Below are 55,909 nucleotides of genomic sequence, written 5' to 3'. Positions count from 1 at the left end.
CCGTGACTCAGATCCTCGACGAAGGCCATCGCCAGCATCTGCTGCTGCGGCAGGCTCAGCCGGGCGCGTGCAGCCTGCAGCGCGGTGTCGGCATCGAGGCGGTCGAGCAGCAGGTCGGGGGCGTCTTCCATTGCTTCCTCATACGCCTTTTCGCCGGCTTCTGGATGCAGCGGCTCAGCGTGGCGATGGCGACGCTCGCGCCGCAGCCGATCGATCGCCCGACTCCAGGCCATGCGCAGCAGCCAGGGCAGCACCTCTCCCCGCTGCGGATCGTAATCCGTCGCCCGCTCCCAGGCTTGGGCGAAGGTGTCCAGGGTGACTTCCTCGGCGTCCTCGGCACGCTGCAGCACGCGCAGGGCGACGGCATGCACGCGCGCCGAACAACGGTCGAACAGCTCCGCCAGCGCCGCCTGCTCGCCCTGCGCCATGCGCAGCACAAGGCCGACGAGGCGCAGGCCTTCGGCTTCGCGGTCGTCGTGCAGGAAGGGAGTGATGGGCGGCATCCGTGGCAGGCTCGGCGAGACGTCGCCGGCCTGCAGGATCCATTCACGCGCGTGGGCAGAGTGAGAAGCCGCGCCACGCGCCTTGCAGGTCTGCCCGGATTGTCACGACTGCGACCCGCGAGGCGCCGCGGTTTCCGCCCGCGCCAAAGTCGCGTGGGTTGCGCCCGGAGCGATCAGCCCTGCGAATCGACTTCCGGCGCGCAGTGCTCGGTTTCGGCCTGCTCGTTCTCGGCGATCTGCTGCTGCCGCTCGGTGTTGGTCAGGGTGCGGGTTTCTTCGCCCTCGCGCAGACTGACGTACTCGTTGGCGCGCAGCACCTGCAGGTTCTGCTGGGCACGGGCGCAGGCGGCGGCGCGGGTCTGGCGGCGCGCTTCGGCGGCGGCTTCGGCGGCGCGCTGGCGCGCGAGTTCGGCACGCTCGTCGGCAGAGAGGTTGGGATCATCGATCGGCGGCGGCGTCGCGACCGACGCGCTGGCAGCCGGCGGTGCCGGCGCCACGCTGGGCTCGGCGCGCAGCGCCACGCGCTGAGCGGTCACGCCCTCGGGGGGCCGCTCGCCGTACTGGGTATTGCCGTTGGCGTCTTTCCAGCGGTACACCTCGGTGGCATCGGCAACACCGGCAAGCCCGACCAGCGAGACAAGCAGCAGGGGGGCAGTGAAACGGGCGAACAGGCGCATGGCGCGGATTCCGTGAGGATCGGTGCGCACTTGTTAGCACCGCCCCTGCGCGCTGGCAAGGCGGAGGACGCCCGGCGGCGCCATCGCGGCGCCTGTCGGCCCCGCCGTATGCAAGTACACTCTGGAGTGTTCGCGCCCACGTCCGGGTGCCCTGCATTGAGCCTCATGACCGCCACAGAAACCGGACCGAGCGGCGAGACACCCCGTCCGCCCCCGCGCCGCAGCATCTACCTGCTGCCCAACCTGTTCACCACGGGCGGGCTGTTCGCCGGCTTCTACGCGATCATCGCGGCGGCGAACGGCGACTTCACCAGCGCCGCCATCGCGGTGTTCGTGGCCGGCCTGCTCGATGGCCTCGATGGCCGCATCGCGCGCATGACCAACACCCAGAGCGAGTTCGGCGTGCAGTACGACTCGCTGGCCGATCTGGTCAGCTTCGGCATGGCGCCGGCGCTGGTGATGTACCACTGGTCGCTGTCGAACCTGGTCTACCACGGCCCGGTCTGGGGCAAGATCGGCTGGGCGGTGGCCTTTCTCTACGCCGCCTGCGCCGCATTGCGGCTGGCGCGCTTCAACACCCAGGTCGGGGTGGTCGACAAGCGCTGGTTCATCGGCCTGGCCAGCCCGGCCGCGGCCGGCTCGCTGATGGCCTTCGTCTGGGCCGCCACCAAGTTCGGCTACGGCGGCGCCGACCTCGAATACGCGGCCCTGGCGGTGACCGTCATCGCTGCGCTGCTGATGGTCAGCCGCATCCGCTACCACAGCGGCAAGGCCCTGCCCTTCGGCGAGCGCGTGCCCTTCGTCGTGATCCTCGGCGCGCTGGGCCTGTTCGTGGCGCTGGCGGTGGCACCGGATCGCGTGCTGCTGGCGGTGTTCTGGATCTACGCCCTGTCCGGCCCGCTGGGCTGGGCGATCGGGCGCCTGCGTCGGCGCAGCGGATGAATCTCGCCGCCGCCCCTGCCCAAGCCACCGAGCAGCGCCTGCTGGCGCGGCTGGCGGATCTCTCGCAGCGGCTGGCGGTGTCGATCGATCTGGAGCAGACCCTCGCCCAGGTCGCGCAGATCATCGCGGAATCGATGGATGCCGAAGCCTCGGCCGTGTTCCTGATCGACGAGGCCCAGCAGCGCATCGTCTGCCGCGCCTGTCACGGGCCGGTGGATATCAGCGGGTTGAGCCTGCGCCTCGACCAGGGCCTGGTCGGCCGTGCGATCGCGCGCGGCAGCTGCGAGATCGTCGGCGATGCCCACACCGATCCGGACTTCGCCGGCCGCACCCTCGATGCGCGCACCGGCTTCGACACGCGCAGCGTGCTGACCGCGCCGATCATGACCACCGAGGGTGCGATCGGCGCCCTGCAGGTGCTGAACAAGCGCGGCGGCGGCCCCTTCGACGCGGCCGACGCCGACTCGCTGCGCCTGCTCGCCGCACCGACCGCACTGGCGCTGAACCACGCCCGCCTCACCCAGGTGGTGGTGCAGCAGAACCGGCTGCGGCGCGAGCTGACCATGGCCCGCCGCCTGCAGCGCTCGCTGCTGCCCAAGCGCCGGCGCGGGGCGTTTCCGCTGCGGGCGCTGAATTTTCCCGCACGCGAGATCTCGGGCGACTTCTACGATTTCTTCGAGCTGCCCGACGGGCGGATCGCCTTCACCGTCGGTGACGTCGCCGGCAAGGGGCTCGACGCCTCCTTCCTGATGGTCCGCTGCGCCAGCCTGCTGCGCTGGGCCGGCAAGGAGGGCCTGCCGCCGGGACAGTGGCTGGCGCGCGCCAACGATGAACTGATGGAGGCCATCGCCGCCGGCATGTTCGTCTGCGCGGTCGCCGGCTACTACGACCCGTTCCGCCAGCAGGCGGTCTGGGCGAATGCAGGCTTTCCGCCGCTGCTACGGGTGGATCGCGTTGGCTGCTTCGCCCGCTTCGAGGCCGAAGGCCCGCCGCTGGGCATCCTGCGCGGCATGAGCTACCCCGAGCAGCAGACCACCTTGGACGGCGCCGCCCTGTACCTGTTCTCCGACGGCATGACCGACGTGCGCGGCGACGACGGCGAAGTGCTGGGCGTCGACGGCGTGCAGCATGCGGTCGGGGAGATGCGTCTGCTGCCGCCGGAAGCGCGCCTGCGCGCACTGGTGCGGCGGCTGCGGCGGATGACCGTCACCGACGACACCACCCTGATGGTGGTCGAGGGCGAGGCCCCTGCCCTGCTGCGCATCGAGTTTCCGGCCGAGGCCCGTCAGCTGATGCCGATGCGCCACGCGGCCGATGCCGTGCTGGAGCAGCAGGGCGTCGATGCCGAACTGCGCGCGGCCCTGGTGCTGGCGCTGGACGAAGCCTGCGCCAACATCATCCGCCACGCCTTTGGCGGCGGCTGCGGCAGCGGCCGCATCGAGCTGCTGATCCGCCGCGAGGCCGAGGCCCTGCACTTCGTGCTGAGCGACACCGCGGCCTGCGTCGACCCCGAGCGCATCAAGCCGCGCGACTTGAACGAATGCCGCCCCGGCGGGCTGGGCCTGTGCTTCATCGACACCCTGATGGATGCCTGGAAGCTCACCCCGCTGGCCGGCGGTGGCAACCGCCTGTGGATGGTCCGGCGTCTGGATTCGGCCAACAGCCACGTAATCGAACACAGCCCCACTGCCCTCGACGCCGGAGCCTCCATCGCATGAACGACTGCCAGACCCTGAGCGAAGCCGGCCACACCGTCGTACGTCTCGCCGGCGAAGTCGACCTGAGCTGGTCGGCGCAGGTGCGCCAGGCCGTTCTGGCCGCGCTCAACGGCGGCGGCCCGGTCGCCGTGGATCTGGCCGCGGTGCGCTACATCGACAGCTCGGGCATTGCAGCCCTCGTCGAAGGCTTCCAGAACGCCCGCGGCCGCGGCCAGCGCTTCGTGCTGGTGGCGGTCAGCGCGCCGGTGCAGGCGGTGCTCAAGCTGGCGCGGCTGGACCGCGTGTTCGAGATTCACGAATCGCTGGAGGGCGGCGCGCCCGCATGAAGGCGGCGACTGCCCTGCTCGATCGCGTCGGCCGCCGCAGCGTGCAGGTGCTGGGCGAACTCGGCTACGCCGCCATGCTGTTCGTCGAGAGCCTCTATTTCATCGGCGCCGGCTGGGCCCGCGGGCAGCCGGTGCGGCCGCGCATGGTGGCCGAGCAGATGCGCCAGATCGGCGTCGATGCGCTGCCCATCATCAGCCTGCTGTCGTTGACCATCGGCGTGATGCTGGGCATCCAGTTCATCGCTGCGCTCAGCGAGTTCGGCGCCGAAAGCCAGGTCATCATCGCCACCGCCAAGTCGATCACCCGCGAGTTCGGCGCGCTGATCACCGCCATCGTGGTCGCCGGCCGCACCGGTTCGGCGCTGGCCGCGCGGCTGGGCTCGATGGTGGTGTCGCAGGAAGTCGACGCACTGGCCGTGACCGGCATCGACCCGGTGCGCTACCTCGTCGCCCCCGCACTGCTGGCGATGCTGGTGATGGTGCCGGTGCTGACGGTGTTCGCGAACCTCGTCGCGCTCACCGGCGCCGGCCTGTATGCCTCCGGCCCGCTCGACATGGAAGTCGGCGCCTACTTGAACCGCACCCTGCAGCTGCTGGAGCCGCGCGACCTCTGGGAGGGCCTGTCGAAGTCCGTGGTGTTCGCCGTGCTGATCACCCTGATCGGCACCAGCACAGGGTTCTCCGTCAGCGGCGGCGCCGAAGGCGTCGGCCGTGCGACCACCCGCGCCGTCGTGCTGTCGATCAGCGCGATCGTGGTAGCGGACATGCTGTTTTCGTTCTTCCTCAATCGATGAGAGCCGGGATTCGGGATTCGGGATTGGGGATTCGCAGCCGGTGGGCTGCAGGCTGTCGTGCGCCCATCCGTGCCGAAATGCCAGCAGGCAGCTCGCTCGTCGCCCCCGCGAAGGCGGGGGCCCAGCGGCCGCGCTTCGAAGCCGGGATTCGGGATTGGGGATTCGGGATTCGCAAGAGCCAGGGCGGGCGCGCCGCAAGGTGCGGCCTGAAGGCGCCGTGCGGAGTGTCGACGCAAGGGCTCGTCGAGCTTCGCTCGACGAATCCCGAATCCCCAATCCCCAATCCCGGCGACTCCGCACGGAGTCGCCCATGACAAATCCCCAATCCCCAATCCCCAATCCCGGCGGCTCGGCGACCGCCGAGCCGCTCATCGACGTTCACGGTCTGCAGGCTTACTACGGGCGCCGGCGCATCCTGCACGGCATCGACTTCCGGGTTTTCCCGGGCGAGATCCGCGTGATCATGGGCGGCTCGGGCTCGGGCAAGAGCACCCTGCTGCGGCACCTGCTCGGCCTGCAGAAGCCCGCGGCCGGCACGGTGCGGCTGTTCGGCACCGACATCGCGCATGCCAGCCCCGCGCAGATGCTGGCGATCCGTCGGCAGCTGGGGGTGAGCTTCCAGGGCGGGGCCTTGTTCACTTCGATGACGGTCGGCGAGAACGTGGCGCTGCCGCTGCGCGAGCACACGCGGCTCGACGAGAACACCGTCCGCATCATGAGCCGGCTGAAGCTCGAGGTCGTCAACCTCGGCGGCTTCCAGGACCTGATGCCGGGCCAGCTTTCGGGCGGCATGGTCAAGCGCGCGGCGCTGGCGCGGGCGATCGTGATGGACCCGAAGCTGCTGTTCTTCGACGAGCCTTCGGCAGGGCTCGATCCCGTCGTCTCGGCCGAGCTCGACGAGCTGATCCTGCAGCTGCGCGATGCCATGCGCATGAGCATCGTGGTGGTGACCCACGAGCTGGAGTCGGCCTTCAAGATCGCCGACACCATCACCGTGCTCGACCACGGCAATGTCCTCATGACCGGCACCGTAGCCGAGGTGCGCGCCTCGGATCACCCGCGCATCCAGGACCTGCTGAACCGCCGGCCGCGCGAGATCGAGGTCAACGTGGACGAATACCTCAAGCGGCTGACCGAGGAAGAGGGATGAAAAGCCGGGAATCGGGAATAGGGAATCGGGAATCGTCGAGCTGCCCTCGCGAGCGCAGGCGCGCGCGCCTAAACTGCGCCACCACCCACGGGACAGCCGGATGAAGCGCGACGGGATCAATTACAGCCTGGTGGGCGCGGTGGTGCTGGTCGCCTTTGGCCTGCTGCTGTTCGCCCTGTTCTCGATCACCGGGCGCAGCGGCAGCGCGCTGCGCTACCACGCCTACTACGCCAACGTGACCGGCCTCGGCCCCGGCGCGCCGGTGTTCTACGAGGGCTTCCGCATCGGCCAGGTCGAGACCATCACGCCGGACCGCAGCCAGGGCCGCACCCGCTACCGGGTCGAACTGGCCCTGCGCGCCGACTGGCCGATCCCGGACGACAGCGTCGCCGCACTGCAGTCGACCGGCCTGCTGGCCGACGTCGCGATCGCCATCCGTGAGGGCAGCAGCACGGCCATGCTGACCGAAGGCGGCGAGCTGGCCAGCCGCGAAGGCGCCGATCTGTTCGTCGCCATGGCCGATCTGGCCGGCGAGGTGAATGCGCTCTCGAAGGACCGCCTGCGCCCGATGCTGGAGAGTTTGGCCGTGCGGCTGGAGTCGATCGGTGCGGCCGTCGACGCCAGCGCACCGGCCCTGCTCAGCGAGGCGCAGGCCCTGATGGGGCGACTCAACACCGCCGCCGACGGTGTCAACGCGATCCTCGATGCGCCCAACCGCGAGGCCATCCGCGCCAGCCTGGCCAATGTGCAGCAGCTCTCGGCCGAGCTCGCCGCCACCCAGGCGCGCGCCGACAGGCTGCTGGATTCGCTGAATGCGACCGTCGACGAGAACCGCCCCGACCTGCGCGAGGCGGTCGCTGATCTGGAGCGCACGCTGGGCACCATCGCCCGCCGCATCGACTCCATCACCCATCATCTGGAAAGCTCCAGCCGCAACATGGACGAGTTCACCCGCGAGATCCGCCGCAATCCGAGCCGGCTGATCTACACCCCGCCCAAGGACCCGGTCGAATGAACCCGCGCCCGCCGCATCGACATCTGCGCGCTCTGCTGCTGGCCGGTGTCGTGGCCCTGCTGACCGCTTGCGCCACCCCGCCCGGCATTCCCGAAACCACCTGGCACCGCCTGCCGGCAGCCTCGGCCGCGGCAAAGCTGAACACCCCCAGCGCGCTGCCGATCGTGGTGCAGCGCATGGAGGCCGACGGCCTGCACGCCGACCAGGCCCTGCTGTATGCGCTGGACCCGAGCGGCGATCGCCTGCGCGCCTATCACTACCACCTCTGGGTCGACCCGCCGGGCTATCTGCTGCAGCGGCGCATGGTGCAGCGCCTGCGCGCCGCCGGTGCCGCCGAGCGCGTCACCGACCACCTGCCCGGCCGACCGGCGGCGCTGTGGGTCAGCGGCCGCATCGAGCGCTTCGAGCGCGTGCCGCATGCGGGCGGTGGCTTCGAAGCGCAGGTCAGCCTGCGGCTGCGGGTCAGCAGCCGCGACGGCCGCCTGCCGCTGGTCGACGGCGAGTACGCGGCCAGCTCGACGGCGGGCGACGACAGTCTTGCCGCCTCGGTGGCCGCACTGGGCGTGGCCACCGACCAGGCGCTCGACCGCTTCCTTGGCGATCTCGAGCGCGCCCTGCAGGAGGCCGCGCCGTGAGCCGGCTGGCGCCTCTGGCAGGCGCGGACGAACAGCTGCATCTGGCCCGCGCGCTGGGGCTGACGCCGCTGCGCCTGCGCGATCGCCCGCGCCCGGCCGCACCCGCGCGACTGCGCATCGCCGCCGCCGAGCCATTGGAAATCCTCCGCCAGGACACCCTGCTGCAGGCCCTGCTGCGTGCGCTGAACGTGACGACCGAAGAGGTCGGCCCGCCGGCCGCGGGTGATGGCCCAATGCTGGGGGTCGGCACCGAAGCGGCGGGTGCCGAGGCAACGCTGCCCACGCTCGGTGCGCTGCGCGGCAACGCGGCCGCCAAGCGCGCCCTCTGGCCCGCCCTGCGCCGCCTGCGCCGACGTCTGCTGGACGCATGAACGCGCGCCCGGCGCCCGAGGTGGCACAGCTGCGGCCGATGACCGAGGCCGATGTCGATGCGGTGATGCGCATCGAGCTGCAGGCCTATCCGTTCCCGTGGACGCACACGATCTTCCGCGACTGCCTGCGCGCCGGCTATGCCTGCTGGGTGCTGGAGTCAGGCGCCGGCCTGGTCGGCTACGGCGTGCTCAGCGCCGCCGCCGGCGAGGCCCACGTGCTGAACGTCTGCGTGGCGCCGAACCACCAGGGCGAAGGCCACGGCCGCCGCCTGATGCGTCGACTGATCGACCTGGCGCGCTGGCACCGCGCCGAGCGCATCTTCCTGGAGGTCCGCCCCTCCAACCCGCACGCGATCGCGCTCTACGACTCGCTGGGCTTCAACGAGATCGCCCGCCGCGCCAACTACTACCCGGCCGCGGGCGGCCGTGAGGACGCCATCGTGATGGCGCTGGAGCTGCTGCCGGACGAGGGCTGAGCGACGCCGACGACCCGTCGACGCCCGGCACGGCGAGGAACTTGCATCCGCATCTGCCGCGCGTCGCCCACCGCCGGCGCCGAGGACCCAGGATGGACCGACTCGAAGCCCTCAGGACCATTGCGCGCGACGTTGCGAGCGGTGAACTGAGCTTCCCGACCCACGCCCAGCTGGCGCTGAAGATCAAGGCCGCACTGGACGACCCCGACTGCTCGGTCGAGCAGGCCGCGCGCCTGATCCAGGCCGATCCGCTGCTGTCGGCGCGGGTGGTCGGCATGGCCAACTCGGTGGTCTACAACCGCAGCGGGCGCGAAGTCGCGGACGTGAAGACCGCGGTCAACCGGCTCGGCTTCTCGACGCTGCGGACCCTGGCCATGGCCCTGGTCACCCGCCAGATGGCCGGCGGCGAGGGCAGCCCTGCGCAGCAGGCGGCTGCGCGTCAGCTGTGGGAGCGCAGCGCCCACGTCGCCGCGCTGGCGCGCACGCTGGCGCACAAGGTCACCGGCCAGAATCCCGAAACCGCGCTGTTCGCCGGTCTGGTGCAGGAGATCGGCGGCTTCTACCTGATTTCGCGGGCCGCCCAGTTCCCCGCCCTGCTGCGCATCGAAGCGCCGCTGGCGGCGGCGCTGGCCGACGACACCGCGGGCGAGGACGAGGACACCGACGTGCAGGTCGAGCGCGCCATCGGCCGCGCGGTGCTGAAGGTCCTGTCGGTGCCGGCCGCGGTCATCGAGGCCATCGAGGAGTTCTGGCGCGGCATGCTGTCGATCCCGCCGGAGACCCTGGGCGACACCCTGCTGCTGGCCAACGTGCTGGCGCCCGTGCCCTCGCCGCTGCGCTGGCACGACCCGCAGGAGGCCAGCGCTTCGCGCTCGGCCTCGATCGACATGCTGGTCGGCGAGGAACCCCTGCAGGCGGTGCTGCGGGAGTCCGCGGCCGAAGTCGGCGAACTGATCGCGACGCTGAAGTTCTGAAGGCCACGGCGCGGCTCGCCGAGCGCTTCCCAGCCCCGCGATGCGCTGCGCTCAGCGCGTCGCCAGACCCTCCACCTGCTCGCCGAGGATGGCCACGCTTTGGCCTTCGCGCAGGCGCTCGCCGCCGCGCACGATGACCCGATCGCCGGGCTTCAGCGCACCGCGCACCTCGATCCGATCGCCCTGGCTGTCGCCGACCTCGACAAGCACGCGCTGGGCCAGGTTCTCGGCGTCGACGCGCAGCACATGGCTGCCCTCGCGGCGCAGCACCACGGCGTCGCGCGGTACCACCAGCACCTCGCGCGCGGCATCGGTCGGCAGCGCCAGCTCGACCGCACTGCCCACCGGCAGATCCAGCCCCGCAAGCGGCAGGCGCAGTTCGAGCTGACGCGAGACCTCATCGCCCACCGGCACCACGGTGCCGAGCTGCAGCGCATGCTCGCGGCCGTTCACCTGCAGCGCGACCTGGGTGCCGACCTGCAGGCGCGAGGCCAGCGCCACCGGCGCGCGCGCGCGGACTTCCAGGTCCGCCGTGTCGACCAGACGCAGCAGAGGCGCGCCGGCGCCCAGCAGCTCGCCCGCGGCGGCATAGCGCTCGACCACCACGCCATCGAAGGGCGCGCGCGGCGCGGCCCGCTCGATCTGCAGACGCAGCCGGGAGAGCCCGGCGTCGGCCTCGCGCGCCTGCGCCTGCAGCGAGGCCAGCCGCGAATCGGCCTCGTCCAGCTGCAGGCCGGAGACATGCCCCGCACCGCCCAGCTGGCGAAGGCGGGCGCGCTGACGCTCGGCCTGCTCGGCCTCGACCTGCAGCCGAGCGATCCGCGCCTGCTGCTCGCGCACCGACAGCTCCAGCGCGGCGGTGTCGAGTCGCGCCAGCGGCTCGCCGCGACGCAGACGGCTGCCGACCTCGGCCAGCTGCAGCACGCGTCCGCCGACATCGGCGGCGAGCCGCGCATCGCTGCGGCTGTGCACGCTGGCGCTGACCCGGCGCTGCGGCGACAGCGCCATGCGCTCGACCGCGGCCACGCTGACCACCGCCGGCGGTGCGGGCGCGGCAGCAGCCGGCGTGGCCTGGGCCTGGGCGCTGGCGCCGCCGCCGAGGTCGAGCAGGAAGGCGCTGCCGCCCAGCGCGCCGACCAGCAGGGCGGCGGCCAGGCCATAGGCGAGTCGACGGCGCTTCCGCACCGGAACGGCCGGGTGCTGCAAAGACTCTGACTGCGGGGTCGCAGTGGAGATTGCAGCGACAGACTCAAGGGCCGAATCCGCGGGCACTCCGTTCGCCACCGGATCAATCAAAGACGCCCGCACGACGGTGGGCTTGCGCGGGCTGCGCTGGCGTTTGCTGGACATGGGTGTCTCCTTGGTTTCCATGGAAGGGCTGCGGCCATCCTGGTCGCAGCCCGCTGTATCGACGCAGCCGCGCCGATCAGATGCGCAGGGCATCGCACCCTGCGCCGGCGGCCGTCCCTGGCCGCGCTGCGGCAGCGCATCCCTGCGTCGCCGTGTTCTGTGTCTTTCGCCGCCCGCGCTCATGCGGCCACCGGCTGCAAGGCGGCTGCGCGCTCACGTCGCGACTGGGTCAGGCGCACCAGCACCGGCACCAGCACGAAGGTGAACACCAGGGACAGCGCCACGCCGCCGACGCTGACTGCGGCCAGCCCGCGATAGATCGCCGCCCCCGGCCCGGGGCTGACCGCCATCGGCAGCGCGCCGAACACGCCGGTCAGCGCCGCGATCAGCACCGGCCGCAGGCGCTGGTTCATGGCCTCGCGCAGGGCGTCCTCGACGCCGAGCCCGCGGGACTGCGCGGCGCGGGTCTGGGCCAGCAGCAGGATGGCGGTATTGACCACCATGCCGAGCAGCATCACGAAGCCGATCATCGACAGCAGATCGAGGTTCTGGCCGGCCGTGAGCTTCAGCGCCCACAGGCCGAGCACGCCGCCGAGCAGGGCCAGCGGCAGGCTGGCCATTACCAGGGCGCTGTCGGTCAGCGAGCGGAACATCGCCGCCATCAGCAGGAACAGCACCAGCAGGGCGAGCAGGAAGTTCAGGCCCATCGAGGACACGATCGAGTCCAGCCGATCGGCGCTGCCGGCCATGCGGATGCCCGCATCGGCGGGCAGCTGCTGGCGCAGCCCGGGCAGGATCTCGGCCTCGATCACCGCCAGCGCGTCTTCCAGCGCCAGCTCGGCGGGCGGATCGAAGACCAGGGTCAGGCTGCGGCGGCCGTCGACGCGGCGCAGCTGGTTCGGGCTCAGCACGGTTTCGATGCGCGCCAGCTCGGACAGCGGCAGCACCCCGCCCAGGGGCGTGGCCAGCGGCAGCGCGCCCAGCGCGGGCAGGCCGCCGCTCGCGTCACTGCCGACACCCAGCAGGATGGGCAGGCGGCTGTCGCCGTTGAAGTGCTCGCCCAGCCACAGGCCATCGCCGAGCACGCGCACGGCGTCGGCAAGATCAGGCCGGCTCCAGCCGACTTCAGCCAGACGACGGTCGTCGGGCAGCACGCGCAGCTCCGGCGTGGCGGCATCGGCGTTCGGGAACACCTGCACATTGGCGCCCGGGAAGCGTGTGCTGAGCGTCTCGCGCGCGCTCGCCGCGGCCTCGCGCAGGGCGTCGCCATCGGCGTGCTGCAGATGCACGCTGATCGCCCGCGCCGAGCCGCCGAAGCCGCCGAACAGCTCGCCCTCGAAGGCGAAGGCGCGGGTGTCGGGCAGGCCCACGATCACCTCGTCGCGGACCAGGCGCTCCAGCTCGCCGATGGTGCCGGCATCGACCACGCGCGCGCCGATCGTGCCGCCGCCGGGCCACAGCAGCAGGTACCAGTTGCTGAGCTGGGGCGCGCGCTCGCCGTCCATGAAGGGACGCATGCGCTGCAGCAGGGTCGGCGCCAGTTCGGCATTGACCCGTGCCGGGCTCATGCCGGGCGGAAAGCTGAACTGGGCATCGACCGCCGCGCGCTTGACCGGCGGCAGATAGTCGAGCTGGGGCATCAGCATCCAGGCCAGGGTCGCGGGCAGCAAGACCAGCAGGGCAGCGCCGGCCATTTGCCGCGGACGCGTCGAGGTCCAGGCGAGGATGCGCTCGGTCAGCGCCGGCCAGCCGCCGGCCAGCTTGCCGCGCGCGCCGGTGCGCAGGAAGCGCCCGGCCGCGGTCGGCAGCACGACCAGTGCGACCAGCAGCGAGACCGACACCGCGATCGACACGGTCAGGGCGAGGTCGGCGAACAGCTGGCCCTCGACGTCCTGCAGGCTCATCACCGGCAGGAATACCGCCACCGTGGTCAGAGTCGAGGCCAGCAGCGCGCCGCCGACCTCACGGGTGCCCCGCAGCGCAGCTTCGTTGCGCGACAGGCCGGCCTCGCGCAGGCGCAGGATGTTCTCCGCCACGACGACCGCTGCATCCATCACCATGCCGACCGCGAAGGCCAGTCCCGCGAGCGAGATCACGTTGAGGCTGCGGCCGCCGAGCTGCAGGACGATGAAGGTCGACAGCAGGCAGATCGGGATCGCGGTGGCGATCAGCAGGGTGGCGCGCAGGTCGCGCAGGAACCACCACAGGCAGCCCACCGCCAGCAGGATGCCGGCGAACAGGTTGCCGGACAGCAGGGCGATCGCGCGCTGGATGAACAGCGAAGCGTCAAAGCTCTGCTGGATGTCGAGCCCGCGCGGCGCCAGCTCGCTCTCGCGTACACGGTCGACTTCAGCGCGCACTGCGTCGAGCGTCGCCAGCACGTTGGCGCCGCTTTCGCGCAGGAAGCGCAGGCCGATCGCCGGGTTGCCGTTCTGGTAGCTGAAGAAGCGCGCCTCGGCGGGCTGCACGCGGATGTCGGCGACATCACGGAGCCGCACCGGCCGACCCTCGCGCCAGGCCAGCACCAGCTCGCCGAGTTCCTCCGGCGCGTAGCGGCCGGCGAAGCGCAGGCTGTATTCACGGCGGCCGTCCTCGACCAGCCCCGCCGAGACATCGGTGGCGCGCGCGGCCTGGCGGGCGATCAGCGGCAGCTCGACGCCGAGCGCGGCGGCACGATCGAGATCGACGCTGATCCGCAGTTCCTCGGGCGTGCCGCCCTGCACTTCGATCGCAGCCACGCCTTCGATGGCCTCGAAGCGCGGCACGATGCGCTCCTCGATGAAGCGGCGCTGCTGGTTCAGGTCGCCCGGCGTCCCGGGCAGCTGCTGGATGAAGAAGAAGGTCAGCAGGCTGTTGGCGCCATCGGCGCCGGTCTGCAGCACCGGCGGGCTGGCGTCGCGCGGCAGCGGCGGCAGACGGTTCAGGCGCGAAATCACCTCGACCGCAGCGGCCTTCATGTCGCTGCCGACCGCGAAGGTCAGGTTGACCCCACCGAAGCCGTTGCCGATGTTCGACTCCATCGACTCCAGGCCCGGCAGGCCCTGCAGCACGCGCTCCAGCGGCTCGACGATCTCCGACTCCAGCTCCTGCGGCGAAGCCGCGCGCCAGTTGGTCTGCACCGACAGCTGCGGGCGCTCGATGTCGGGGAACAGCTGCAGCGGCAGGCGGAACAGGGCGATGCCGCCGAACAGCAGGACCAGGGCCAGTACGGCGGCCACGGCGGGCGGATTGCGCAGTGCGCTTTCGGTGAGTTTCATGGGGCTCAAGCATCCTTGCGAGGCTGCGCGCACTCTGCGCCCGCCTCCTGCTGCCTCGGATGCACCAGAGGTCACGAAGGTTGCGTGGCCTGCGGTGAGCCGTGCGGCGGCTGCGACGAGCTGCGGTGGGGCGCGCGCGGTTGCATGACCTTCGGCAGGGCTGCGCGTAAGGTTCCGGGATCAGAACGCTCGCGTCACCAGGAATCGCGCCGCCACGAAGGCCGCCTGCTCTGGCTTGCAGGCGCCCGCAAAGCCCCTTCTTGGTCGCGGGATTCCTGGATCCCCGCATGGGCGGGGATGACGGATCCGGATGTGTTCGAGAACACCCGCGATGTGTTCGAGAACACCCGCGCTGCAGCTTACGGTTGCGAAGCGCTCAGCCGCGGAAGCGCTCGCGGTAGCCGCGCGAGAGCTTCAGCTCCTGGCCGCAGTCGAGCTTGAGGAAGGCCTCACCGTTCAGGTGCGGACGCATCTCGACCACGCGCGAAGCATTGACGATGGTCGAGCGGTGGATGCGCGGGAAGCGTGCCGCATCGAGCTCGGCTTCGAGCTGGCGCAGGGTCGCGCGCAGCACGTGGGTGCCGCCGTCGGTGTGGATGCACATGTAGTCGCCGGCGGCGTCGATCCAGCGGATGCTGGCCAGTGCGACCAGCACGGTGCGGCCGCCGTCGCGGATCGCCAGCCGGTCGCTGCGCCGCAGCTCTTCCGCGCGCTCGGCGCGCAGGGCCTCGTCGAGGCTGAGGCTGGGACGGCCGGACAGATCACCCAGCAGGCACAGCAGATGCGCACAGTGGGCGGCCTCGTCGGCGCGCCGGCGCTGCTCGCGCACGCGCACCAGCGCCTGCTGGAGGCGCTCGGGCTCGACCGGCTTCAGCAGGTAGTCGAGCGCGCGGGTCTCGAAGGCGCGCAGGGCGTAGTGGTCGAAGGCGGTGACGAAGACCACCTGCGGAAGCGTCTCCAGCGCGCGTTCGGCCAGTGCGGCGAGCACGCCGAAGCCATCGAGGCCGGGCATCTGCACGTCGAGAAAGACCAGGTCCGGACGCTGCGCATCGATCGCCGCCAGCGCGGCGAGACCGTCTCCGGCCTCGCCGATGATCTCGATGTCGGCCGCGCCGTCGAGACGCAGGCGCAGGCCGCGTCGGGCCAGCGGCTCGTCGTCGACCAGCAGGGTGCGCAGCGCAGCGGCACTCATGCGGGGCAGGACTAGGGCGCGCCCACGCGCAGCTCAAAGGGCAGGCGCAGCTCGATCTCCAGCCCGCCCTCGGCGCGGTTGCGGGCGCGGCTGTCGCCGGCCGCGCCGTACAGCACGCGCACGCGCTCGAACACATTGCGCAGGCCCACGCCCTTGCCGGGCGGGAACTGGCCGTCGGCCAGAATCGCCGGGCAGCCGGGGCCGTCATCGCTGACCCGCAGCACCAGCGAGGCACCCTCGCGCCGCGCCTCGATGCGCAGGTGCCCGCCCTCGACGCGCGGCGCCACCGCGTACTTGATCGCGTTCTCGATCAGCGGCTGCAGGATCAGGCTGGGCACCAGCGCGCCGAAGCAATCGGGCGCGATCTCGGTGTCGACGCGCAGGCGCTCGCCGAAGCGGGTGCGCTCGATGCCGAGATAGAGCTGCAGGGCTTCGAGCTCCTGGCGCAGGCTGACCCGTTGCATCGGATCGCTGTCCAGCGAGTGCCGAAGAAAGGCCGACAGCCCCTGCACCATCGCATTGGCGGTCGGCGTGTCGCGGTCCAGCACCAGGGTCGAGATGGCGTTGAGCGTGTTGAACAGGAAGTGCGGATTGAGCTGGTAGCGCAGCATCTTCAGCTGCGCCTGGTGGGCCATCGCGTTCGCCGCCAGCAGGCGCTGGCTCTCCTGCTGCAGCTGGCGGTAGGTGGTGAGCCCGAGGTAGAGGCCCAGCCAGGTCAGTACCACGTAGAGATGGCTGATGCCGTAGGCGAGATAGCTCAGGCGCGAGGCCGGACGGCAGTCGCTGCAGTACTCCACCAGCACCAGCGCATAGGCCCCACCCATCAGCAGGGCCACCACCAGCACCGGGGGCATCGCCCACAGCAGGCGCTGCGGCATCGGCCGGCCGAGCAGGCGCTGCAGCCAGGGGCGCAGCAGGGTCGTGCCGATGGCGCCGGCCAGCGCGGTCGCTGCCGGCACGCTCCAGTAGTGCAAGGGCTTGCCGTGGGCCAGCGCGCCCAAGAAGGACAGCGCGAAGTAACCCAGCCAGCCGCCGATGTGCAGCCACCAGAACAGGCGCGACGGCGCGCGCTCAGCGCCGGAGAGCAGGGGCTCCGCAGGCGATGCATCAATCGGCAGCACGGACATGGGCACGCCTCTGGCCTGCAAACCGGAGATGGTAGCCGCTCGCGGCGGCAGCCTCGACGGCGATCCACACGGATCGGCGCGGAGGCTGCACGCCTTGTCGCAGATGGCCGCCCCGCGCCCTGCCGCCGTGCGGCCGTCGGGGCCTGCGCAGCGCCAGCCCGCTCGGGCCCTGGCGCGGCACGGTGGGGTCAGCGCAATTCGACCTCGCAGCGCTTCTTGCGGCGCGGTGCTGGGTCTTCGCCGAAGGCACGGATGCTGCACTCGACGCCACCGCGGAATTCGCGGGTCACGAAGCGGCCGCCGTCGCCAAAGCGCACCAGCCGGCGGCCACGGAACTCGCAGTAGCCGTCTTCGTTGGCGCAGAACTCGAAGCTGCCGGAGCCCACGCCACCGCCGATGCCGCCGCCCGGGCCGCGCTCAAGGCGGTACTCGCAGTGCTTGCGCTTGCCGCGCACGGGATCGCCGAACTCACGCACCGAGCACGAAACCGTGCCGCCGCGATAGCTGCGTTCGGTGAAACGGCCATCGGTACCGAAGCGCACCGTGGCGCGACCGGGCAGGTTGCAGAGGCCGTCCTCGCCAGCGCAGTACTGCCAGTCGGCGCTGCCGCCGCCGTCCCAACCGTCGCCCCCGCCCCAACCGCCGCCGCTGCCGCCGGCGCGTACGTCGCAGTACTTCGAGCGGCCAGGTGCGGGGTCGCCGAAGCTCTGGTTGCTGCACATCACCTGGTTGCCGCGCACTTCGCGCTCGTAGAAGCGCCCGTCCGAACCGTAGCGGACGATCGCACCGCCGCCGCTGAAGCGACAGATGCGGCCTTCGCTGGCGCAGCGCGTCCAGCCGCCATCGCCGCCGCCGTCCCAGCCGCCGTCATCCCAACCGCCGTCATGGAAGTAGCGCACTTCGCACTGCTTGGACTTGCCGCGGTAGGGGTCGCCGAACATCGAGTTGTCGCATCGCAGCGACGCGTTGCGCACCTCGCGATAGACGTAGCGGCCGTCGGTGCCGTAGCGCACCACGCCCCAGCCACGCACGTCGCAACGCTGCCTTTCGCCGGCGCAGTAGCTCCAGTCGTCCCGGTAGCCGCCGCCGTGGCGCGCGCCCTTCTGCAGGCCCGGGCCGGCGGGCTCGCTGCTCAGTTCGGGGCCGATATAGCCGTCCTGTGGCTGCGCCTGCAGATGGGCGACGGGAAGCAGTAGCGCGCAGGCGCTGATCGCCGCGAGCAGGAGACGGGGCAGGCCCGCAGCGGTGGATCGGATCGACGCGCGCATGCTTCACCTCGGCCTTGTGGGAGTGCGCGGCCACAATAGTGCGAGGCATCCACCGCCGCCAAGCCCGCAGGCCCAACCCCAGCTGAGCGCCGATTTACAGCCCTGCAGCACGCTGCACCCACAGCCTGCGCAGGGGCGCAATCGCCCCGGCGAGCCCCAGCACATGGCCGCGCAGCAGGGTCGGCAGCAGGGCGTCGTTCGAGAACAGGCGGTTCAGGGCATCGAAGCCCTGCGCGGCGAGCGCGTTCTCGCTGCGACGACGACGCGCGTAGCGCTCGATCAGGCGCGGCGAATGCAGAGGCTGGTCGCGCTGCCGTGCTTCCTCCGACAAGGCCAGCAGCTCGCGCGCATCCTGCAGCCCGAGGTTCACGCCCTGCCCGGCCAGCGGATGCACCGCATGCGCGGCGTCGCCGGCCAGCAGCAGCGGACCACTCCGATAGCGCTGGGCCAGCTGCAGCCTGAGCGGAAACAGCACGCGCTCGGATGTCAGCCGCATCGCGCCAAGCTCTGCATCGAAGGCGCGGGTCAGCTCACGCTCGAAAGACTCGGCATCCATGTCGCGTAGTCGCTCGGCTTCGGCCGTGGGCAGGCTCCAGACAATCGACACGCGCTCGTTGGCGCACGGCAGCACCGCCAGCGGGCCGGTGGGCAGGAAGCGCTGCCAGGCGGTCTGCTGATGCGGCCGCTCGGTGCGCAGGTAGGCGACCAGACCACTCTGCGCATAGTCATGGCCGCGCGTTTCGATGCCGGCCAGGGCGCGCAGCGGCGAGTGGGCGCCGTCAGCGGCGATCAGCAGCGGCGCGCGCAGGCTGGCATCGTCCAGGTCCAGCACGGCGCCGCCGTCTTCCTCGGCATAGCCCTGCACGCGGCCGAGGCGCAGATCGACGCCGGCCGGCGCCAGCGCCTGCCACAGCTGCCGCTGGATCAGTCCGGCCTCGACGATATGGCCGAGCTCGCGCAGGCCCGACTCGTCGGCATCGAGATGCAGGGGCACGCCGCCGCCGGCATCCCAGACGTGCATGGCGCGGTAGGGCTGCACGCGCGCGCCAGCGATGCCCGGCCACACGCCCAGCGCGTCCAGCAGCGCCTGCGAGCCGGGCGCGATGGCGTAGACGCGCAGATCGGGCGAGTCCTCGACCCGCCAGTCGGGCGGCTCGCGCGCTTCGACCAGTGCCACCCGTCGGCCCTGATTCGCCAGCCCCAGCGCGATCGCTGCCCCGACGATGCCGGCGCCGATGACGATGGCCTCATGCCCTGCCCGCGCGCGGCTCATGCGCGCCTCCGCAGCTGTTCCAGGGCCGCCAGCGCCGAGGGCTCGGCGCCCATCGCGCCACGCACCAGCGGACGCGCGAGATCGGAGAAGTGGTCGCAGGCCGCCAGGCCCAGGCCGCGCAGCCAGCGCACCGGTGCAGCGGTATGCGCGAACAGGCGGGCGAGCCCATCGCTGAAGTCGATCGTGCGAGCGCGATCGGACTCGCGACGCCGCGCGTACTCGGCCAGCAGGGCCGGGCTGCCGGCGTCCACATCGCTGCCATCGAGGAGCAGGCCGGCGAGCGTCAGCGCATCGCGCAGGCCCAGGTTGAAGCCCTGCGCGCCGATCGGGTGCAGGGTCTGTGCGGCATTGCCGACCACCACGCAGCGCGGCCCGTGCAGGGCATTGGCGGTGACCAGACGCATGGCGTAGGCGCTGCGCCGACCGACCCGACGCAGGCGCCCCAGTTTCCAGCCGAAGCGCTGCTGCAGCAGGGCGAGATAGCCGACCTCATCCAGCGCCTGCACGCTGTCGCTCTGCGCATTGGCCACGGTCAGCACACTGCCGAGCCGCCTGCCGGCGAGCGGCAGCATCGCCACCGGACCCTCGGCGGTGAAGCGCTCAAAGGCGATGCCGCCGTGCGCGCGGTCGGCCTCGACCACGCTGACGAACAGGGTCTGGCCGTAGTCGCTGTGGGTCGAGCCGAGACCCAGCGACTCGCGCAGCATCGAGTCGGTGCCCTCGGCGATCACCAGCAGGCGCGTGCGCATTACCTCGCCGCTGTCCAGCTCGACCTGCATGTGCTCATCGACCCATCGCACCTGCAGCACGCGCGCTGGCGCGCGGTGCAGCAGCTCGCGGCACTCGGCCAGACGCCGCTGCAGGGCCTGGCCCAGCTCGCGCGCCACCACCACGCCGCCGAAGGCATCGACGCCATGCGCAGCGGCGTCGAGCCGCACGCGGCCGAAGTCACCGGCGCTGCTCACATGCACGCCGCGGATCGGCACCGGCGGGCTGTGCAGATGCGCCAGCACGCCCAGCGCGTCGAGCGCATCGACGCTGAGCCGGTTGAGCGCGAGGTTGCGCTCGTCGAAGCTCGGGGGCTGCTCGCGCTGCGGCGCGCTGGCTTCGACCAGGGCCACGCGCAGATCGCTGCGGTCCAGCGCGCAGGCAAGGCTGCTGCCGACCAGGCCGCCGCCGACGATGAGCACGTCGAGCAGCTCGGGGGCGAGGCGGTGCGCGGCCTCGTTCAAGGCGGGTGATGTGGGCATCGCGCAAGTTTAGACCCGCCGGCGTGCCGGGGCCGTGGGTGCCGCGCCCCCGACCGCGCCAGGACCGCAGGGCGAACCGAGGGCACCGGCGCTGCTCGGCCGTGGAGGAAAGCCCAAGCGGTTCGGCCACCCTGGCGCCGGCCTCGGCTATCCTTGTGCCCTGTTCTCCGGCGCTGCGCCGGATCGATTCCCGCTGGAGCCTGCCGATGTCCCCGAACGCCTCGTCGCTGCCGCTGCGCCCGCTGCTGCTGGCCGCCTTCATCCTCGCCGCCGCCGCCTCGCGCCTGCTGCCGCACGCCTGGAACTTCACCCCGGTCGAGGCCATCGCCCTGTTCGGCGGCGCCTACTTCGCCAGCCGCTGGGCCGCGTTCGCAGTGCCGCTGGGCGCGCTGCTGCTGAGCGACCTGTACATCGGCGTCTACGGCCTGATGCCGGTGGTCTACGGATGCGTCGCCGCCTGCGTACTGCTGGGCTTCTGGCTGCGCGACCGGGTCAGCGTGCTGCGCGTCGTTGCAGCCGGCCTCGCCGGTGCGGTGCTGTTCTTCGTGGTCACCAACTTCGCGGTCTGGGCCACTGCCGACACTCTCGGCACGCATCCGGCCTGCAGCATCGGGCTGACCGAGTGCTATGTCGCCGCCCTGCCCTTCTTCCGCGCCCAACTGCTGGGCACCGCCGTATGGAGCCTGATCCTGTTCGGTGGCTACGCCCTGCTGCAGCAGCGCCTGCCGGCCCTGCGCACCGCCCGCACGGCAGCCTGAGCCATGGGCAATCGTCTTTCCAAGATCTACACGCGCACCGGCGATGACGGCAGCACCGGCCTCGGCGACGGCAGCCGCGTCTCCAAGGACTCCGCCCGCGTCACCGCCTACGGCACGGTCGACGAGCTGAACTCCTGCATCGGCGTGCTGCTGGCGCAGGAGCTGCCCGAGGCGATCCGCGAGCCGCTGATCTCGATCCAGCACCAGCTGTTCGATCTCGGCGGCGAGCTGTGCATCCCCGGCCATGCGGCCATGCAGGATGCCGACATCGAACGCCTCGAGAGCATCCTCGACGGGCTCAATGCCGACCTGCCGCCGCTCAAGGATTTCATCCTGCCCGGCGGTGGTGCGCCAGCGGCGCACTGCCATGTGGCGCGCACCGTCTGCCGCCGCGCCGAGCGCGAGGTGGTCACCCTCGGCCACCACGATGCGGTGCGTCCACAGGCGATCCGCTATCTCAATCGGCTGTCGGACCTGCTGTTCGTGATGGCCCGCGTGCTGGCGCGCGCCTCGGGCCACGGCGAGGTGCTGTGGAACCACGAGCGGCGCAAGGGCTGAGCGTCTCTACTGAACCGCAACGAGGACCCGCGCGGATGCTGCTGTTCACCCACCCCGTCTGCATCCGCCACAGCGCGGGCCCCGGCCATCCCGAATCGCCGCAGCGGCTCGCGTCCGTGCTGCAGGCCCTGCACGGCATCGAAGATCTGCCCATCGACTGGCGCGAAGCACCGCGCGCGACCCGCGAGCAGCTGCTGCTGGCGCATACGCCGGAGCTGGTGGCCAGCATTCTCGACATCGCCATCGAGCATCAGCACCGCATCGACGAAGACACCGCGATGAACGCGGACTCGCCCGAGGCCGCGCGCCACGCCGCCGGCGCCGTGGTCGCCGCCATCGATGCGGTGATGGCCGGCGAGGCCAAGCGCGCCTTCTGCGCGGTGCGCCCGCCCGGCCACCATGCGACCCGTGCGCAGGCCATGGGCTTCTGCCTGTTCAACTCAGTCGCGGTGGGTGCGGCGCATGCGCTGGCCAGGCACGGACTGAAGCGCGTGGCGATCATCGATTTCGACGTCCACCACGGCAACGGCAGCCAGGACATCTTCTGGAACGACCCGCGGGTGATGTACTTGTCCAGCCACCAGTCGCCGCTGTATCCGTACAGCGGCGAAGCCCATGAGCGCGGCGCCGGCAACATTCTCAATTTGCCGCTTGCTGAAGGCGCCTGCGGTCAGGAGCTGCGCGAGCTTTACCGCAGCGAGGCCCTGCCCGCCCTGCACGCCTTCAAGCCCGAACTGGTGCTGATCTCGGCCGGTTTCGACGGCCATCGCCTTGACCCGCTGGCCGGCCTGAACCTCGAAGCCGCCGACTACGCCTGGCTGACTGGGGAGCTGATCGACCTTGCCGACCGGCATGCGAAGGGCCGCCTGGTCTCGACGCTGGAGGGCGGCTACAGCCTCACCGCGCTGCGCGACTGCAGCGTGGCGCATGTGCGCGCCCTGGCCGAGGCCGACCTCGCCGCCAGCGCGTGAGCGCGGCACCTGCCATGCCGCCTGACGACGCACGCGCACTCGAAGCGCTGGCCTGGGCACGCGCGCATCTTGGTCGCAGCGACCTGAGCCTTGCTCCGGCGGCCAGCGACGCCAGCTTCCGCCGCTACCTGCGGCTCGATGGCGCGCCCGAGCTCTTGCTGATGGATTCGCCGCCGGCGCAAGTGCCGCTGCAGCCCTGGCTGGCGGTCGGTGCGCTGATCGGCGGCGCCGGCCTGCGCGTGCCGAAGGTGATCGCCGCCGACGTCGGGCTTGGCCTCGCGCTGATCGAGCATCTCGGCGACGCGCTCTACCAGCATCGGCTCGACGAGCACAGCGCCGACGCCCTGTACGGCCGCGCGCTGGAGGCCCTGCTGCGCCTGCAGAGCCTGCCCGCCGATGCGGTACCGCCCTACGAGCACGCCCGCTTCGAGATGGAGCTGGAGCTGATGCCGGAGTGGTTCCTGCGCCGGCACCTCGGCATCGCGCTGGAATGCGAGGACTGGGACCCGATCGAGTCCGCCTTCCGCCTGCTGCTGGACAGCGCGATGGCGCAGCCGCGGGTGTTCGTGCACCGCGACTACCACAGCCGCAACCTGATCGACTGCACGCCCGGCCCCGGCATCCTCGACTTCCAAGATGCGCTGGGCGGCCCGCTGACCTATGACCTGGTCTCGCTGCTGCGCGACTGCTACCTGCGCTGGGACGAGGCGCGCGTGCAAGGCTGGGCCGAGGACTTCCGCCGTGAGCTGGTGCGCGCCGGGCACATTGCCGATGCGCCGCAGCGCTTCTTCCGCGCCTTCGACCTGATGGGCCTGCAGCGCCATCTGAAGGTACTGGGCATCTTCTGCCGGCTGCACTACCGCGACGGCAAGGCCGGCTACCTCGCTGACTTGCCGCGCGTGCTCGGCTACGTGCTCGACATCGCCGCGCGCCATCCCGAGTTGGCCGACTTCCGCGCCCTCATGCAGCGCTTCACCGAGGGCCGCGAGCTGACCCGGCCGCGCGAAGACGCATCGGCATGAGCACAGTCGAAGTCGCCTTCCTCCTCGCCGCCGGCCGCGGCGAACGCATGCGCCCGCTCACCGACGTGACGCCGAAACCGCTGCTGCCCGTCGGCGGCAAGCGCCTGATCGAATGGCACCTCGACGCGTTGGCCAAGGCCGGCGTGGGGCGGGTGGTGATCAACACTGCGCACCTCGCCGAGTGCTTCGAGCCGGCGCTGGGCGACGGCGCGCGCTACGGGCTGTCGATCCGCTACAGCCGCGAGGCCGAGCGGCTGGAAACCGGCGGCGGCCTGCTGAACGCCCTGCCCCTGCTCGAGGCGCAGCGCTTCCTGCTGGTCAACGGCGACGTGTTCTGCGACGTCGACTACGCTCGCTTTGCGCTCGCGCCGAACGATCTCGCCCAGCTGCTGATGGTCGACAACCCGCCGCAGCATCCGCGCGGCGACTTCCATCTGGACGGCGCGCGCCTGCGCAGCGAGGGAGAGCCGCGCCTGACCTATGCCGGCATCGGCCTGTTCGACGCCCGTCTTCTTGACGGCTGGCGGTCAGTGATCGGCGAGAGCGAAGACAGCCGCCGCAGCCCGCCGCGCTTCGGTCTCGCCCCACTGCTGCGCGCGGCGATGGGTGTCGATCGCATCGCCGGGCTCAAGCACACCGGCACCTGGGAAGATGTCGGTACGCCGGAACGGCTGGCGGCGCTGGATGCGCGAGTGCGCGTATCCTCGTAGCCCTCCACTATTGGCACCTTCGGATGCACTGCCTGCAAGCGCTCTGTTGAGCCGCCCTGCCCCTTCTTTCGCATTTGCTCAGGACGCATACGATGAGCCCAGCTCGCCTGATCGCAATCTTCCTGCTCCTGGGCAGCACCTCCGCGTCTGCCTCCTACTCGGCACCAAGAATCGAACCCGCTTCGCCTGTCGCTGGGCAAGCCTTCGATGTTCTGATGGATGTCGGCGGCTGCCACGGATTCACGGCCCCCTTTCCGGGAGAGCCGGAACGACGCACGGAGATTGACGGAAACACGGTGAGGCTCTTCGAACCCGGAGTGATCGCCATCGGGTGGTGCGGTCTCCCACCGGCAACGCTCAGACGACCGGCTCCAGTGCTGCCGGCCGGCGAGTATCGAATCGAAGTCCACATGATCCGCCTGCCTCAGCGAACGGAGATATTCCTCTCCTCCGTGAATGTCGTTGTGGGGCCTGCGCCCTCCCTGACGCGGACGGTGCCGACCTTCTCAGGGACAGGAATTGGAATCGCGATCCTGCTCATGCTCGCGCTGGCGAGCACTCGGCTTGCCCGGCCCGCGACTTAGCCACTTGCGCCGGCGCCGGCCTTCTCACCCTTAAGGCGCACAGCACGACAACGGTCGAGCAACCCCGCAGCTCCCCGCTTCCGCTAAAGTCGACGCGCGGCGAACGGCGCCGCTGGACTGTTCGGGGGCGACATGAGCTTCATCAGTGAATTCAAGGCTTTTGCCATGCGTGGCAACGTCGTCGATCTCGCGGTCGGCGTCGTGATCGGCGCGGCCTTCGGCAAGATCGTCAGCTCGCTGGTCGACGGCATCATCATGCCGGTGATCGGTCTGCTTGTCGGGGGCAAGACCTTCTCGGATCTGGCGATCACGCTCAAGGAAGGTGCGGACGGCGTGGACCCGGTGCTTTTCAAGTACGGCGCCTTCCTGCAGACCGTGGTCGACTTCACCATCATCGCCTTCGCCATCTTCATCGTGATCAAGCTGATGAATCGCCTGCAGCGCAAGAAGGAAGAAGCCCCCGCCGCACCGGCGGCGCCGCCCGAGGACGTGCTGCTGCTGCGCGAGATCCGCGATCTGCTGAAAAAGTGATTGCGCGGGCCGGGCGCATGACTTGTGTGCTCGGCCTTTCCGCACATGCCGTCGGCTTCGGCCGCTGGCATGGTTCCGCTGTTCTCCTGCTTCCGGGAATCCCGCCATGCGTCTGCGCGTCTGTCTGCTCGCCGCCACCTTCGCGCTGAATGCGCATGCTGCCGAACCGAGCGCACCAGCGGTGACGCCGCTGTCGGCCGACAGCCTGCAGAACGCCGCCGCCCTGCGCGACCAGCACGTCGAGGCCGGCGCGGCCTATGCCATCGTCGAGTCGCTGACCACCGAGGTCGGCCCGCGCATGGCGGGTACCCCAGCGGATGCCCGCGCGATCGAATGGGCGCTGGCGAAGTTCGGGGCCTTGGGCTTCGATAATGTGCGCATCGAACCCTTCAGCTTTCCCTACTGGCGGCGCGGACATGAGCGCGGCGAAATTCTTGCGCCGTTTCCGCAGCCGCTGGCGATCACCGCACTCGGCGGCAGCATCGGTACCGGCAACAAACCGCTGGAAGCCGAGATCGTGGCTTTCGACAGCATCGCCGCGCTGCAGGCCGCTCCCACGGACGCGGCCCAAGGCAAGATCGTCTTCATCAGCCAGCGCACCCAGCGCGCCCGCGACGGCCGCGGCTACGGCCTCAGCGTGATCGGGCGCAGCTCGGGCGCGGTCGAGGCCGCGAAGAAGGGCGCGGTCGGCCTGATCATCCGCTCGATCAGCACCAATACCGATCGTTTCCCGCATACCGGGATCATGCGCTATGCCGACGACGTGAAGCAGATCCCCGCGGCGGCGGTCTCGAACCCCGATGCCGACCTGCTGACGCGCATGATCGAGCGCGGCCAGCCGGTGCGCATCCGCCTCGACATCGATGCCGAGAACCGCGGCGAGGCGACCAGCTTCAACGTGATCGGCGACATCCGCGGACGCGAGCGGCCGGACGAAGTCGTGGTGATCGGCGGCCACCTCGACTCCTGGGACCTCGGCACCGGCGCGCTCGACGATGGCGCCGGGGTGGGCATCACCATGGCCGCGGGTGCGGCCCTGCTGAAGCTGGATCAACGCCCGCGCCGCACCGTGCGGGTGATCGCCTGGGGCAACGAGGAGCAGGGCCTGCTGGGCGCGCGCGCCTACGCCGCCACGCATGCGGAGCAGATGGCGAAGCATGTGATCGGCGCCGAGAGCGACTTCGGCGCGGGCCGCATCTACGCGCTGCGTGCCGGCGTCGAGCCGGCGTACTGGCCGCTGCTGGAGCAGATCGCCGAAGTGCTGGCGCCGCTGGGCATCCCGTTCGAGCGCGAAGGCGGCGGCCCGGGCCCGGACATCGGCCCGCTGGTGCAGCGCGGTGTGCCCTGGGCTCAGCTGGCGCAGGACGGCATGGACTACTTCGACTACCACCACACCGCCAACGACACCCTGGACAAGATCGACAGCGAGGCGCTGGACCAGCAGGCGCGGGCCTACGCAGTGTTCGCGTATCTCGCGGCGGAAGCCGAGAGCGGGTTCGGGCGGGTGCCGGGGCGCTGAGGGGCGGGGATTGGGAATCGAGTTCCTAGTTCCCAGTTGCTAGTCCCTAGTCCCTAGTCCCTAGTCCCTAGTCCCTAGTCCCTAGTCCCTAGTTCCGGGTTCCGGGTTCCGGGTTCCGGGTGCCTAAGCTTCTGACTCGCGGCGCGCCCGCAGGCCTGCGGGCGACAAGCCCCTCTCCCCTTGTGGGAGAGGGGTTGGGGAGAGGGGGCGCAGTCCCTCTCCGACGGGGTAGCACGGCCGTGAAGCGCAGGCGCTTGACGGGCCACCGCGGCGCCATGAAGCGGGCGGGCCGTCCTTCAGCCGGGGACCGAGGGGTCGTTCACCCCTCTCCCCCGGCCCCTCTCCCACAAGGGGAGAGAGAGCGCTGCGCTTGGTCTGGCCGCGGGCCGCGCGAGTGCCGACCTTGGGCCGCACTTCGCTTGGCCCAACCCGCGTGTGTCGACGCGTCGGCGCGGTGGGGTCGCGGCAAGCGTGCAGCTCATGGTGGGCCAGGGCCCACCCTATGCAGCCGCTTTGCGCTGAGGCATCAACGCCTTGTGAGGCTCAACGCACCAGCGGCGTGTCCAGCACCTCGGACGCCTCGCCCGTCACCTCCTCGAAGGCCTGGCGCAGGTCGTCGAGGCTGACGCGGCCGCGGCCGACCAGCAGGCGCGAGACGTCGTCGATGTCGCGGCGGTCGTCGGTGAGCCTCTGGATCTCGCGGTCGAGTTCGACGAACAGGGCGACGGCGCGAGCGGTGCGCGGGCCGTGGCTGCGGTCTGACTTGAGGCTGCTGATGCGGCGGCCGTGGTTGCGCATCCAGTCGAAGGCCTTGCGCGCGCGCGCTTCATTGAGCAGGCCAGCGCGACGCATCATCTCGATCGAGTAGAACTCGGCCAGGCCCTCGGCGATCCAGTCGTCGCCGGCGGCGCCACGCACCCGCGAGATCACGTGCACCAGTTCGTGCACCAGCGTGCTGGTGCCGTTCTCGCTGATCAGCGGACGGTCGGAATGCAGGTACAGCGAGCGCGGCCCGGACAGACCGCCGCGCCACATCGGATCGCCAGCGCCGACGATGAGGATCTTCTCCGGCAGCCGGCCGAAAGCCTCCTCCATCTCACCCGCCACGAGATTGATGTAGGCGAGGTACTCGTTGCGGCGCATGGGGTCGCCCTTGGGCGCGGCCACCGCAGCTTCCATGTCGCCGATGAAGTCGCGGCGGATGCCGATGTCGCCGGCGATCATCCAGCCTACCGGGCGCTGGAAGCGACGGTCGTCGTCGGCGATGTCGAACACCGGCTCTTCGCCGCGGCGCTTGAAGGGCGTGTCGACGCCGGGCCAGCCCTCGGGCAGGTCGAAGCGGATCGTCGCACGCGCCCGCGAATCGCGGGTGAGGCGCGCACGCGCGGAAGGCACCAGATGGTCGCCGCGCACGATCGCCCAGTCCTCGGTCATACGCGCGTCATAGCCGCCGCTGCGCCGACGCTTGTCGACCTGGTAGCGCCAGCGCAACTCGCCGCCCTTGGCCGGCGGCGTCCAGATCAGGCGATCCTCCTTGCGCTCGATTTCACCGTCGCCGCCGAAGCCGCTGTAGCGCTCGTCGGGCATGGTGAAATCGAGGCCGCGGATGCGGCCCTCGCCGGGCCTGTACTCGAGCGTCACCGCGGCCACGCCCTCATCCGGCAGGAAGGCCACGCGGTACTCGATCTCGAAGTAGCGATCCTCGGCGAAAGCGAGCCCGGCGCCGGAAACGAGCAGCAGCAGAGCGGTCAGGAAGCGAGCAAGCATGCTTGGCGAACCACGCGATGAAGGGGCGCCGACCCTAGCACGACGCCCGCGAATCGCGACCGAACGGCCGCGTCGCAGGCAGGGGAACCGACTACAGCTCGCCCAGGCCTTCGGCCTCGCCGCCCTCGCCGACGCGCAGCAGGCGCAGGGTGTTGGTGGCGCCCAGCTGCTCCATGTGGTCACCGCTGGTGATCACCACGCGGTCGCCGGTGGCGAGCAGGCCCAGCGCATGCAGATGCGCGACCGCGGCGCGCGCAGCCTTGCGCGGCGACAGGCCGGCGCTGTCGAAGTCGATCGGATAGACGTCGCGCATCAGGCCCATGCGCCGACGTGCGCCCGAGTGGCGCGACAGCGCGTAGATCGGCACCGAGCTGCGGAAGCGCGAGAGATGCCGCGCGGTGCCGCCCGATTCGGTCAGCGCGATGATCGCGCGCAGCTGGATGTGTTCGGCCAGGAACATCGCGCTCATCGCGATCGCCTGGTCGACATGCACCAGGTTGCGCGGTGCAGCCTCGAAGTCGGTGTCCATCTGGAACTGGCGCTCGGCGCCGAGGCAGATCCGCTCCATCGCCTGCACGGCTTTCTCCGGATACGCGCCGCTGGCGCTCTCGGCCGAGAGCATCACCGCATCGGTGCCGTCGATGACCGAGTTGGCCACGTCCAGCACTTCGGCGCGGGTCGGGATCGGGTTGTCGACCATCGACTGCAGCATCTGGGTGGCGGTAATCACCACGCGGCCGCGGTCCAGGGCTTCGCGGATGATCTTCTTCTGCAGGCCGGGCAGCTCGGCGTCGCCGATCTCCACACCGAGGTCGCCGCGCGCCACCATCACCACATCGCTGGCATCGACGATCTCGCGCAGGTTCTCGATGGCCTCGGCGCGCTCGATCTTGGCGACCATCTGCGCGCTGCTGCCGGCCTCGCGGGCGAGCGCGCGCGCTTCCTCGATGTCGGCGGCGGTGCGGCAGAAGCTGACGGCGATGAAGTCCACGCCGAGCGCCGCGGCATGCTTGATGTCGGCGCGGTCCTTGTTGGTCAGCGCGCCCAGCGAGAGCCCGCCGCCGAGGCGGTTCAGGCCCTTGCGGTCGGACAGCGGGCCGTCGGTCAGCACGCGGGTGCGGATCTCGCAGCCTTCGACAGCCTCGACCATCAGCGCGATCAGGCCGTCGTCCAGCAGCAGGGTGTCGCCGGCGTGGACGTCATCGACGAGGCCGAGATAGCTGACGCCTACGCGGCTGGCATCGCCCTGGGCGGCATCGGCGCGGCAGTCCAACACGAAAGGCTCACCCGCCTTCAGCTGCACCTTGCCGGCCGCGAAGCGCTCGACGCGGATCTTCGGGCCGCCGAGATCGGCGAGGATGCCGATCTCGCGGCCCAGCCTGGCCGCCGCCGCACGCACGGCGTCGGCGCGGGCGGCGTGGTGCTCGGCAGTGCCGTGGGAAAAGTTCAGGCGCACCACGTTCACCCCGGCCAGCAGCACGGCCTCCAGCACGCCCGGCGCGTCGGTTGCGGGACCGAGGGTGGCAAGGATCTTGGTGCGGCGGAAACCGTGGGTGCTCATGCGCGTTTGGACTGTCGGTTGGGTGCCTCGCAGTGTAGCCAGCCACACAGCCAGCAACGCGCCCTGCATACGAATAATCTGCAGACCACTGCAAGACCGATGTGTTGCAGCGCAGAAGATTCCGCCGATTTCCGGCGAAACCGAGAGTCCACTGGCAGACCACTGTCTCGAATCCATCCATGGCACCACCGGCTCGCGCGGGTTCGCTTGCCGCAGATCTGTCGACGTCATGGCGCGGGGCGCTGGCGGCATCTGCACTTCCGCGCGGACCGCTTCCATCTCACACTGCTGGCCGCGCCTGTGCCGGGCCGTACGCCCGGGCCGCACCGGTGCGCGCCTTATGCCAACCACCTCTGGACGCCTTCCATGACGACTTCTTCCACGCTGCCTGCAGAAGCCCGGCCCGAAGCCGCGGCGCTGGATGCCGCCAACCCCTACGCAGCCCCTGCGACAGCGCTGCCGCAGCAGACGGAAAGCGAGGCACGGCAGGTGCTGTACGTGGTCGCGCGGCGCAAGTTCCTGCTGCTGATGATCCTGACCCTGGGCGCCTACTCGCTGTACTGGTTCTATCGAAACTGGTCGCTGCTGAACCGGGTGCACAAGATCTACTGGCCGATCCCGCGTGCGATCTTCTCGATCTTCTTCACCCATTCCCTGTTCGGCGAAGTCGACGGGCAGCTGCGCACGCGCGGGGTCGACCATCGCTGGACGCCGGGCATGCTTGCCACGATCTTCGTGGTGGCGACGATCGCCAGCCGGGTCTTCGATCGCGTGACCGCAGACGATGCGTCGCCCGGCGTACTGGTGGTGTCCTTCCTGTTCCTGGTGCCGATGATCTGGCCTCTGTACCGGGCGCAGCTGGCCATCAACCTCTCGCAGGACGACCCGGACGGCGCGACCAATGCGGAACTGACCGCGGCCAATATCCTGTGGATGGTGCTGGGTGGCGCCCTCTGGGCCCTGATCCTGTTCGGCCTGCTGATGTCGGTCATGCCGGTGGAGAGCGTGCTCGGCTGAAGCCGGCAGCGAGTGCCAGGCTCCGGATCGGGCTGGCGCGGCTGCGGGCACACACCTGCCGTCCACCCCGGCTGGTCGACACTGCGCGCCCTCTCCCCAGCCCCAGGGACCGCAGCCATGGTCAATCTCGCGATCTTCCACGCCACCCTGCCCCAGTATCTGCGCGCCAGCGCCGGCGAAGCCGACCAGAAGAACCTGCAGGTCGTGCTGTCCGGCGAGCGCAAGGAGCAGCTTCTCGCTGCCGCAGGCACCGTCAACGTCGACGCCCTGGTGATCGACCTCGGCCTGCTCGGAGACCGACCCGAAACGGTGCTCGAAGAGCTGGAGCGCGCCTTCCAGCCCGAGCTCAGCCTGATCGTCTACGCATTCGCCAAGTGGGACCTGATCGAGCGCCTGCGCGGGCCGCGCCGTCAGCTGCTGCGCGCCCCGGTCAGCGCGCGCTCGCTGCGCTCCAACATGATCGGCCTGATCGTCAAGCACCTGGCCACCGCGCCGGCGGCGACGGTTGCCGCCGCGGCCAGCGCCGAGACCTCGATGCTGCGCCTGGAGCAGCAGCCGCCGATGCGGCGCTACGACGACCTCCAGCTGGCCGCACTGCAGGACGTCAAGTCGCTGGTGGACTGCGAATGCCCCAACCAGGTCGCCGACCTGGTGCTGGCGCTCAGCGCTTTCGAGAGCTACTCGGCGCAGTGCCAGAACCGCAACGAGAAGGACGCGCAAATCCACCGCATGCTGGCCCGCGTGACCGGTCATGCGCGCGCGGTGATGGAGTACGCGCTGAAGGAGCTGTGCGCGTTCGAGAACATCGACCCTGCGGCCCTGGTCAAGCAGGCCGGAGGCAGTCGCCGCTGAGGCCTGCACCACAGGCGGTCCAGACTCCTCGGCCCACGCGGTCCGCTGCGCGAGAGGCCGATGGCAAACCCTGGGACAAGGCTGAAGAATCAGCGTTGTCGCGCGCCAAGGAGGGCGCGCCCGCGGGCCCAGCGCGTCAGCGCTTGATCCAGCGCAAGCGAGTCCGCACCTGCGCCGGACTCGCGATCATTGATCAAGGCCAGGATGGGCTTGATCGGTGCTGCCTCAAGCAGCCTCCGTCCACCACTGCGCGGCGCACAGCCTGTGAGCCTGACGTCCAATGCGCCAGCATGCGGCACGCGCAACGCTGATGCAGGCTCGATGTCCTGGCCGACGGTGACAGGGCACGGCCTTCGCCAACGGCCACCGCGAACGCCCTGGACGAGGCCTGTGCTGCACGCGTTGGGCAACTCGTCCACCAGATGACCGAAGGGCCTCACGGGCCTACGGGCCCGTCGTGGAGCGCCCGAAGGCGTGCCCTGATGCCGCTCCCGAAATCCCTGGCCACTGCGCCTCGCCATCGCCCTGCGACAGGCCTCGCGCTGTCCGCAGCGGCGCAGAGCTCCACGCTGACTTTACGCGCGCCCCGCCGCATGACCCTCATGGCAGCGGCGGCAGGATGCGGCCGGGCAACGTCGTCCAAGGCAACGCTGAAGAGTTCAGCGTTGATGCGCACCATGGCGGCGCGTCCGCGGATCGAGCGCTTGAGCGCTTGATCCAGCGCACGCGCGTGCGGACCTGCGCTGGACTCGCGATCACTGATCGAGGCCAGGTTGGACCTGCCCAGCACTGCCCGCGTCCGTCATGCCCGCCGCGCTGTCGCAGCCTTCAGACAGCGCAAACCAGGCTGATACGGTTTTTCCGGAACCTCCGTTCTCGCATGTGTCAGGCCACTGCACGCAGTGACTGGCGCAATCCAAACCCACGAGAACCAATGAGGACTCCGTCATGCAGAACATCGAAAACGCTCCGAACGCTTCCCTGGACGTGGTGCTGGGCGACAGCGCCGTCGAGAACCAGATCAGCGCCGAAGGCGTGACCGCCAACGCCTCGGGCTGCCTGGGCACCGCCGGCTGCGCCGGCACCTTCGGCTCGGCCACCGGCACCGCCGGCACCCTGGGCTCGCTGGGCACCTACGGCTCGGCCACCGCGGTCGAACAGCAGTAAGCCGATCGGGAGGGACCTGCGCGCAGGCCACGCGCAGGTCCACCTCCGGCAGGCCAGGAGAGCCACCATGCAAGTTCCTCTGATCCACGTGCAGGAAGTCAGCCTCGCCTATGGCGAAAAGCTGGCGCTCGACAAGGTCAGCCTGTCCTGCCGACCTGGCGAGCTGGTCGGGCTGCTGGGGCCCAACGGGGCCGGCAAGACAACGCTACTGGAGATGCTCGAAGGCGTGAACATCCCGCAGTCCGGGCGCGTCAGCGTCTGCGGCAGCGATCCTCGGCGCTTCGGCGCGGCCCACAAGCGCGACGTCGGCTTCATCTTCCAGCGCTCTGCCCTGCCGAACCACGTCCGCGTCGGCCAACTCGTGCACCTGGTGCAGTCGACGCTGGACGCCGCCGACGACGCGGCAACGCTGCTCGAAGCGCTAGGCCTGGATGCGCTGACCAGGCAGACCATCGGCGACCTCTCGGTCGGCCAGCAGCAGCGCCTGTCCGCCTTTGTCGCGCTTTACGGCCGGCGCTCCACCCTGGTGATGGACGAGCCCACCGCCGCTCTCGATATCCGCTCCAAGCGCGCGATCTGGGACTGCATCAAGCGCAAGAAGGAACGCGAAGGCACTGGAGGGCTGATCGCCACGCACGACATGACCGAAGCGATGGAGCTCTGCGACCGGGTGTACTTCATCGACCGCGGACAGATCCGCGGCAGCGCAGGTCGCGACGAGTTGCTCGGTCGCGGCAGCGAGCTCACCTTCCTGTCGCTGCGCGCACCTGCCAGCTTCTACGCGAGCTGGCCCAGCCTCGCCGAGATTGCTCCGCTAGGCGAGCCCGACGCCGGGCGTCGCGAGTTCCGCGTCCACAAGACCCTGCTGCCGCGCGTGCTGGAGGAGGTCTTCGAGGCCGAACGCGCGCTGGGGTTCAACGCCGAAGTGATGCTCGGCGCCCGCTCACTGGAGGCCCTCTATGTCGACAACATCGCCTCGGTCAACTGACATGCACACGAACGGATCCGACTTCCGAGCGGTGACCTTGTTCAGCGGCATGTCGGTCGCCTACTTCCGCCGCAACATGATCTCACTGGTGATGACCCTGGCGATCCCGGTGGTCTTCCTGCTGCTGTACTCCTACGCCTACTACCTGAGCGCGCCAGCCACCCGTGTTGGCGTCGTGTTCGACACCACCGTGCCGCTTCTGGCAAGCGAACTGAAGCTGGACGAAGAGGCATTCAACCTGCGACACGGCGCTGAAGACGCGATCCAGGACGTGCGCCGCGAGAAGGCGCGCATCGGCATCAGCCGCCTCGATGCCGAAACGGTGCAGATCGCCGCCTATCGGATGGATCGTCCCCTGGTGGCGATCCTTGCCCAGCGCATCGGCATGCTGCAACCCGAGCTCAAAGTGCAGCCGCTGTGGGTCGATGCGGAAACCAGCCCGCTGTTCTTCCTTCCGGCCATCATCATCATGAGCCTGCTGAACCTCGGCCTGTTCACGACCGGCGCCAAGGTGCTGCAGGAGCGTTCGGCGAGCACGCTGCGTCTCTACCGGATGCTGCCGCTGCCGTTCTGGACCTACTTTGCGGCCGAGTTTCTGACCAAGCTGCTGCTGGCCGTGGGCATCACCCTGGTGTTCCTGCTGTGCGCCGTGGCCCTGCTGGACACTGGCCTGGGCCTCGATCGCTGGCTGCTGACGCTTGTCGCTTCGATTCCCGTGGCAGCCGCCTTCGTCTCGTTCGGCCTGGCCATCGCCTGCCTGCTTCCGAACTACTCGTCTGGCGTGCACGTGTTCACCGTGGTCAACCTGGTGATCGTGTTCTTCGGCGATCTGTTCTTCCCGGCGAGCAAGTTTCCGCTGACCGAGGCCATCGCCCGCGTCATGCCGACCAGCTACAGCGTCGATCTGTTCAAGGGATTGATCCTCAATACCGAGTTCCGGATCGACCCCTGGGTCTCGGTGGGCTTCCTGTTGATCTTCGCCGCGGTGATGTTCCTCATCGCGATCACCTCCTTCAAATACACCGCCAAGGAGTGAGCCATGCGTGCTCCGATTCCCGAGCTTGATCTGGCCGGCGCTGAACCCACCGAGGCCAGCCCCGCCAGCGGCGTCGCCTACCGCCTGAGCGTCTCCGCAGGCACGCGCCATACGCCGCTGCTGCGTCTCGCCCATCGCCTCCGCGCGGCCGCCCTGCGTGAGGGCTGCGCAGTGGTCGATCATCACTTCGAATGGTGCAACGGCGCGCCCGTGCTGATCATGGACCTGCAGCTGCCAGATCCGCTGCTGTCCACCCGCAACCGCTTGTACGGGTGCGCCGAGCAACTGCTGGATGAGGCGATGTTCAGCCTGCCCTGGGACGCAGTGCCGCTGATCTCCGAGGGCAACTCCGGCAAGCGCTCAGGAAACGGCCTGGTCGTGCGGATGGAGTGCCTGCTGCAGCCGCTTGCCCAGCCGCTCAGCGCGATCGCGCTGGATGCTCTGGAGCGCGCCGCCGACACCAAACAGCTGGCGCTGGCGCTGGCGACCCGGGTGCTCCGCGTGCAGCCCCAGGGAGACGCGCTGGATGCCTTGCTGCACAGCCGATTCAGCTCGACCGAACTGGATCTGCTCGGACGCCGCGCCGCAAGCGTGGCCGCCGCGGTGGATCTGCCCGAGTCCAGCGCGATGTACAGCCTGTGGACCGATGCGCCTGCGCTGGACTTCCTCACCGCCGCCATGAATCGGCTCGGCTTCACCGCACGCGAGACCGCGTACCTGCTGCTGCTCGCGGATCACGCCGCGCGCGCCTCGCACAAGGAGATCGCAGCATGAGCGTACATGCACTCTCGCAGGGCTTCCTCGGCACCATTGGTCGTACCGAGCCCGTGCACCTCAACAGTTTTCTCGACCGCGCCTTCCATGTCGTCCAGTGCCGCACATCCAACCTGGCACGTCTGTTCCCCTACGTCCGCGACTGGTCGGGTCGGGAGAGCTGGAACTTCGGCTTGTACGGCGCCGCCTCCGAGCCCGAACCCGCGCTGGCCGATCTGAAGGCGATCGCAGAAGCCGCCGAGCGCTACAGCAGCGCGGTGCTCGACGAGGGCGAGTACATCGTGGCCAGCGCCGACGAACTGGGCGAGGCCGCCTTCGATTGGCGCACGCTGCCGCGCCTCTCCGCCGCCGAGCTGGCTGCACCGGGACAGCTGCTGCACAACTTCGAGCCTGCCGAGGCGATCCGCTGGGTGCAGTCGGTACGACTGTCAGACCAGGCGATCCGTCTGATTCCAACGGTCGTGACTCATCTTTACCCGCGGGCCTGGAGCAGCGAGCGCTTCTGGAATCCAATTTCCACCGGCGTTGCGGTGCACGTCGATCGCACCCGGGCCGCGGTGTCGGGAATGCTGGAAGTGATCGAGCGCGACGCGCTGTCATTGAACTGGCTGACCTGTCGCCCGCTGCCGCGTATCCACCTGGACGCGCTGACCCTCGATCAACTCTCGCCAGCCGTTGCCGAAGTGCTGTCTGCAGGCGATATCGCGCTGTACCAGGGGACGACTGACCTCGGCGTGCCGGTGGTCTATGCACGCCGCCATCGCCCACGCCATCCGCGCGTGGTCAACGTGGTCGGCTGCGCCGCGGACTTCCGCTACGCCCGCGCGGTCGACAAGGCCGTCAGCGAACTGGTGATGATCGGCGCAGCGCTGGAAATGAGCAGCCATCGGCCACCCGAGGAGCTGTCCGAATTCCAGAGCCTGCTGGACGGCGCTGTGCACATGATGCACCCGGCGCGAGCACCCGCCTTCGGCTTCCTGGACCGCGGCGGCGACGTCGATGCCCTGCGCCTGTTCGAGCTGGACGCGAGCGCACCCGAGTCGCCGGAAGCCGGCTTCGCGTACCTGCACGCGCTGCTCGGCGCGCACGGCAAGGACGCCTATCTGGCCGAGCTGACGCCAGACGAGCTGCGTGACTGCGAGCTGGTGTCGGTCCGCGCCTTCATCCCCGGCCTGATGCCGATGAGCTTCATGCATCGCTCGCGCTTCCTCGGTTCGCGTCGCCTGGCCGAATTCGCGCGCTGGCTGGGACTGCGCGGCGCGCAGTCGGACTGGCTGAACCCCGCCCCCCAACCCTTCGCCTGAGGTCGACATGTCCGCCGTCCTTTCTCCTGTCCTGCAAGGCCCCGCGATCAGCGCACGGGGGCGCTTCGGCGAAGCCGTGGCCGCGCTCCTGCAGGGGGGCATCCAAGGCCATGGCCCGGAGCTCGCCCTGCACCTGAGTGCCGCGCCCGATCTGCACGTGCTGGAACACCTGCAGGCGCGCCATGCGCGCGTGGTCGGAGCGTTCCTGTTCGAGCGCTATGCGGTGATCACGCCCCTGCTCGAAGACGCCAGTGCCTGTGCCAGCTGCTTCCGCCGGCGCTTTGTCAGCGCCCCGCCGCCTCCTTACAGCGTCGAGTTCTGCGAGTCGGTGATCGCCAACAGCGAGCGCGATCCGCAGTTCGAGTATGAGGGCTTTCTGCCGAGCACGGCGCGGCTGGTGGCCGAGCTGGTGCTGAAGTCACTCGACACCCCACTGGTGGGCGCCACCGTCATCGACCAGTTCGGAGCCCAGCACCAGGGCGTACCCCTGCTGGCCGTGCACGGCTGCCGCTGCCGCCGCGTCAGCGGCCGCAGCCACGCCGGACCTGATCGCTTCACCCGCCACCTGCTTGGAGACCTGCCATGGCCTTCGCACTGACCGGCGATCCCGAGATCGACGCCGCCGTTCCCGCCTATCCCCAGGTGCTGCCGGAGATTCGCTGGCACCAGCTTGATGCCGACAAGATGGCCGCCTTCGGTGGTCTGTATGGCTCGATCTTTCCGGTCCAGTACGCCGGCAAGTCGCTGCGCGGCCTGCTTGCCGAGATCAACGGGCGCACGCCGATCGAAGCCTTTGGCCATTGTCCCGGCAGCCTCTACTACCTGCGCAACCTGTTCCGCGCCGGCCTGCTGGAAAATGCCACGCGCGCAGCCGCGCCCGCCGTCGGCAAGCTGCCGGCGGAAGTCGACAGCTTTCTCGCGCGCAGCCTGGATCAGACGCGGCTGCATGCGGACCGGAACGCCGCGGCAAGGGTCTTCCGCCAGCCGCTGCTGCTCGCAGTCGCTCATCCCCTGCTGGAACAGGCCGTCCGCCAGGGCGGTGGTCGGGTCGAAGTGCAGGTTGCGCCACCGCAGGCCGGCGAGTTCGCCTTCCTGCCCTTGACCCTCGACGGACCGCTGCCGGACCTCGCCACCCTGCTCTCAGGCGGCGGCAAGCTGGTCCCGGTGCTGCTCGGCGGCGACGCGGTTGCGATCGGGCCAATGCTGATGCAGCGAGGAATCGCGCTGCAGGACGTGCTGGCCAGCTTCGGCAGCTGCGCGGGCGAACCCGAGCCCCTGCTGCTCTCGGCGCTGGTTCACCAGATGCAGCTGCTGTCTGCGCGTGCCGCGGCGCCTGCATTCAGCCAGAGTCTGCTGCGCTTCTCGCTGCAGCAGGGGCGACTGCAAGTCGAGCGCGTTGCTGCGATCAGCCGCGCCCAGCGACTCAGTGAGGACGCGCTGCGCGACTGGAGCGAGCAGGCGGCACTGGTGGCTGTGCCCTCGAAGGCGCTGGTCGGCAGCAAGCCACACGAGGTGCACTACCAGGCATCGAACCTCGCAGCGAGCCTGGAGACGGTGAGCGCAGCGCTGCCCGCGCAGCCGCTGGAGACTCTGCTGCCGGATGCGCTCGCGGCGCGTATCGAGGCCGCTGTGCAGCTGGCCTTTGGTGTCCGCCATGAGCAGGGGCGAGTGGTACGCAACTGTCCCAGCGGGGGCAATCTGGGCTCGCCCGAGCTGCTGCTCGCGGTGCACGATGCACGCCGCTCCGTGCTGCTCCGATTCATTCCGGAAAGCGGCGATTTCGAGCAGATCGCGGCTGCCGCACCCGAGCCCGGCGCCGAGCTGCGGGTGCAGTTGCTGTGTCTGGGCAATTACGAGCGCACCACCCGCAAGTACGGTTTCTTCGGCCGCAAGCTGGTCTGGCTGGACGGCGGCGTCGCACTCGCCTACTGGCGGCAGGCGCTGCAGGCGCATGGCTTGGCGGGTGTTGAATCGGCACCGCCCGCGCTGGCCGCACCGCTGCTGGAGCGCCGCCGTCACTACTACGAGGTGAGTTGGTGCCAGCGCATCGAGCTTGCGGGCGATGTCCCGCCAGCGGCGGACGCGGAACTGCGGACGCGCATCGCTGCGCGCTGGGCCGTGCGCCATTACGCGCCGGATCTGCTGCCTGTCGCCGAAGCGCAGCGGCTGATCGATGCGGCACGTCCGCGCGTGGTCGATGCCAGCCTTCGCCTGCTGCTGGTCCAGCGCCACGGCAGGCAGGTGCAGCGCTGGCTGCGCACTGCCGATTCGAGTGACTGGAGACTGCTCGACTCTGCAGTCGAATCCGAACTGCCCGATGAGGGGCTCTACCTCTCGCAGCACACCCTCGACCAGGCCGGCCAGCGCGTCTACCTGCTCGGGCCGGCGCCGGGCGAAGTGGCCGGCGAACGGCTGCAGGATTACCACCAGCGGGTACGCGACGCCGGCGAGTGGATGGGCGCGCTGTGGCTGTCGCTGTCGGCCCATGGGCTGGGCGGCTGCCCCTGCGGCGCGGTCAGCGAGCGCGAGCTCGCAGCCGGCATCCGGGAAGAGGACGCAGTGCCGCGCCACGTGCTGTTCGCCTTCGTATTCGGACGTGCCGCGGCGCCGCTTGCAATGGGGTCTTCCACCCCCGCTGCTTCGCTGACGACGGAAGGCGCGTCGTGAAGCTGCTGCTGGCCCTGGCCCTGCTGTGCTGCGCGGCGCTGCTGCTGTCGGCAGCGGCCGTGCAGGCATCACCCTGGCTGCTGTTGGCGGCGCTGATGTGGCTGCCCCTGCTGGTGCTGGGCCATGAGTCCGCGCACTGGGCCGTCGGCAGACTGCACGGGCTGCAGGGGCGCATCGAGTGGACGCTTCGGGGTCGACTGCAGCCGCACTATCACGCCCCGGCGCAGCCGCGGCTGGACGCACACGTACAGCGCCGCGTGCTGCTGGCGGGTCCCACCGCCGACGCGACCGCGCTCCTGCTGGCCGGGGCCGCGCTGGTGTCCACGCCGCCGGGCTGGGCGACCGACATCGCCCTCGGCGCAGCGCTCAGCGCGAGCCTGATGTTCGCGAGCAACGCACGCCCTGTCGGCCAAACCGACGCCGGCCGTCTGCTCCGTCTGCGCCCGGCAGCAGCCGGCGCAGCTCGAGTCCTGCTCCCACCCACGCTCACCCTGCTGGCTCTGCTCGCCCTGGGCAGCGCCAGCCTAGCCCTGGCCCGCTACTGCTGGCCGACCACGTTCGGAGGTGTCCCATGAAATTGAATCGACAGGCACGACTCGGCTTCCTGCTGGGTGCCGTGTTCTCCCTGATCGGCACGGCCGCCGGCTTCTATGTGGGCCTGCTCAAGCCCGCGCTCGATCGCGGCGAGAGTCTGCTCGACCTGCCGCCCGGGTTGCTGCTGCTGAGCGCGGCGTTCCTGCTCGGCGCGGCCGTGGTCCTGTTCAAGCTGCTGCGTCCGGAACCGGCGCCGCGCACCGAGGAGTGGTGAGGCCATGAACGCGCAGATCACCCTGTCGCTGCCGCAGCAGCTGGGCCGCTTCGCCTTTGACAACGCCGAAGGCTGGCGTGCGCTCGACCGCCGGCCTCGCGTGCTGGCGCCGCTGCTGATCCTGCTCGGCTCGGCCATGCTGCTGTCGGCCCTGTACTACCTGACGGTGGACCTCGACTGGCTGCGCGCCGACATGGTCGAGCGCTACCCCGGCGCGCCTGCCGAGAGTTTCGACTGGATGAGTCGACGCAGCCTGATCACCGCTTCGCTGGTCAGCCTATTGCTGAGCTTTCCGCTGATGATCGGCCTGGAAGCGCTGTGCTTCTTCCTGGTGGCACGCCTGCGCGACGACCTGCGCAGCTTCGGCCACTGGTTCAGCTTTGCCGCCTGGTGCGCCCTGCCCGGCGTGCTCGGCATGCTGGCCGGCCTGCTGCTCGTGCTGGGCGGCAGCGACCGCCAGCGCTTCGAGGATGTCTTCAATGCGCTGTCGCTGCTGTCGCTGCTGGGCATCAAGAATCTCCCTGACAGCATAGCGGCGCTTGCAGGCCTGTTCTCCGCGCCGCTGCTGCTGAAGCTGGCGGTCTGCAGCAGCGGCCTGCGCCAGTGGCTCGGCCTTGGCTGGCCTGCCGCCATCGCCCTGGCGCTGGTGCCCACGGCCCTGCTGCTCGGCCTGGCGAGCCTCTCATGAGCCCGCGCCGCGCAGTGATCGCCAGCGCCGTTCTGCTCGGCCTGGTCTGTCTTCCCGCCCTCAGGCCCTGGCTCAGCGGCGAACGCGTCGAGGTCGCCGAACTGGTGCAGGTGGAAGCGCGCGTGCTGACGCCCGGTCGCGAGTTTGAAGGTCGCCTGCTGGCACGCGAAACCGCGGGCCTCGGGGCCGGCGCATTTGGACGGGTCCTGGCGGTGCATGTGCGTGAGGGCGATGACGTGGCGCGTGGCCAGCTGCTGTTCGAACTCGACGACAGCCAGCTGCAGGCCGACCTCGCCGCTGCACGCTCCGAACTGCGCGGAAGCGCTGCCCTGCTGGAACGCGCCCGCGCCCAGCAGACGCAGGCCGAAGCGCATCTGCAGCGCGGCGAGCGTCTGCGCGCGGACGGCTGGCTGGGTGCCGCCGACTTCACCCGCCTGCAGGTCCAGCGCACCGAGGCCGCAGCCGAACTGCAGCTGGCGACCGAGCGGGCCGAGCAGCTGCGGCAATCGATCGGCAAACTGGAAGCGGCGCTCGCACAGACTCGCGGACATGCGCCGATCGACGGCCGCGTGCTGCGGGTCAGCATCAAGCCCGGCGAATTCGTCGCGCCGGTTGGCGGCTATGAACAGGGCGACCTCGTGCGTCTGGCCGATCTGTCGACGCTGGAGGCGGAGATCGACGTACCTGAAGCCCAGATCGCACGGCTGCAGCGCGGTGACTCCATCCAACTGCATCTGCCGGCCCTGCCCGACACGCCGCTGCACGGACGCATCCGTGAGCTCGGCGCCGAACCGCTGCAGGCCGGCTTGATGGGCGCGCCGGCGCGGCAGGGTGTGCGTTACCCGGTGCGGGTCGCTCTCAGTTCCCTGCTGCCGGGCCTGCGCCCCGGCATGAGTCTGCGCGGCAGCTGGCGCGAGGACACCGCGCCTGCGCTCAGCCTGCCGCTGGCCGCGGTGCAGACCGACGCCAACGATCCTCGCCTGGGCCACGCCTGGGCAGTCGAAGAGGGACGCGCCCAGCGCCGCAGGCTGCAGCTCGGCAACAGCGACGCCGACTACGTCGAAGTCCGCGCCGACGACGCCCTGGACGTCTCCTTCGTGGCGGGCCCGCCTGCCTTGCTGCGCAGGCTGGAAAACGGCACCCGCATTGAATCGACGGCTCCGCAGCCGCCTGCGAGCAAGGATGCGCTCGCGAGCCTCTCCGGGGTGCGTCGATGAGTACCGCTCCGCTGATCGAACTCCAGCAGGCCTGCAAGCGCTATCCGGGCGCACAGCAGGGGCAGCCCGTGGATGCCTTGGCCCCCACCGACCTGCATATCGCGCGCGGTGAGTTCGTCGCGATCACCGGCCCCAGCGGTGGCGGCAAGTCGACTCTGCTGAATCTGCTCGGCTGCCTGGCTCCGCTGAGCGCGGGGCGCTACCTGCTGGGCGGACACTGCGTCGGCGCCCTCGATGATCGCGCGCGCGCAGACGTGCGGAACCGCCGGATCGGCTTCGTCTTCCAGGGGTTCCAGCTGCTGCCCCAGCTGAGCGCGCTGGAAAACGTCGCGCTGCCGCTGCTGTACCAGCCGCTGCCGCAGCGCGCCCGTCTCGAGCGTGCGCGGCGGCTGCTCGAGCGCCTGGGCTTGGCTGAGCGCCTGCAGCACCGCCCCGACAGCCTGTCTGGCGGACAGCGCCAGCGGGTCGCGATCGCGCGCGCGCTGGTCACCCAGCCTGAACTGATCCTCGCTGATGAGCCGACCGGGAGTCTCGACCCCGAGGCCTCGACCGAAGTCATGGGTGTGCTGCGCGACCTGCACGCAGGCGGCGCCACCCTGGTGCTGGTGACCCATGACCCCGAGATCGCTCTCAGTGCGCCCAGGCGGCTGCGGATCGAGCGCGGCCGGGTCAGTGAGGATCTGCTCACCGGGGGCCTGGTCAACCGGGCATCTCGCTCGGGGTCCGCCGCGCTGGCGGAGGCGGCATGAACGCGGCGGCGCTGCTGTGGGCGGTGCGCTATGCGCTGCGGGGACGCGGTGCGCGCGCGGGCGCGATTGCCGCCGCCTGGGGGCTGGCCGTGGCCAGCCTGCTGCTGCTGATCAGCCTCGCCTCCAGCCTGCGCAGCCACACCGAACAGCAGTTCGATGCGCTGGGTGCGCGCTCGGCCAGCGTTCGCCTGGCGGTTCCGCGTGGCCAGCAGCAGGCCGGTGAAGAACGTCTGCGGGCCGGCGATGCGCGCGCGCTGGCGGCACTGCCGGGCGTGGCACAGAGCGCCGCGGCCCTGCCGCTTTCCACTCAGCATGCCCGCGACGCGCGCGGCGAACTGCTGGAGGTGCGCGCGCTGGCGGCTGAGCCCGACTATGCGGCCATCACCGGGCTCAAGCTCGCTGCGGGGCGTGCGCTTGACTGGACTGACGAGCACCATCGCCGCCAGACCTGTGTGGTGGGCTCCGAGCTGGCCCTGCGCCTTGACGCGTCGTCGGCGCTTGGCGAGCACCTGAGAATTGGCGACCACTGGTGCCGCGTGGTCGGCATCGCCGAACCCCGCGGCGAACTGTTCGGAGTGTCGCAGGACACCCTGGTATGGCTGCCGTTGTCGCTCGCGCTGGAGCACCGCGAGGGTGATCCCGCGCTGATGCTTCTACTCGGCATGCACGACAGCCAGGCGCTCGCCACACGCCTGGATTCCGTGCGTGCCGCACTGGTGGCGCGGCACGGCCCTGCACTGGAAGACGAAGAACGCCTGCGGATCGACTCGGCGGCCGCGCTGCGCGACAGCCTGGATGGTGTCAGCAAGGCGCTGCGGCTGCTGCTGCTGAGCTTTGGACTGATCCTGTTCTGCGTCGCCGGCTTCGGCGTGACTGCACTGACGCTTGCCGCGATCGCCGAACGCATTCGCGAGATCGGCGTGCACAAGGCGCTGGGCGCGAGTCGCGGCGCGCTGCTGCAGCAGATGTTGACGGAAGCAAGCGTGGTCTCCGGGTCGGGAATCGCCGCCGGCGGTCTGGCCGCCCTGCTGCTCTGCGGACTGCTCAGCCACGCCCTGCCCTTCCTGCCCTCACTCGCGCTGTCGCCGCTGCTGGTCATCGGCGTGTGCGCGGGCGCGCTGTTGATAGCGCTGGCAGCGGCAGTCGTGCCCGCGGCGCGGGGCGCCGGCATGGACCCCATCGAGGCGCTGCGCGAAGTGCGCGGATAGCAGGCCCGGTATCGACGCGAGGCGCAAGCCGATGCGCCCTCGCTGCCGCCGGCGGAACCGCGCAGGCTCGGCGAATCGCGGTCCGATGCGCGCTCGACCATCCCCAGCTCCGCCCATGCGCGGCGGATGCAAGCGCGATGCGCTGGTGTTCCCGGAACATGCCCTGGTCTTCCCCTGCCGCGCCTTGCGCCGGCGGCTACCCGGTCGATATTCTGCGCGACCGCTCCGGGGGGAGACTGAGGATCTTCATGAACGTTTCCATCACCGAGTCACTCTCGCGCTGGACGGCTGGAGACCGCAGCGTGGAAGCCGAGCTGATGGCCCATGTGTATCCGGTGCTTCGTCGAGTGGCACAGCGCCAGCTCAACCAGTCCGGGCCCATGACCCTGCAGGCGACCGAACTCGCCAACGAAGCCTTCATCAAGCTGCGGCAGGCGAACGCGATCGAGGTCGAGAGCCGCGACCAGTTCACCGGCCTGGCGGCTCGGGTGGTGCGCAATCTGATCATCGACCGCATTCGCGAAAGCCAGGCCCACAAGCGCGGCGGCGAGTACGAGCGGGTCGACATCGAAGAGCTGCACCAGCTGCCCGGCCAGCTCGACCGCAACTCGCAGATCGACTGGCTTGCGCTGGATGCCGCCTTGCAGGAGCTCGAACGCGAGGAGCCACGTCATGCACGCCTCGTCGAGCTGCGCTACTTCCTCGGCATGAGCATCGAGCAGGCCGCCGTGCAGCTCGGCGTTTCGGTCCCTACCGCCAACCGTCTGTGGCGGTTCGCGCGAGCCTTTCTCGCGGAGCGCTGCAACCCCGTGCTGAGCTGAGCCGGTGAGCACCGCGACGAAGCCGGAGTCCCTCAGCCAACTGTTCGAACGCTGTATCGAGCTATCCGACGCCGAACGCACCCGGCTGCTGGCTGAACTCGCCATCGAACAGCCCGAGCGCGCCGCACAGCTGCGGCGTCTGCTCGAAGCCGACGCAGGCCTGTGCGCACAGCCGGACCCACAGGTGCCACCAGCGATCGGGCGCATCGCGGGCGAGCTGGGCGGCCTGGGCCAGGTCGGCGGCTTCCAGCTGCTGCGGGCACTCGGTCACGGCGGCATGGGCGAGGTCTGGCTGGCAGAACGCGCTGCGGGCTCGGGGCGCCAGCGGGTCGCACTCAAGCTGCTGCGGGTCGGCGTGGACGACGCCGCGCGGCGGCATTTCATCGAGGAGCAGCGCATCCTCGCCAGCCTGAGCCACCCGCACGTGGCGCGTCTGATCGACGCCGGCATGCTGCCCGAAGGACTGCCCTGGCTGGCCATGGAATACGTCGAGGGTGCGCCGATCACGGAGTACTGTGCCCGCGAGGCGCTCGGCGTGGAGTCGCGGCTGCGGCTGTTCCTGGCCGTGCTGCGCGCCGTAGGCCACGCGCACGGCAACCTCGTGGTTCATCGCGACATCAAGCCCAGCAACGTGTTCGTGGACAGCAGCGGACAGCCGCGCCTGCTCGACTTCGGGATCGCCAAGGCGCTGCAGCCGAATCTGAAGGCAACGGCTACGGCTGACCGCTACTTCTCACTGGCTTCGGCCGCGCCCGAGCACTTCAGTGGCGAGCCGTGCAACGTCGCCACCGACGTCTACCAGCTGGGGCTGCTGCTGTACGAGCTGCTGTGCGGCTGCTCGCCCTACCGGTTCGATCGGCTGAGTCCAGCTGACATCGAGCGTCAGGTGCGCGACGAGTCGCCACCTCCGCCCAGCCTGCGCTGCACGGATGACGCAGCAAGGGGCTGCGGCCTGCTGCATGCAGGCCAGCTCGCGCGGCGTCTGCGTGGCGACCTGGACCGGATCGTCCTGCACGCCCTGCGCAAGCGCGGCGACGAACGCTACCAATCGACCCTGGACTTCGCGCAGGACATCGAGGCGTTCCTCGAAGGGCGCCCCGTGCGCGCGGTGGGACAGGGCCGCGCCTATCGGATGCGCAAGTTCGTCGCTCGTCACTCGCTGCCGCTCAGTGCGGTGGGCGTGGCCGCACTTCTGATCCTCGGCCTGGTGGTGCAGCTGCTGCTGCGCGATGCCGAGCTGGCGAGGGCCCACGCGATGGCGGTGGAGGAGCGCGACAATTCCGACCGCGTCAATCGGTTCCTGCTGGACATGTTCCGTGCCGCGGATCCTTTTGCCGGCCAGGGACCGGACCTGCGCAGCATCGTCCGCCAGGCGTGGGAGCAACAGCTCACCAGCGGTGGGTTCACCGATCCCCGCGTCTCCCTTGCGCTGATCGAGGCGGCAATCGGGCTCGGCGAGCGCGCGGCCGCACAGCAGATGATCGATGCCTTGAGCGGACACGCGGACTGGCCCGTCGATATCCAGCGTGAACTACTGCTGCAGACCGCGCGGCTGCAGTCGATCGAGGGCCGCAGCGAGGATGTGCGCGCCACCATCAATGCGCTCGCATTGATCATGCAGGGCGCGTCCGATCCTCAACAGGTGCAGTACATCGGCCATGTGGCGCAGCTGCTGATCGCCGACGATCCGGCCCAGGTCCTGGCCCTCACCGACCGCAGCCCGGTGCCGCCTGCCTGGGTTCGTCTGCGCGCCCGCGCGCTGATCGCGCTCAATCGCCACGCGGAGGCCGAACGCCTGCTGCAGTCCGCACGCAGCGGCACCGAGCAGCCAACCACGGAACGTCTCGCCATCGCCCAGGCGCTGTTGCACCTGTATCTCTCGACCGATCGCGCCGAGCTCGCTGAACGCACCGGTGCAGGCATGCTGGACGAAGCCCGCGCGGTGCTGGGCGAAGGCAACGCCAGGCTGGTGCCCTATGCGAACTCGCAGGTGATGGCGCTGGCCGCCAACCGCAAACTGGTCGAGGCTGCAGCGCTGCTGGACGAGATGCTGGGCTGGGAAGATATCGCCGACAGCACGCGCCAGCGTCTGCTTGCCAACCGCTTTCTGATTGGCACCTCGCTGGGAGAACGCGGCGATTCGCTGGCGGCGCACGCCGTCCAGGCACTCGCGCGCTTTCCTGCCAACGAGAACCTGCATCTGCTGGCACTGCTCGTGCAGCTGCGTGACGGCGCCGAGCGCAATGCGTCGGAGGCAGCGATCGCAACGATCAAGAACGCACTGAGTGACAGGGAGCCGTCCGCAGAGCTGGTGGAACTCGCCTCGCTATGGATGCGCGCCCTGGAGGCGGAGCATGCATCCGAGCTCGCCCGGCTACGCGCGGACAGCGAGCGGCTCAGGCAGCAGGATCCGCGGCTGCTGGGTTATCTGGACGCGCGCCTGCGCCCCCCAGCAACGCCCTGATTGAACCCAACATCGCGAGTGCAGGCCATGGCCCATCCATGGTGCCTGCACGCACTGCCGGATCCAGCGTGACCGGGCGCAGCCAGGGCGTCGCCGCGTGAGCACGGCACATGCCCGGATCTACGCCCAGCGCACGATGCCCGCACCTGCACCACACGGTGTCGCCAGGCCACCCGCTGGATGGGAGGTCCCTCCCGGTCGTCCGGGAACTGCCTGATACGGTTTTTTCGGAGTCTCCGTTCCCGGAAGCATCCACCCACCACGAGGATGCCCCGATGTTGCAGATCGCTCGCGCCACCCTGCTCAGCCTGATTCTGTCCAGCCAGGCGATCGCCACTCCTCTTGGCCTGTGCGAGATCTTCGAGGATCCGCTGCCCACCGGAAGCTCAGGCGCCTCCAGCATCTGCGACGAGAAGTCGGCCCAGGCTGCGGGCAAGGGCGCGGCGAATGCGCCAGCTACCGAATGGAACACGGTGGGGCTGAAGCAGGATCGCTTCGGTCTGTTCGCCGAGGGCGGCCTCGCGGTCGAAATGAAGATCGAGGGCACGCCCACGGCCGACGCCACGGTACTTGCGCGCATCGTTTCCACCCAGGCCGCGGGCGCGACGGAACCGCGTGCGGTGGAAAACAGCGCGACCTGGATGCTGGTCGTGCTCGAGCGCCGCCCCGACGGCAGCCAGCAGATCGTGCTGCGGCACTACGCCTACGCGGGGGCCGACGTCGTCCTGGTCCGCGAGGTGCGTTCGTCCGCTCTTCCTGCCGCAGTGCTGGAAGCGCTGACACTCCAGGTGGATCGTCGTGCAGACGTGGTGCAGCTGCGCATCGCGTCGGCATCCTTCGCGGTCACGCTCGAGGCGCAGGACTTCGGTGCCCTGATTCCCTGGGTGCAGCTGCGCGGGCCCAACAGCCTTCAGCCTGCGGGCATCAATGACTCCCGCTATGCGGTGACGTCCGCCTGGGCCGAGCACTGATCGCGATGGCGCCGCGCGACCGCCGCGCCTGCCGCACGGGCCCATCGTCGCGGCTTCGCAGACCTGCCAGGGGGCGGCTTGCGCCCCCTGCGGCAGAGGAAGCGGGCGGCTTGCGCCCCCTGCGGCAGAGGCCTGGAACCAGTGAGCTCGCAGAACAGATGGCGAGCCGGACAGAGGAAAGGCAAGGCCCCGGGGATCGGGGCCTTCTGCTTGAGCAAAGAGGCACTCATCTGGGGTGGACGCGCGCGCGGATCGAAATCCGCTCCGGCGATGCGCATGGCGGGAGATGGTGTCGGCAGCATCGCGCGGGTGACGCAGCCGCGCAGCCGCTCATGGCCCTGGATCCTGAAAGCCCCGCATCAGCGGGTGGTCGTGGGAAGAGCACGCAGCACGCCGCCCTACAGGCCGCCCCGCGTCCGCGCCAGCACGCTGACCCGCTCGCGGTCGCGATACAGGTGGCTGCTGTAGCGGAAGGGCAGATCGTCGAACAGGATGTCGGCCTCCAGCACGAAGTGGCTGGTGTAGACACCGAGTGCGCCATCGGCCGGCTGCGGTGCGAGCCCGAGGCGTTCGAGCTCGGTGTTCACTTCATCGAGGCTGCGGTAGCGCGCGCGCCCCTCGCGGGCCAGGATCTCGGCCTGCCGGCGCGTCATCGCCTGATCCAGACTCATCCACAGCTCGACCGAAGCGGTGTTGAGGTTCAGCGGCGAGGCATCCGGCAAAGCGCAGACCTGCGGACGCAGCTGGCGCCAGGCCTCGGCATCGACCGCCGGCAGCAGGCGCAGCTCGGAGGCATGCACCATCGGCCGGTTGGCGGCGCGCCGCGCCGGCTGCTGGGCGAGATGGGCGCCGTCCTCGGCGCCGCCTGCCGCGGGGTCGATGTCGGCATCGATGTAGTCGAGCGTCTGTGCGGCGATGCGCGGGTCCAGGTTCAGCGCCCGCAGCAGGCGCTCGAAGCGCTCGAAGGCGCGCGGGTCGGGCTGGTCCTCGCGCAGCAGGCTGTTGAGGTTGAAGCAGCCGCCCTGCTCGCGCAGACGTCCGATGATGCGACCCCCGGGAATGTCGAGCGGCGGCAGCGGCTGCGCCCAGAGGTCGTCGAAGGCATCGACGCCGGGCTCGGTGCGCTGGTCCTCGCGCAGGGCCTGCGCCGCCCAGGCCTCCAGGCCGCGCTGCAGCTGCCAGGTCTGCTCGGCGCGCAGGCTGTTGCGGGTGCGCGCCTGGGCGATCTCACCGGCATCCAGCAGGCCGACGATGACCACCGCCGCGAGCGCCAGCACCAGCACGGCGACGATCAGGGCGACACCGCGCTGCTGCCGTGGGCTTCGCAGGGGCGGGTGCGGACGCGGCCTCACAGCGCGGCCTCGGCATCGGGCAGCTCCAGCAGTCGGTGAATCCGCCCCAGGCCTTCGACCTCGATCTCCACCTCGATCCGCAGCGGCAGCGCATCGCTGCTGCCCGGCGCTGGCCAGCGGTCGAACTCCCGACCGCTCCGCGCGAAATAGCGGACGCGGAAATCGCTGAGCCCCTGCAGCAGCTCGACCTGCTCGGGCAGGGTCCCGGGCGCGCGGTCCAGCACGGGCCAGCGCAGGCGCAGCAGACGATCGTCGACGCGGCGATAGGCCGCGCGCTCGATCTCGGCGCGGGCGGCCTGCAGGGCATTGCCATAGCCGTGGCGAGCGAGCTCCAGGCCGGTGCTGCTGCCGACCAGCATCGGCTGGCGCTGGCCGAAGCCGTCGCGTATCGGCCGTCGGGCAACAGCGCGCAGGTCACGCTCGATCTGCCCGACCGCGAACTGCAGCCGCGCCAGCTGCGTGGCCTGCTCCTGCAGCTGCGCACGTGCGCGCAGCACGCTGTCGAGCCCGCCGTAGGCGAGCGCCGCCACCAGGGCGAACAGGGCGACGGCGACGATGACTTCGAGCAGGGTGAAGCCTTGTTGGCGCGCGCGCGCGCCGGGATTCGGGAGCGAAGAGGCGCGCCTGCGGACCACCGGTCCGCGCGCCTGTGAGCGCCCGAGCGCTGCGCGCGAGGGCAAGTATTCGGGATTGGGAGAGCAGGCCGCGCCAAGCCTGCGGACGGTTACCAGCGCACAGTCCCTGCCTGACGAGCTGGCCACAATGCTCGCAGGCTGCGCCTTCGAGCTGCGTTCCAGAGCGATCTCGCAGCTCATGGCGTCGCGAACGCGGTGAGGCGGGCGACGGGATCGGCGTCGCTGCCGGCAAGGCTGCCGGAGTCCGCCGCGAACACCGTGATCTCCATGCGACGCACGCGCTCGACGTCGGTGTCGCTGGTTTCGGCCTGCCAGCGCCAACGCTGCGGCCCCATCCGCATTTCGCCCTGCTGGCGGCCCACCGGCGGCGCGCCCTGCGCGCGCAGCTCGGCCGCCACGTTCGCCGCCACCCACTGCGCCAGCGTGCTGTCGCGATGGTGGTTCAGCGCCTGCGCCTGCAGCCCGGCGGCGCGGATCAGGGCGACCAGCGACAGCGACAGGATCAGCAGGGCGATCAGCACTTCGAGCAGGGTGAAGCCTCGCGCGCGTCTGCGCGCGCCGGGATTCGGGAGTCGGGATTCGGGATTCGTAGGCCGGGCATCGTGTGGCGAAGCATGCGCCACCCCGGCGGCATGTCCGTCGGCGCTTACAGCCTTGGGTTCAGTCCCCTCACAGTCCAGAAGGCAAGGGGCGTGCAGCCGAGAAGAACGGAGCGCGGCTTCCCCGAATCCCGAATCCCGACTCCCGAATCCCGGCTTTTCACCCATCCCCGCGCTCCCGCAGCACCTGTCCGTCCGGGCGACCTTCGAGCCGCCAGCGCTCGGGCATATCCACGCGCGAGATTTCGATGACGAACGGGCTCAGCTCACCGCTGGCGAGGCAGAGCAGCTGCGGGTCGACGGGCGCGTCCTCGGTCAGGGCCAGGCGCTCGCCATCGCGCTGCAGGCTCCACTCCGTCGCCTCCTCCAACATTCGCGGACGCAGCGGCTCGCGACTCGCGTCCTCCAGCGGATACCAGCGGTCGGGGCCGCGCCAGGCGAAGTCGATGCGCTGGCGGCTCAGGAAGATGCCAAGGTCGCGCCCGGTCAGCTCGGACTGCTCGCAGCCCAGCCGGATCAGGGCCTGCAGCCGCGCGGCCTGGGCTTCGAGCTGGCGCGAGGCGTTGCCGCCGATCGACAGCGCGACGGCGGCGACCACCACACCGAGGATCACCACCACCAGCAGCACCTCGATCAGGCTGTAGCCCTGGGCCCGATCCGGGCGCGGCATGGCAGCGCTCAGCGGCCGATGTCGGCGGCCGCACCCTCGCCGCCCGGCGCGCGGTCGGCGCCCAGCGAATAGAGGTCGAAGGCGCCGCTCTGGCCGGGGCTCAGATAGACGTAGTCAGCGCCCCAGGGATCCTTCGACAGCTCCTTGATGTAGCCACCGCTGCGCCAGTTCGGCGCCTCGGGGCGCCCGCTTGGCTTGGTCACGAGCGCGCGCAAGCCCTGCTCGGTGCTGGGGTAGGTGAAGTTGTCCATGCGGTAGAGATCCAGCGCGGTGCGCAGGGCTTGGATGTCCTGCTCGGCACGGGTCAGGCGCGCGTCGTCCGGGTAGCTCATCAGCTGCGGCACGACCAGCGCGGCGAGGATGCCCAGAATGGTCACCACCACCAGGATCTCGATCAGGGTGAAACCGCGCCCGCGACGCGGAGCGGACAGGCGCGCAGGGCAGGTGGCATGGACGCGGGGAGACGAGCGGAAGATCATGTCGGGCTGGCGTTTCGACCCCTGCGGGTCGCCTGTCTATCGAATCCGCGCGAGTGTAGCAAAGCGATGTCGACCTCCCCCGCCCTGCAATCCCACTGGCGCCAGCGTGACCTGGCGGTGCTCTGGCACCCCTGCACGCAGATGCGCGAGCACCACACCGATCTGCTGCCGCTGGTGCCGATCGCGCGCGGCGAAGGCGCCTGGCTGATCGACTTCGAGGGCCGCCGCTACCTCGATGCGGTCAGCTCCTGGTGGACCAACCTGTTCGGCCATGCGGAGCCCCGCATCGGTGCGGCGATCGCGCAGCAGGCGCAGCAGCTGGAGCAGGTGATCCTGGCCGGCTTCAGTCACGCGTCGGCGATCGAGCTGGCCGAGGCCCTGCTGCGGCTCGCGCCGCGCATTGAAGGTACGCCGCCCTTCGCCAAGGTGTTCTATGCCGACAATGGCTCGGCCGGCATCGAGGTCGCGCTGAAGATGAGCTTCCACAGCCATCGCAACCGCGGCGACGAAAAGCGCACGCGCTTTGTCGCGCTGTCGAACAGCTATCACGGCGAGACCCTGGGCGCGCTGGCGGTGTCGGACATCCCGCTGTACCGGCGGGTCTACGCGCCGCTGCTGATCAGCCCGGTCTTCACGCCCTCACCCGACGCTTGGGACGCGCTGCCGGGAGAGAGCCCGCGCGACTGCGCCGAGCGCGCCGCGCAAGCGCTCGAAGCCCTGTTCGAGCGCGAAGGAGACACCATCAGCGCGCTGATCGTCGAGCCGCTGGTGCAGTGCGCCGGCGGCATGCGCATGCATGACCCGCATTACCTGCGGCGCGCCCGCGAACTGTGCACGCGCCACGGCGTGCACTTGATCGCCGACGAGATCGCGGTGGGCTTCGGACGCACGGGCACCCTGTTCGCCTGCGAGCAGGCCGGCATCGCGGCGGATCTGATGTGCGTGTCGAAAGGACTCACCGGAGGCTTCCTGCCGCTGGCCGCGGTGCTGGCGCCGCAGCACATCTACGAGGCCTTCCTCGACGACAGCCGCGAGCGCGCCTTCCTGCATTCGCACAGCTACACCGGCAACCCGCTGGCCTGCGCCGCGGCGCGCGCCACGCTCGGCATCTTCGAAGGCGAACCGGTGCTCGAGCGCAACCGCACCACCGCGGCGCGCATGGCCGCACTGGCCGCGCCCTTCGCCGAGCATCCGAACGTCGCCGAGGTACGCCAGACCGGGATGATCCTTGCGCTGGAACTGGTCGCCGACACGAACACGCGGGCGCCGCTGCCCTCGACGCAGCGCGCCGGACTGCGCGCCTACCGCCACGCCATCGAACGCGGCGTGCTGCTGCGGCCGCTGGGCGACGTGCTGTACTGGATGCCGCCCTACTGCATCGACGAGGAAGGTCTGGACCTGCTCGCCGAAGTCACGCGCTCGGCGCTGGGCGCCGCGGTCGAAGGCCTGTAGCGCGAACCGGCGCGCTCGCACTGTCCGTACCCCTGCGTTCGAGCGTGCCGAGGGCCGCCGGCTATACTCCCGCCCTTCACGCTCGCCCAAGACCGCGCCCCATGAACCAGAACTTCCTCGATTTCGAGCAGCCGATCGCCGAGCTGGAGGCGAAGATCGCCGAACTGCGGCACGCCAGCCAGGGCTCGGCCTTCAACATCGAGGAGGAGATCGGCAAGCTGCGCGACAAGCTGAAGGTGCGTACGGAAGAGATCTTCCGCGAGCTCACGCCCTGGCAGGTGGCGCAGCTGGCGCGGCATCCGCTGCGGCCCTACACGCTCGACTACATCGGCCATATCTGCGAGGAGTTCGAGGAGCTCGCCGGCGATCGCGCCTACGCGGACGACGCGGCCCTGGTCTGCGGCATCGGCCGCATCGACGGCAAGCCAGTGACGATCATCGGCCACCAGAAAGGCCGCGACACCAAGAGCAAGATCAAGCGTAACTTCGGCATGCCGCGCCCCGAGGGCTACCGCAAGGCGCTGCGCATCATGAAGCTGGCCGAGCGCTTTCGCCTGCCGCTGCTGACCTTCATCGATACCCCGGGCGCCTACCCGGGCGTGGGTGCGGAGGAACGCGGCCAGAGCGAAGCGATCGCGCGCAACCTGATCGAGATGGCCGAGCTCAAGATCCCGGTGGTCTGCACCGTGGTTGGCGAAGGCGGCTCGGGCGGCGCGCTGGCGATCGGCGTGGGCGACCGCACCCTGATGCTCGAATACAGCACCTACTCGGTGATCTCGCCCGAGGGCTGCGCCTCGATCCTGTGGAAGTCGGCCGACAAGGCCCGCGATGCCGCCGAACAGATGGGCATGACCGCACCGCGCCTGCTGGAGCACGGCCTGATCGACAAGATCATCAAGGAGCCGCTGGGCGGCGCCCACCGCGATCCGGCCGAGGCGGCCAAGCGCATCAAGGCCGCGGTGCTGGGCGAAGTCGAGGCGCTGGAGCGGCTGGATCTCAACACCCTGCTGGAGCAGCGCTACGCGCGCCTGCGCCGCTACGGCTCGCACCAGGCGGCCTGAGAGCTTCCCAGCGCGGCGCAGCGACGCAGGTGTTCTCGAAGAAACCTGGATTCGTCATCCCCGCGCAGATCCTGTCCTCGCGAAGGCGGGGACGGGGATTCAATGATCGTGCGACCGGGTCAGGCTGGGACTGGGCCCCCGCCTTCGCGGGGGCGACGATGCATTGGGTCGCGAACGTTCTGTTTCTTGAGAGCTTCTCAGCCCCGCGTCGCGGGGCGGGTGTTCTCGAAGAAACATGGGGGCGTCATCCCCGCGCATGCGGGGATCCAGTGATCTGGCCGCTGCTGCAGGTCCGGTCTGGGCCCCCGCCTCCGCGGGGGCGACGAGCCAGGGGTCGCTAGACGCTGTTTGGGCCGGATTTTCACGCCGTGCTGCCGCGAAGGCGATCCGATACGATCAACCACTTACGATTCTGTTTCTTGAGAGCATGTGAAAAAGCCATCCGCCTACTGCGGCCGCCTCTGGACGCCCGTGGCGGCAGCGCGCTACGCGAATTCCGCAGTCATTTGACCCGCCAAACTCCCTTGAATTCGCGCACCGCGCTTTGCCACGAACGCCCAGAGACGCCCTCGCTACGGCGTCCGGTTTTTTTCACACGCGCTGAGAGGGTGTTGACAAATTAGGTGGTCAGGCGTCGAAGCAGCATCCGCG

The 55,909-nt window shown here is 70.1% G+C and carries 53 protein-coding genes (1 of these 53 cut by a window edge); 37 read left to right on the top strand and 16 right to left on the bottom strand.

The window, feature by feature from the left end; translation table 11 throughout:
* Together Q0654_RS14060 and Q0654_RS14055 are read right to left on the bottom strand one after the other, a co-directional pair.
* Positions 1-503 carry the 5' portion of a sigma-70 family RNA polymerase sigma factor gene (locus Q0654_RS14060; protein WP_298854871.1) on the bottom strand. The gene continues 112 nt to the left of window position 1, outside the view, so 503 of the gene's 615 nt are visible here — the first part of the coding sequence; its start codon is at positions 501-503; its stop codon lies off the left edge, out of view.
* A gap of 173 nt (positions 504-676) precedes the next feature.
* Positions 677-1,180, bottom strand: a complete 504-nt coding sequence (locus Q0654_RS14055; protein ID WP_298854869.1) for a DUF4124 domain-containing protein — start codon at positions 1,178-1,180, stop codon at positions 677-679.
* A gap of 165 nt (positions 1,181-1,345) precedes the next feature.
* Between Q0654_RS14055 and pssA the strand changes: the two genes are divergently transcribed.
* From pssA to Q0654_RS14005, 10 genes are all read left to right on the top strand, one after another.
* Entirely contained in the window at positions 1,346-2,122 is a 777-nt protein-coding gene (pssA, locus tag Q0654_RS14050; protein ID WP_298854867.1) for a CDP-diacylglycerol--serine O-phosphatidyltransferase, read from the top strand.
* On the top strand, positions 2,119-3,840 hold the full coding sequence (locus tag Q0654_RS14045; protein ID WP_298854865.1) for a SpoIIE family protein phosphatase: 1,722 nt from the start codon (positions 2,119-2,121) through the stop codon (positions 3,838-3,840). The genes pssA and Q0654_RS14045 overlap by 4 nt, the downstream gene beginning before the upstream one ends.
* Positions 3,837-4,166: an STAS domain-containing protein gene (locus tag Q0654_RS14040; RefSeq protein WP_298854862.1), complete on the top strand. Its 330-nt coding sequence runs from the start codon at positions 3,837-3,839 to the stop codon at positions 4,164-4,166. Before Q0654_RS14045 ends, Q0654_RS14040 begins: the two co-directional genes overlap by 4 nt.
* On the top strand, positions 4,163-4,960 hold the full coding sequence (locus tag Q0654_RS14035; RefSeq protein WP_298854860.1) for an ABC transporter permease: 798 nt from the start codon (positions 4,163-4,165) through the stop codon (positions 4,958-4,960). The genes Q0654_RS14040 and Q0654_RS14035 overlap by 4 nt, the downstream gene beginning before the upstream one ends.
* 310 nt (positions 4,961-5,270) lie before the next feature.
* Complete coding sequence (locus Q0654_RS14030) at positions 5,271-6,110, top strand: ABC transporter ATP-binding protein (RefSeq protein ID WP_298854858.1); 840 nt, start codon at positions 5,271-5,273, stop codon at positions 6,108-6,110.
* A gap of 100 nt (positions 6,111-6,210) precedes the next feature.
* On the top strand, positions 6,211-7,125 hold the full coding sequence (locus tag Q0654_RS14025) for an MlaD family protein (RefSeq protein ID WP_298854856.1): 915 nt from the start codon (positions 6,211-6,213) through the stop codon (positions 7,123-7,125).
* Positions 7,122-7,760 carry an ABC-type transport auxiliary lipoprotein family protein gene (locus Q0654_RS14020; protein WP_298854854.1) on the top strand — a complete coding sequence of 213 codons (639 nt, stop codon included), beginning with the start codon at positions 7,122-7,124 and terminating at the stop codon, positions 7,758-7,760. Before Q0654_RS14025 ends, Q0654_RS14020 begins: the two co-directional genes overlap by 4 nt.
* Positions 7,757-8,131, top strand: coding sequence for a hypothetical protein (locus tag Q0654_RS14015; protein ID WP_298854852.1), 375 nt, complete (start codon positions 7,757-7,759; stop codon positions 8,129-8,131). The genes Q0654_RS14020 and Q0654_RS14015 overlap by 4 nt, the downstream gene beginning before the upstream one ends.
* Entirely contained in the window at positions 8,128-8,607 is a 480-nt protein-coding gene (rimI, locus tag Q0654_RS14010; protein WP_298854850.1) for a ribosomal protein S18-alanine N-acetyltransferase, read from the top strand. Before Q0654_RS14015 ends, rimI begins: the two co-directional genes overlap by 4 nt.
* A gap of 92 nt (positions 8,608-8,699) precedes the next feature.
* Entirely contained in the window at positions 8,700-9,581 is an 882-nt protein-coding gene (locus Q0654_RS14005; protein WP_298854848.1) for an HDOD domain-containing protein, read from the top strand.
* 51 nt (positions 9,582-9,632) lie between these two features.
* Here the strand turns inward: Q0654_RS14005 and Q0654_RS14000 are convergent, their stop codons facing one another.
* From Q0654_RS14000 to ubiH, 7 genes are all read right to left on the bottom strand, one after another.
* Positions 9,633-10,931 (bottom strand): efflux RND transporter periplasmic adaptor subunit, encoded by a 1,299-nt coding sequence (locus Q0654_RS14000; protein WP_298854846.1) that lies wholly within the window; start codon positions 10,929-10,931, stop codon positions 9,633-9,635.
* Positions 10,932-11,110: 179 nt separating this feature from the next.
* Positions 11,111-14,188: an efflux RND transporter permease subunit gene (locus Q0654_RS13995; protein ID WP_298854844.1), complete on the bottom strand. Its 3,078-nt coding sequence runs from the start codon at positions 14,186-14,188 to the stop codon at positions 11,111-11,113.
* A gap of 376 nt (positions 14,189-14,564) precedes the next feature.
* Positions 14,565-15,380 carry a LytTR family DNA-binding domain-containing protein gene (locus Q0654_RS13990; RefSeq protein ID WP_298854842.1) on the bottom strand — a complete coding sequence of 272 codons (816 nt, stop codon included), beginning with the start codon at positions 15,378-15,380 and terminating at the stop codon, positions 14,565-14,567.
* 11 nt (positions 15,381-15,391) lie between these two features.
* Entirely contained in the window at positions 15,392-16,507 is a 1,116-nt protein-coding gene (locus Q0654_RS13985; protein ID WP_298854838.1) for a histidine kinase, read from the bottom strand.
* A 188-nt stretch (positions 16,508-16,695) separates the two neighbouring features.
* Positions 16,696-17,775 carry a hypothetical protein gene (locus Q0654_RS13980; protein ID WP_298854836.1) on the bottom strand — a complete coding sequence of 360 codons (1,080 nt, stop codon included), beginning with the start codon at positions 17,773-17,775 and terminating at the stop codon, positions 16,696-16,698.
* Positions 17,776-17,869: 94 nt separating this feature from the next.
* Complete coding sequence (locus tag Q0654_RS13975) at positions 17,870-19,048, bottom strand: FAD-dependent oxidoreductase (RefSeq protein WP_298854834.1); 1,179 nt, start codon at positions 19,046-19,048, stop codon at positions 17,870-17,872.
* Positions 19,045-20,298, bottom strand: coding sequence for a 2-octaprenyl-6-methoxyphenyl hydroxylase (gene ubiH / locus Q0654_RS13970; RefSeq protein ID WP_298854832.1), 1,254 nt, complete (start codon positions 20,296-20,298; stop codon positions 19,045-19,047). The genes Q0654_RS13975 and ubiH overlap by 4 nt, the downstream gene beginning before the upstream one ends.
* A 206-nt stretch (positions 20,299-20,504) precedes the next feature.
* Here ubiH and Q0654_RS13965 point away from each other — a divergent pair, with 206 nt between their 5' ends.
* The 7 genes from Q0654_RS13965 to Q0654_RS13935 all read left to right on the top strand — a co-directional run bounded on the left by Q0654_RS13965 (position 20,505) and on the right by Q0654_RS13935 (position 26,951).
* Positions 20,505-21,056 carry a DUF6580 family putative transport protein gene (locus tag Q0654_RS13965; RefSeq protein ID WP_298854830.1) on the top strand — a complete coding sequence of 184 codons (552 nt, stop codon included), beginning with the start codon at positions 20,505-20,507 and terminating at the stop codon, positions 21,054-21,056.
* Positions 21,057-21,059: 3 nt separating this feature from the next.
* On the top strand, positions 21,060-21,614 hold the full coding sequence (locus Q0654_RS13960) for a cob(I)yrinic acid a,c-diamide adenosyltransferase (RefSeq protein WP_298854828.1): 555 nt from the start codon (positions 21,060-21,062) through the stop codon (positions 21,612-21,614).
* Positions 21,615-21,649: 35 nt separating this feature from the next.
* A complete protein-coding gene (locus Q0654_RS13955; protein ID WP_298854826.1) occupies positions 21,650-22,585 on the top strand; it encodes a histone deacetylase family protein in 936 nt (311 codons plus the stop codon).
* Positions 22,586-22,599: 14 nt separating this feature from the next.
* Positions 22,600-23,607, top strand: coding sequence for a phosphotransferase (locus Q0654_RS13950; RefSeq protein WP_298854824.1), 1,008 nt, complete (start codon positions 22,600-22,602; stop codon positions 23,605-23,607).
* Positions 23,604-24,317 carry an N-acetylmuramate alpha-1-phosphate uridylyltransferase MurU gene (gene murU, locus Q0654_RS13945; protein ID WP_298854822.1) on the top strand — a complete coding sequence of 238 codons (714 nt, stop codon included), beginning with the start codon at positions 23,604-23,606 and terminating at the stop codon, positions 24,315-24,317. Before Q0654_RS13950 ends, murU begins: the two co-directional genes overlap by 4 nt.
* A gap of 716 nt (positions 24,318-25,033) precedes the next feature.
* Positions 25,034-25,432, top strand: a complete 399-nt coding sequence (gene mscL / locus Q0654_RS13940) for a large-conductance mechanosensitive channel protein MscL (protein ID WP_298854820.1) — start codon at positions 25,034-25,036, stop codon at positions 25,430-25,432.
* Between the two features lie 106 nt (positions 25,433-25,538).
* Positions 25,539-26,951 (top strand): M20/M25/M40 family metallo-hydrolase, encoded by a 1,413-nt coding sequence (locus Q0654_RS13935; RefSeq protein WP_298854818.1) that lies wholly within the window; start codon positions 25,539-25,541, stop codon positions 26,949-26,951.
* A 543-nt stretch (positions 26,952-27,494) separates the two neighbouring features.
* On the opposite strand, the gene Q0654_RS13930 is transcribed toward Q0654_RS13935, so the two are convergent.
* Positions 27,495-28,718 carry a hypothetical protein gene (locus tag Q0654_RS13930; protein ID WP_298854816.1) on the bottom strand — a complete coding sequence of 408 codons (1,224 nt, stop codon included), beginning with the start codon at positions 28,716-28,718 and terminating at the stop codon, positions 27,495-27,497.
* Positions 28,719-28,809: 91 nt separating this feature from the next.
* Positions 28,810-30,279 (bottom strand): pyruvate kinase, encoded by a 1,470-nt coding sequence (gene pyk, locus Q0654_RS13925; RefSeq protein WP_298854814.1) that lies wholly within the window; start codon positions 30,277-30,279, stop codon positions 28,810-28,812.
* Positions 30,280-30,645: 366 nt separating this feature from the next.
* On the opposite strand from pyk, the gene Q0654_RS13920 reads away from it, so the two are divergent.
* The 18 genes from Q0654_RS13920 (at position 30,646) to Q0654_RS13835 (ending at position 49,010) form a co-directional block, all read left to right on the top strand.
* Positions 30,646-31,296: a hypothetical protein gene (locus Q0654_RS13920; RefSeq protein ID WP_298854812.1), complete on the top strand. Its 651-nt coding sequence runs from the start codon at positions 30,646-30,648 to the stop codon at positions 31,294-31,296.
* Between the two features lie 117 nt (positions 31,297-31,413).
* The gene (locus Q0654_RS13915) at positions 31,414-32,148 is read left to right on the top strand and encodes a hypothetical protein (protein WP_298854810.1); all 735 of its coding nucleotides are present in this window, start codon (positions 31,414-31,416) and stop codon (positions 32,146-32,148) included.
* A 948-nt stretch (positions 32,149-33,096) separates the two neighbouring features.
* Positions 33,097-33,315 (top strand): hypothetical protein, encoded by a 219-nt coding sequence (locus Q0654_RS13910; RefSeq protein WP_298854808.1) that lies wholly within the window; start codon positions 33,097-33,099, stop codon positions 33,313-33,315.
* Between the two features lie 67 nt (positions 33,316-33,382).
* Positions 33,383-34,303 (top strand): ABC transporter ATP-binding protein, encoded by a 921-nt coding sequence (locus Q0654_RS13905; RefSeq protein ID WP_298854806.1) that lies wholly within the window; start codon positions 33,383-33,385, stop codon positions 34,301-34,303.
* Position 34,304: 1 nt separating this feature from the next.
* On the top strand, positions 34,305-35,339 hold the full coding sequence (locus Q0654_RS13900; RefSeq protein ID WP_298854804.1) for an ABC transporter permease: 1,035 nt from the start codon (positions 34,305-34,307) through the stop codon (positions 35,337-35,339).
* A 3-nt stretch (positions 35,340-35,342) separates the two neighbouring features.
* Positions 35,343-36,113, top strand: a complete 771-nt coding sequence (locus Q0654_RS13895) for a hypothetical protein (RefSeq protein WP_298854802.1) — start codon at positions 35,343-35,345, stop codon at positions 36,111-36,113.
* Entirely contained in the window at positions 36,110-37,417 is a 1,308-nt protein-coding gene (locus Q0654_RS13890; protein WP_298854800.1) for a YcaO-like family protein, read from the top strand. Before Q0654_RS13895 ends, Q0654_RS13890 begins: the two co-directional genes overlap by 4 nt.
* Before the next feature lie 7 nt (positions 37,418-37,424).
* Positions 37,425-38,015, top strand: coding sequence for a hypothetical protein (locus tag Q0654_RS13885; protein ID WP_298854798.1), 591 nt, complete (start codon positions 37,425-37,427; stop codon positions 38,013-38,015).
* A complete protein-coding gene (locus Q0654_RS13880) occupies positions 38,000-40,084 on the top strand; it encodes a nitroreductase family protein (RefSeq protein WP_298854796.1) in 2,085 nt (694 codons plus the stop codon). Before Q0654_RS13885 ends, Q0654_RS13880 begins: the two co-directional genes overlap by 16 nt.
* The gene (locus Q0654_RS13875; RefSeq protein ID WP_298854794.1) at positions 40,081-40,659 is read left to right on the top strand and encodes a hypothetical protein; all 579 of its coding nucleotides are present in this window, start codon (positions 40,081-40,083) and stop codon (positions 40,657-40,659) included. Before Q0654_RS13880 ends, Q0654_RS13875 begins: the two co-directional genes overlap by 4 nt.
* Entirely contained in the window at positions 40,656-40,892 is a 237-nt protein-coding gene (locus Q0654_RS13870) for a hypothetical protein (protein WP_298854792.1), read from the top strand. The genes Q0654_RS13875 and Q0654_RS13870 overlap by 4 nt, the downstream gene beginning before the upstream one ends.
* Before the next feature lie 4 nt (positions 40,893-40,896).
* The gene (locus tag Q0654_RS13865; RefSeq protein ID WP_298854790.1) at positions 40,897-41,580 is read left to right on the top strand and encodes a YIP1 family protein; all 684 of its coding nucleotides are present in this window, start codon (positions 40,897-40,899) and stop codon (positions 41,578-41,580) included.
* Entirely contained in the window at positions 41,577-42,797 is a 1,221-nt protein-coding gene (locus Q0654_RS13860) for an efflux RND transporter periplasmic adaptor subunit (RefSeq protein WP_298854788.1), read from the top strand. Before Q0654_RS13865 ends, Q0654_RS13860 begins: the two co-directional genes overlap by 4 nt.
* Entirely contained in the window at positions 42,794-43,546 is a 753-nt protein-coding gene (locus tag Q0654_RS13855) for an ABC transporter ATP-binding protein (protein ID WP_298854786.1), read from the top strand. Before Q0654_RS13860 ends, Q0654_RS13855 begins: the two co-directional genes overlap by 4 nt.
* Positions 43,543-44,754, top strand: coding sequence for an ABC transporter permease (locus Q0654_RS13850; protein ID WP_298854784.1), 1,212 nt, complete (start codon positions 43,543-43,545; stop codon positions 44,752-44,754). The genes Q0654_RS13855 and Q0654_RS13850 overlap by 4 nt, the downstream gene beginning before the upstream one ends.
* Positions 44,755-45,002: 248 nt before the next feature.
* Positions 45,003-45,575, top strand: coding sequence for an ECF-type sigma factor (locus Q0654_RS13845; protein ID WP_298854782.1), 573 nt, complete (start codon positions 45,003-45,005; stop codon positions 45,573-45,575).
* A gap of 4 nt (positions 45,576-45,579) precedes the next feature.
* The gene (locus tag Q0654_RS13840; protein WP_298854780.1) at positions 45,580-48,039 is read left to right on the top strand and encodes a serine/threonine-protein kinase; all 2,460 of its coding nucleotides are present in this window, start codon (positions 45,580-45,582) and stop codon (positions 48,037-48,039) included.
* Positions 48,040-48,314: 275 nt separating this feature from the next.
* Positions 48,315-49,010, top strand: coding sequence for a hypothetical protein (locus tag Q0654_RS13835; protein ID WP_298854778.1), 696 nt, complete (start codon positions 48,315-48,317; stop codon positions 49,008-49,010).
* A gap of 398 nt (positions 49,011-49,408) precedes the next feature.
* Here Q0654_RS13835 and gspK read toward each other — a convergent pair whose 3' ends face one another.
* The 5 genes from gspK to gspG form a co-directional block, all read right to left on the bottom strand.
* Positions 49,409-50,362 carry a type II secretion system minor pseudopilin GspK gene (gene gspK, locus Q0654_RS13830; protein ID WP_298854776.1) on the bottom strand — a complete coding sequence of 318 codons (954 nt, stop codon included), beginning with the start codon at positions 50,360-50,362 and terminating at the stop codon, positions 49,409-49,411.
* The gene (gene gspJ / locus Q0654_RS13825; protein WP_298854774.1) at positions 50,359-50,997 is read right to left on the bottom strand and encodes a type II secretion system minor pseudopilin GspJ; all 639 of its coding nucleotides are present in this window, start codon (positions 50,995-50,997) and stop codon (positions 50,359-50,361) included. The genes gspK and gspJ overlap by 4 nt, the downstream gene beginning before the upstream one ends.
* 176 nt (positions 50,998-51,173) lie before the next feature.
* Positions 51,174-51,764, bottom strand: coding sequence for a type II secretion system minor pseudopilin GspI (gene gspI / locus Q0654_RS13820; protein ID WP_298854772.1), 591 nt, complete (start codon positions 51,762-51,764; stop codon positions 51,174-51,176).
* Positions 51,757-52,266, bottom strand: coding sequence for a type II secretion system minor pseudopilin GspH (gene gspH / locus Q0654_RS13815; protein WP_298854769.1), 510 nt, complete (start codon positions 52,264-52,266; stop codon positions 51,757-51,759). The genes gspI and gspH overlap by 8 nt, the downstream gene beginning before the upstream one ends.
* Before the next feature lie 8 nt (positions 52,267-52,274).
* Positions 52,275-52,745, bottom strand: a complete 471-nt coding sequence (gspG, locus tag Q0654_RS13810; RefSeq protein WP_298854767.1) for a type II secretion system major pseudopilin GspG — start codon at positions 52,743-52,745, stop codon at positions 52,275-52,277.
* 66 nt (positions 52,746-52,811) lie between these two features.
* Here gspG and Q0654_RS13805 point away from each other — a divergent pair, with 66 nt between their 5' ends.
* Both Q0654_RS13805 and Q0654_RS13800 read left to right on the top strand, forming a co-directional pair.
* Positions 52,812-54,197 (top strand): adenosylmethionine--8-amino-7-oxononanoate transaminase, encoded by a 1,386-nt coding sequence (locus Q0654_RS13805; protein WP_298854765.1) that lies wholly within the window; start codon positions 52,812-52,814, stop codon positions 54,195-54,197.
* Positions 54,198-54,298: 101 nt separating this feature from the next.
* A complete protein-coding gene (locus Q0654_RS13800) occupies positions 54,299-55,258 on the top strand; it encodes an acetyl-CoA carboxylase carboxyltransferase subunit alpha (protein ID WP_298854763.1) in 960 nt (319 codons plus the stop codon).
* The last annotated feature ends 651 nt before the right edge of the window (positions 55,259-55,909 follow it).

The organism is uncultured Aquimonas sp. (assembly GCF_937888285.1).
Lineage (GTDB): Bacteria > Pseudomonadota > Gammaproteobacteria > Xanthomonadales > Xanthomonadaceae > Aquimonas.
Note: the sequence above shows the minus strand (reverse complement) of the source record. Positions and strands in the feature narration are given on the sequence as shown.

Bases quoted from the DNA above. Each gene is read 5' to 3' on its own strand.
- Q0654_RS14055 (WP_298854869.1), bottom strand. From the start codon at position 1,180: ATGCGCCTGTTCGCCCGTTTCACTGCCCCCCTGCTGCTTGTCTCGCTG.
- pssA (WP_298854867.1), top strand. From the start codon at position 1,346: ATGACCGCCACAGAAACCGGACCGAGCGGCGAGACACCCCGTCCGCCC.
- Q0654_RS14045 (WP_298854865.1), top strand. From the start codon at position 2,119: ATGAATCTCGCCGCCGCCCCTGCCCAAGCCACCGAGCAGCGCCTGCTG.
- Q0654_RS14040 (WP_298854862.1), top strand. From the start codon at position 3,837: ATGAACGACTGCCAGACCCTGAGCGAAGCCGGCCACACCGTCGTACGT.
- Q0654_RS14035 (WP_298854860.1), top strand. From the start codon at position 4,163: ATGAAGGCGGCGACTGCCCTGCTCGATCGCGTCGGCCGCCGCAGCGTG.
- Q0654_RS14030 (WP_298854858.1), top strand. From the start codon at position 5,271: ATGACAAATCCCCAATCCCCAATCCCCAATCCCGGCGGCTCGGCGACC.
- Q0654_RS14025 (WP_298854856.1), top strand. From the start codon at position 6,211: ATGAAGCGCGACGGGATCAATTACAGCCTGGTGGGCGCGGTGGTGCTG.
- Q0654_RS14020 (WP_298854854.1), top strand. From the start codon at position 7,122: ATGAACCCGCGCCCGCCGCATCGACATCTGCGCGCTCTGCTGCTGGCC.
- rimI (WP_298854850.1), top strand. From the start codon at position 8,128: ATGAACGCGCGCCCGGCGCCCGAGGTGGCACAGCTGCGGCCGATGACC.
- Q0654_RS14005 (WP_298854848.1), top strand. From the start codon at position 8,700: ATGGACCGACTCGAAGCCCTCAGGACCATTGCGCGCGACGTTGCGAGC.
- Q0654_RS14000 (WP_298854846.1), bottom strand. From the start codon at position 10,931: ATGTCCAGCAAACGCCAGCGCAGCCCGCGCAAGCCCACCGTCGTGCGG.
- Q0654_RS13995 (WP_298854844.1), bottom strand. From the start codon at position 14,188: ATGAAACTCACCGAAAGCGCACTGCGCAATCCGCCCGCCGTGGCCGCC.
- Q0654_RS13990 (WP_298854842.1), bottom strand. From the start codon at position 15,380: ATGAGTGCCGCTGCGCTGCGCACCCTGCTGGTCGACGACGAGCCGCTG.
- Q0654_RS13985 (WP_298854838.1), bottom strand. From the start codon at position 16,507: ATGTCCGTGCTGCCGATTGATGCATCGCCTGCGGAGCCCCTGCTCTCC.
- Q0654_RS13980 (WP_298854836.1), bottom strand. From the start codon at position 17,775: ATGCGCGCGTCGATCCGATCCACCGCTGCGGGCCTGCCCCGTCTCCTG.
- Q0654_RS13975 (WP_298854834.1), bottom strand. From the start codon at position 19,048: ATGAGCCGCGCGCGGGCAGGGCATGAGGCCATCGTCATCGGCGCCGGC.
- ubiH (WP_298854832.1), bottom strand. From the start codon at position 20,298: ATGCCCACATCACCCGCCTTGAACGAGGCCGCGCACCGCCTCGCCCCC.
- Q0654_RS13965 (WP_298854830.1), top strand. From the start codon at position 20,505: ATGTCCCCGAACGCCTCGTCGCTGCCGCTGCGCCCGCTGCTGCTGGCC.
- Q0654_RS13960 (WP_298854828.1), top strand. From the start codon at position 21,060: ATGGGCAATCGTCTTTCCAAGATCTACACGCGCACCGGCGATGACGGC.
- Q0654_RS13955 (WP_298854826.1), top strand. From the start codon at position 21,650: ATGCTGCTGTTCACCCACCCCGTCTGCATCCGCCACAGCGCGGGCCCC.
- Q0654_RS13950 (WP_298854824.1), top strand. From the start codon at position 22,600: ATGCCGCCTGACGACGCACGCGCACTCGAAGCGCTGGCCTGGGCACGC.
- murU (WP_298854822.1), top strand. From the start codon at position 23,604: ATGAGCACAGTCGAAGTCGCCTTCCTCCTCGCCGCCGGCCGCGGCGAA.
- mscL (WP_298854820.1), top strand. From the start codon at position 25,034: ATGAGCTTCATCAGTGAATTCAAGGCTTTTGCCATGCGTGGCAACGTC.
- Q0654_RS13935 (WP_298854818.1), top strand. From the start codon at position 25,539: ATGCGTCTGCGCGTCTGTCTGCTCGCCGCCACCTTCGCGCTGAATGCG.
- Q0654_RS13930 (WP_298854816.1), bottom strand. From the start codon at position 28,718: ATGCTTGCTCGCTTCCTGACCGCTCTGCTGCTGCTCGTTTCCGGCGCC.
- pyk (WP_298854814.1), bottom strand. From the start codon at position 30,279: ATGAGCACCCACGGTTTCCGCCGCACCAAGATCCTTGCCACCCTCGGT.
- Q0654_RS13920 (WP_298854812.1), top strand. From the start codon at position 30,646: ATGACGACTTCTTCCACGCTGCCTGCAGAAGCCCGGCCCGAAGCCGCG.
- Q0654_RS13915 (WP_298854810.1), top strand. From the start codon at position 31,414: ATGGTCAATCTCGCGATCTTCCACGCCACCCTGCCCCAGTATCTGCGC.
- Q0654_RS13910 (WP_298854808.1), top strand. From the start codon at position 33,097: ATGCAGAACATCGAAAACGCTCCGAACGCTTCCCTGGACGTGGTGCTG.
- Q0654_RS13905 (WP_298854806.1), top strand. From the start codon at position 33,383: ATGCAAGTTCCTCTGATCCACGTGCAGGAAGTCAGCCTCGCCTATGGC.
- Q0654_RS13900 (WP_298854804.1), top strand. From the start codon at position 34,305: ATGCACACGAACGGATCCGACTTCCGAGCGGTGACCTTGTTCAGCGGC.
- Q0654_RS13895 (WP_298854802.1), top strand. From the start codon at position 35,343: ATGCGTGCTCCGATTCCCGAGCTTGATCTGGCCGGCGCTGAACCCACC.
- Q0654_RS13890 (WP_298854800.1), top strand. From the start codon at position 36,110: ATGAGCGTACATGCACTCTCGCAGGGCTTCCTCGGCACCATTGGTCGT.
- Q0654_RS13885 (WP_298854798.1), top strand. From the start codon at position 37,425: ATGTCCGCCGTCCTTTCTCCTGTCCTGCAAGGCCCCGCGATCAGCGCA.
- Q0654_RS13880 (WP_298854796.1), top strand. From the start codon at position 38,000: ATGGCCTTCGCACTGACCGGCGATCCCGAGATCGACGCCGCCGTTCCC.
- Q0654_RS13870 (WP_298854792.1), top strand. From the start codon at position 40,656: ATGAAATTGAATCGACAGGCACGACTCGGCTTCCTGCTGGGTGCCGTG.
- Q0654_RS13865 (WP_298854790.1), top strand. From the start codon at position 40,897: ATGAACGCGCAGATCACCCTGTCGCTGCCGCAGCAGCTGGGCCGCTTC.
- Q0654_RS13860 (WP_298854788.1), top strand. From the start codon at position 41,577: ATGAGCCCGCGCCGCGCAGTGATCGCCAGCGCCGTTCTGCTCGGCCTG.
- Q0654_RS13855 (WP_298854786.1), top strand. From the start codon at position 42,794: ATGAGTACCGCTCCGCTGATCGAACTCCAGCAGGCCTGCAAGCGCTAT.
- Q0654_RS13850 (WP_298854784.1), top strand. From the start codon at position 43,543: ATGAACGCGGCGGCGCTGCTGTGGGCGGTGCGCTATGCGCTGCGGGGA.
- Q0654_RS13845 (WP_298854782.1), top strand. From the start codon at position 45,003: ATGAACGTTTCCATCACCGAGTCACTCTCGCGCTGGACGGCTGGAGAC.
- Q0654_RS13835 (WP_298854778.1), top strand. From the start codon at position 48,315: ATGTTGCAGATCGCTCGCGCCACCCTGCTCAGCCTGATTCTGTCCAGC.
- gspI (WP_298854772.1), bottom strand. From the start codon at position 51,764: ATGGGTGAAAAGCCGGGATTCGGGAGTCGGGATTCGGGATTCGGGGAA.
- gspH (WP_298854769.1), bottom strand. From the start codon at position 52,266: ATGCCGCGCCCGGATCGGGCCCAGGGCTACAGCCTGATCGAGGTGCTG.
- gspG (WP_298854767.1), bottom strand. From the start codon at position 52,745: ATGATCTTCCGCTCGTCTCCCCGCGTCCATGCCACCTGCCCTGCGCGC.
- Q0654_RS13805 (WP_298854765.1), top strand. From the start codon at position 52,812: ATGTCGACCTCCCCCGCCCTGCAATCCCACTGGCGCCAGCGTGACCTG.
- Q0654_RS13800 (WP_298854763.1), top strand. From the start codon at position 54,299: ATGAACCAGAACTTCCTCGATTTCGAGCAGCCGATCGCCGAGCTGGAG.